This window comes from Streptomyces sp. NPDC093252, from assembly GCF_040683675.1.
Taxonomy (GTDB): domain Bacteria; phylum Actinomycetota; class Actinomycetes; order Streptomycetales; family Streptomycetaceae; genus Streptomyces.
Map to the genome: position 1 here is coordinate 57,672 of NZ_JBFBEM010000013.1, position 57,671 is coordinate 115,342.

A 57,671-nucleotide genomic window follows, 5' to 3' on the forward strand; every position below is an offset into this window, starting at 1 on the left:
AGGGGGATGGATTCCAGCCACCGACATTCATGTGATGAACGTCCACGATTGACACACGGCGAACACGATTCCCGCGCGTGCGCTACATTCATGGCGCGAGCACGGTGTGGTAATGGGGGCGCTGGAACCGGGAGGGGAACCGGTTCGGTCGACGAGTGCTCGGTGTCGTCCGCGCTTCCGGAACTGTCCCGTGGGGGGAAGTGCGCACGTGAACAAGTGGCGAGAAGACGCCCAACCGGAATGGCCCGCGCCCGCAACCAAGCAGGGTGACATTTCGGCCACCGGAGCAACGACCAGGGAGTCCGGGGGCCACTACCAGGACCGGGACGGCGACGAGAGCGGCGATGCGGAGGCGGACTCAGGCCCCTCTCCCGCCCCGTCCGACGCCGACGGACCCGGACAGCCCGCGGAACCGTTCCGGGCGTTCGAACCGCGGCGCCCGAAGGGGGGAGCGGGGCCGGGGGGCGGCGGCCGGACGTTCGGGGCCCTGCCCGCCGACGGAGGCACCGCCGCCGCAGCCGATGCCGGGGAGACCGAGGTGCTGCCGACGACGGACGCCGGACCCGGGTCCGCTTCCCGTCACGGCGGAGCGCCCCCCGTCGGATCCTGGGGCGTCCCCCTCACCGGAGCGACCGAGGTGCTGCCGCCCGCCGCGGCGCGGCGCCCCGTTCCCGGTGACGGCACCGCCGTCCTCCCCCCGGTCGGGGTGCCCCTGCGCGACCCCTGGGGACAGATGGACGACAAAGAGGTCACCGGGGCGCGCGGTGCCGCGCACGCCCACGATCCGCACGAGGTGACCGTCCAGATGGACGCGGTGCAGGTCGGGGAGGGCGGCGTGGTGCGCGCGGCCCCCGGGGACGGACCCGAGGGCGGCGACGGACCGGTGTTCGTCGACGCGACCGGGCGGCGCAGCAGGCGCTACCGGCGGATCGGCATGGCGGTGGCGGTGGCCTGCGCGGTCTACGCGGTCGTCATCGTCGCCACCCTGATGTCCGGGAACTCCCACGCGCCCTGGCTGCCGGTGCCAGGACAGCAGGACGGGCAGCCGGCCGGGCAGGTGGACACCACCCCCGAGCCGCGCACCTCCGCCGAGTCCGCCGACCCGAGCGCGACCGCCCCCGGCCCGTCGCCGTCGGCGACCGAGGACACCACCCCCTCGCCCGGCGCGGGCCCCACCGCGACCGAGGAGGCCACCGCCTCCGCCGACCCCCGTACTTCGGAGGAACCCGAGCCCCCCGCCGGGACCGGCGGTACGGCCACCAAGCCCGGCACCGGCCCGACCGACTCCGGCACGGAGCCGTCGTCCCCGGCCACCACCTCGTCCGACCCGGGCACCCCCACCGGCCCGCCGTCCACCCCGCAGAACCCCGACCCCTCCACGACCCCTCCCGGCGAGGCGGGCGGCGGCACGGGCGACGGGGCGGCGGCGGTACAGGGCGGCGCGGCCTCCCCCCTGTCCTCCTCCACCACCCCCCGCACTTCCCTCACGCCCCTCACGCACCTCACGCCCCTCACCTCCCCCCTTCTCCCCGCTCCCTCCCCGTCGTCCCCGGAGTACCTGCTCTGATGGCAACCCGCTCCCGCCGCAGGGGTTCCGCCCCCTCCGGCCCACGGCGGCGCCGCGTGCCCATGCGGCTGCTGCTCCCCTCGCTCGTCCTGGTCGCCCTGATGGCGATGCTGATGCTGCGCGGCTATGTGCACAGCGAGATCCTGGCCGATCACCGGGTCCAGGACCCGGTCTCCAAGAGCGAGGTCCCGCAGGACGTCCTCAAGGGCGGACCGGTGATCGACACCCGGGACGGCAAGCGCAGCAGCCTGCGGCTCCCCGACCACGAACTCGTCCTCACCTTCGACGACGGTCCCGACCCGGTCTGGACCCCGAGAGTGCTGGACGTCCTGAAGAAGCACGACGCGCACGCCGTCTTCTTCATCACCGGGACCATGGCCTCGCGCCATCCGGAACTGGTGCAGCGGATCGTGGACGAGGGCCACGAGATCGGGCTGCACACCTTCAACCACCCCGATCTCTCCCTCCAGTCCGAGAGCCGCATCGACTGGGAGCTGTCCCAGAACCAACTGGCGCTGGCGGGCGCGGCGGGCATCCGCACGTCCCTCTTCCGGCCGCCGTACTCCTCGTTCGCGTGGGCCATGGACAACGAGTCGTGGCCGGTGACCGAGTACATCGGCAGCCGGGGTTACATCACCGTCGTCAACGACGCGGACAGCGAGGACTGGAAGCGGCCGGGGGTCGAGGAGATCATCCGGCGGTCGATGCCGAAGGAGAAGGACCAGGGCGCGATCGTCCTCATGCACGACTCCGGGGGCGATCGTTCGCAGACCGTGGCCGCGCTCGACCGGTACATCCCGCGCCTCCAGGACGAGGGCTACCGGTTCAGCACCCTGACCGGGGCCCTGGACGCGCCCAGCGCCCACACCCGGGTCACCGGCCTCGACGCGGCGAAGGGCGACGCCTGGGTGTTCCTGGTGCAGGCGTCCGGGCGGATCACCGATGTGCTGGTGGTCGGGCTCGCGGTGATCGGTGTCCTGGTGTTCGGTCGCTTCGGGATGATGCTGATCCTGTCCGTGGCGCACGCGCGCAAGGTCCGGCGCCGCGGCTTCCGCTGGGGGCCGCCGATCACCGAACCGGTGACGGTGCTGGTACCGGCGTACAACGAGGCGAAGTGCATCGAACAGACTGTTCGTTCGCTGGTCGCAAGTGATCATCCGATCGAAGTGATCGTCGTGGACGATGGTTCGACCGATGGAACAGCACGGATCGTCGAGGATCTGCGGCTGCCGGGGGTGCGGGTGGTGCGCCAGCTCAACGGCGGCAAGCCCGCCGCCCTGAACCGGGGCATCGCCAACGCGAGCCACGATCTGATCGTGATGATGGACGGCGACACGGTCTTCGAACCGTCCACCGTCCGCGAACTCGTCCAGCCCTTCGGCGACCCGCGCGTGGGCGCGGTCGCGGGCAACGCCAAGGTCGGCAACCGCGACTCGCTGATCGGCGCCTGGCAGCACATCGAGTACGTGATGGGCTTCAACCTGGACCGCCGGATGTACGACATCCTGCGCTGCATGCCGACCATCCCCGGCGCGGTCGGCGCGTTCCGCCGCTCGGCACTGGAGCGGGTCGGCGGGATGAGCGACGACACGCTCGCCGAGGACACCGACATCACCATGGCCCTGCACCGCGACGGCTGGCGGGTCGTCTACGCGGAGAACGCCCGCGCCTGGACCGAGGCCCCCGAGTCCGTCCAGCAGTTGTGGTCGCAGCGCTACCGCTGGTCGTACGGCACCATGCAGGCGATCTGGAAGCACCGCCGGGCGCTGGTCGACCGCGGCCCCTCCGGCCGCTTCGGCCGGGTCGGCCTCCCTTTGGTCTCCCTCTTCATGGTCCTCGCCCCGCTCCTCGCCCCCCTGATCGACGTCTTCCTCATCTACGGCCTGGTCTTCGGCCCGACGGAGAAGACGATCGGCGCCTGGGCGGGCGTCCTGCTCATCCAGGCGGTCTGCGCCGCGTACGCCTTCCGGCTCGACCGGGAGCGCATGACCCACCTGATCTCACTGCCCCTCCAGCAGATCCTCTACCGCCAGCTCATGTACGTCGTCCTGCTCCAGTCCTGGATCACGGCGCTGACCGGGGGGCGGCTGCGGTGGCAGAAGCTGCGGCGGACGGGGGCGCTCGGGGCACCCGGCGGAGCGGTTCCCGGACAGCGCCCGGCGGGCAGCGGCGACCGGAGGCCGGTGGCATGAGCGACCCCTATCCCGCGGGGTCCCCGTACCCCGCAGGGTCCCCTTACTCCGCCGGGTCCCCCTATCCCCCCGGGTCCCCCTACTCCGCGGGCCCGGCCGCCCCGGGGACGACGGCCCCGTCGTACGGCGTTCCGGAGCAGCGGGCCACCGGGCCTGTGCCGGACACGGGGCCTGCGCCGGACGCCGGGCCCGTGCCGGACAAGGGGCCTGCGCTGGACACGGGGTCTGTGCCGGACACGGGGACCGGATCGGCGCCCGCGGCCGGAGCGGCGCGGCCGGGCGGCCGGGACCGCTACCTGGACCTGCTGCGCTCGATCGCCCTGGTCCGGGTGGTCGTGTACCACCTCTTCGGCTGGGCCTGGCTGACGGTGCTGTTTCCGTCGATGGGCGTGATGTTCGCGCTGGCGGGCTCGCTGATGGCGCGGTCGCTGAAGCGTCCGGCCCGGGGTGTGATCCAGGGCCGGATCCGCCGGCTGCTGCCACCGCTGTGGGCGTTCGCGGCGGTGGTGCTGGTGCTGATGTTCGCCGGGGGCTGGGACCCGGGGCGGGACGGGGACGGGACGGTCTGGGGCTGGCTGAAGGTCCTGAACTACGTCTTCCCGTTCGGCGCGCCGCCCTTCCCCTGGCAGATCGGCTCCAAGTCCGGGCTGCTGGAGGACACCTGGGCCGTGCAGGCGGCGGGACCCCTGTGGTACCTGCGGGCCTACCTCTGGTTCGTGATCGCCTCGCCGCTGCTGCTGTGGGCGTTCCGCCGGGCGCCCTGGGCGACGCTGCTCGCCCCGCTCGGCCTCACGGCGGTCGTCGGCACGGGCCTGGTGACCATCCCCGGCGAGACCGGCAACGCGGTGACCGACTTCGCGGTCTACGGCGGCTGCTGGGTGCTCGGCTTCGCCCATCACGAGGGCCTGCTCCAGCGCGTCCCGCGCTACGCGGCCGTCTCCGGCGCCGTGCTGGTGATGGCGTTCGGACTGTGGTGGGCGTCGGGGCACCTCGGCCCGGACGGCTGGGACCTGAACGACATTCCCCTGGCCCAGGCCACCTGGTCCTTCGGTTTCGTGGTGATCCTGCTGCTCTACTCGCCCTCCTGGCAGGAGTTGCCCGGACGGCTGGCCCGATGGGACAAGTTGGTCACCCTCTCCAACAACCGCGCGGTCACGATCTATCTGTGGCACAACATGCTGATCATGGCCACGGTCCCGCTCATCGACCTCGCCTACGACGTGCCGTTCATGCAGAACGAGGGGGCGGTCGCCGCGCTCGACTCCACCTACACGCTCTGGATGTTCGTGCTGGTCTGGCCCCTGATCGGGCTGGCGATCCTGGCCGTCGGCTGGGTCGAGGACATCGCCGCCAAGCGCCGTCCCCGGCTGTGGCCGAACGGGGCGTCGAGCGGGGTGTCGAGCGGGGCGCCGGGGGGCGGGTCGGGAGGCGCGTCGAGTGGGGCGCCGGGCGGGAAGCGGGGGAGGGGCGGGAGCCGGAAGCGGCCGAGGTGACCGGCGGTCACCTGATCACGCCGGTCGCTTGATCAGCCGGTCATGTCGGGTCACCCGGTCACGCCGCTCACCTGATCACCTCGCTCACCCCTCACCCCCCTCACCCCGCTCACCCCGCTCACGCCACTCACCACTCACCGCTCACCCCACTCACCTGATCGCACCGATCATTCGCTCACCTTGTTCATTCGATCACCCCGATCACCCCGCTGATACCGTTGAAAGTTGACGTAAATCCAGCCGAGGTCGGGGGAGGCCCGCGGATGCGCAAGCGCCTGGTCAAGCGGATGTTCCGGGAGATGGCCGAAGGGCGCCCGGTCCGGCTCACCGTACGGTTCGCCGGGCTGAGGACGATGGCCCGGCTGGCCTGTCTCGCCGAGCAGTTCGGGTACCGGTACGCGGACGCCTCGCAGGGGCGGGAGGAGATGTATCTGATGCTCCGGCCCGACCCCGGCGCGGAGGGGCGGGCGCGGGCCGCCGGGAATCGGGCCCGGTATCCGGACGCGGCCACCGGCGGTCCCCGGCCTCCGCTGGCGCCCGAGGACGTGGCGCTGTTCAGGCTGCGGATCGAGTGGGACCTCCGGACGGAGCTGAGCGGCCGGGTCCGGCTTCTGCTCGTGGCTCTCTTCTTCATCCCGGTCACCGCCGCGTTCATGTACCGCTTCCGCGGGAACCCGACGGCGGTGGTCGTCGCCGGGGTGTTCTGCGGGGTGATCCTCTCGGCCGCGGTGGTGTTCGAGCGGTTCGTCAACCCCCGGTCGCGGGCCCGCCATGTGACGCGGATGCTGGCCGCCGGGCTCACCCCGGTCACCGATGAGCGGGGGCGGCTGCGGTACGTACCGTCGGACGGGCCGCAGTTCCCGGCGCCGGGCAATCCGTTCGCCGTCGGGCACTGAACGACGACCGCCGCCCCCATCTCTCACCCACCCCCACCCCCGCGTGAGAGCAACGTTCCTCCCCGGTCACCCGGCGCCACAGGGCCGAAACGACCCCTCCCTACCTTCAGATCAGCCGCTCGCAGAACCCCGGGCACCACCCGGACACCACCGGGCAGAACCCCAGGCATCCATACGAGCACCCCCCTGAGCGGACCCCGAGCCCCGGAGCCCCGTGGAGGCGTCATGACAGCCCCGAGTACGGCAGAGACCGAGCCGCCGACCCCCACCCCCACCCCCACCGCCTCCGCCCCCGTCCCCGGGCGCGGCGGACGCTGGATCCAGCGGTGGGACCCCGAGGACGAGACCCTCTGGCGGGAGGGCGGGGAGCGGGTCGCCCGGCGGAATCTGCTCTTCTCGATCCTCTCCGAGCACATCGGGTTCTCCATCTGGACCGTCTGGTCGGTGCTGGTGCTGTTCATGGGCCCCGAGTACGGGCTCACCCCCGCCGACAAGTTCTTCCTCGTCTCCATGGCCACCCTCGTCGGCGCCGTCGTCCGGGTGCCGTACACCTTCGCCGTCGCGCTCTTCGGCGGCCGGAACTGGACCGTCGTCTCGGCCGGGGCGCTGCTCGTGCCGACCGTCGTCGCCTTCACGGTGATGGAGCCGGGGACCTCGTACACCACCTTCCTGCTCTGCGCGATGCTCGCCGGGGTCGGGGGCGGGAACTTCGCCTCCTCCATGACCAACATCAACGCCTTCTTCCCGCTCCGGAAGAAGGGGTGGGCGCTCGGACTGAACGCCGGGGGCGGGAACATCGGCGTGCCGGTGATGCAGGTGGCCGGGCTCGCCGTGATCGGGGCGGGGGGCGGGCCGCGCGTGCTGCTCGGGATCTACATCCCCCTCATCGTGCTGGCCGCCGTCCTCGCCGCGCTCCGCATGGACAATCTCGCCAGTCTGCGCAATGACACCGGCGCCGCCCGGGACGCCGTCCGCGAACCGCACACCTGGATCATGTCCGTCCTCTACATCGGGACGTTCGGGTCGTTCATCGGGTACAGCTTCGCGTTCGGGCTGGTGCTCCAGACGCAGTTCGGCCGTACGCCGCTCCAGGCCGCCTACGTCACCTTCGTCGGGCCGCTGCTCGGGTCCCTCATCCGCCCCCTGGGCGGGGCCCTCGCCGACCGGTACGGCGGTGCCCGGATCACCCTGTGGAACTACGTCGGGATGGCCGCCGCCACCGGGTTCGTGATCCTCGCGAGCGTCCGGGAGTCGCTGCCGCTGTTCACCGCCGCCTTCATCCTGCTGTTCGTGCTCAGCGGCCTCGGCAACGGGTCCACGTACAAGATGATCCCGGGCATCTTCCAGCGCAAGGCGCTGGGCAGGGGGCTGACCGGGGAGGCCGCGGCGGCCTACGGACGGCGGTTGTCGGGGGCGTCCATGGGGCTCATCGGAGCGGTCGGCGCGCTCGGCGGACTCGGGATCAACCTCGCCTTCCGGCAGTCCTTCCAGAGCACCGGCACCGGCACCGGGGCGTTCGTCGCCTTCCTCGCCGTCTACGCGCTCTGCTCCGTCCTGACCTGGGCCGTATACCTTCGCCGCCCGGCCGTACGGGCCGCCGAACGGGCCGCGGACCGGACCGCCGCCGAGCCGAGGACCGCGCTCGGCCACGCCGAGGTCTGACAGTGATGATTGCTGTGGCTCCGCTCGGCGGCCTGACTCCCGCCCGGTCACCCGTAACACCGGTGACATCGACCCGATCCGAGCCTGTCACGCGCCGTTGACAGGCTCGATCGGTAGGTGAGCGACCGGCCGGCGGGCACCACCGCATCCGGCCCGGGAGACGGGAGCAGGCCCCCACCCCGCGCCCCCGCTCCCCTCTGCGCCCCCGAGACGAACGAGAGCCGACGAGAGCCATGGACGACGACGCCCAGCGACCATCCGCAGCCCCCGGCCCCCTCTCGGGGTTCACCGTCGGCGTCACCGCCGCCCGGCGCGCCGACGAACTCGGGGCGCTGCTGCGCCGGCGCGGGGCCGCCGTCCTGCACGCCCCCGCCCTGCGGATCGTGCCGCTCGCCGACGACGGTGAACTCCTCGTCGCCACCGGGGAACTGATCCGGCGCGCACCGGACGTCGTCGTCGCCACCACCGCCATCGGCTTCCGCGGCTGGGTCGAGGCCGCCGACGGCTGGGGGCTCGGCGACGCCCTGCTCGACCGGCTGCGCGGGGTGGAACTGCTCGCCCGCGGCCCCAAGGTCAAGGGCGCGATCCGGGCCGCCGGGCTCACCGAGAAGTGGTCGCCGTCCAGCGAGTCCATGGCCGAGGTGCTGGACCGGCTGCTGGAGGAGGGCGTCGAGGGGCGGCTCGTCGCCGTCCAGTTGCACGGGGAGCCGCTGCCCGGGTTCGTCGAGGCGCTGCGCGCGAGCGGCGCCGAGGTCATCGGTGTCCCCGTCTACCGGTGGATGCCGCCGGAGGACATCGGCCCCGTCGACCGCTTGCTGGACACCGCCCTCGCCCGTGGCGTCGACGCCCTCACCTTCACCAGCGCCCCCGCCGCCGCCTCCCTGCTCTCCCGCGCCGGGGAGCGCGGGCTGCTGCCCGGCCTGCTCGCCGCCTTCCACCACGATGTCCTGCCGGTGTGCGTCGGACCGGTCACGGCGCTGCCGCTCCAGGCCCAGGGCGTCGACACCCTCCAGCCCGAGCGGTTCCGGCTCGGCCCCCTCGTCCAGCTCCTCTGCCAGGAACTGCCCGGCCGCGCCCGTACCCTGCCGCTGGCCGGGCACCGGGTCGAGATCCGGGGCCACGCCGTCCTGGTCGACGGCGTCCTCAAACCCGTGCCGCCCGCCGGGATGTCCCTGCTGCGGGCGTTGTCCCGGCGGCCCGGGTGGGTCGTCGCCCGCGCCGAACTGCTGCGCGCGCTGCCCGGTTCCGGCCGCGACGAGCACGCCGTCGAGACCGCCATGGCCCGGCTCCGCACCGCCCTCGGCGCCCCCAGACTGATCCAGACCGTCGTCAAGCGCGGCTACCGACTGGCCCTGGACCCGGCCGCGGACAGCAAGTACGCCGACGTGCCGTCGTCATCCGGCGGGTCCTAGGGGCGCAGAGGGCAGAGCTGTCCCGAGGCGGCCTGGGCCCCCGGGGCACCTCCCACCCCTCCCCAGCCCCCAGGCCCCCCGCCAACCCCCACCCCGTCCCAGGACTTCCGGTAGCCGAAGCGGGCAGGCACTGTAAGAGGAACGGTTCCCCCTCTCCCGCGGCCTCCCCGTGCCGCGCTCCCCAGGGCAACCCCTAGGCGGTGACAGGCACATGGCACTCGGTACGGCCACGGCCCGCTACGAGCCGCGGTTCGACACAGGACGTCTCTCCCTCGATCTCCTCGCGACCACCCACCCCGCGGAACGGCTCGGCTCCCTCACCGAACTCCGCGCCTGGATCACCGGCTCCGGCCTGGTCCCGCCCGGCACCCCCCTCACCCATGCCGACGCCGCCTGGCCACCGGCCTTCCGCGAACTCCGGGCCCATCTCGACGCGCTGGTCCGCTCCCGCCTGGCCCCCGGCCCCCGGACCGTCGCCGCCTCCCTGATCAGGGTCAACACCCTCGCCCGCGCCGCCGCGCCCCCGGCACCGCGCGCCGTCCGCGCCGCCGACGGGGACCTCGTACGGGAGCTGGCGGGTCCGCCCGAGTGCGCCGAACTGCTCGCGGCGCTGGCGCGGGACGCGGTGGAACTGCTCACCGACCCGGTGGCGCGGGCCGGGCTGCGGCAGTGCGCGGGCGACAACTGTCCCGTCGTCTATCTGGACACCTCCCGGGGCCGCCGGCGCCGCTGGTGCTCCAGCGAGGTGTGCGGCAACCGCGAGCGGGTGGCCCGGCACCGGCGCCGGGCGGCGGCGCTGGCACGGGCGTAGCCGGACGCGAGCCCTTCCCGGTCCCGGGCCCTCCCCACCCCAAGCCCCGCCGACCCCAGACCCCGCCGACCCCAAGCCCCCCGCCCCTTCCCACTGTGAGATACGCAACACCCCGCAACACCCCGTTTCCCCACCGGAGTTCGCGGGTACCAGCCCCGCCCTTGTCGCTGTGTGGGAAATGTAAAGGTCACGCGGTGGGAATGTGGGCTCATGTCCCGGTCGTCACCGCGGCGCGCGGAAACCGTGACTCCCCTTTGAACACCGGCCCCCCGGAGTCCGTACCCGGTGTCGAGCGACCGACTCGGGGGAACCCCCGGACACCGGAGGTGGGCGTGCGCAAGGATGCGGCCGTGGCCAATGAACGTGGATCGAGGGCCCGACATCGCATGTCCCAGCCCTCGGAGCCGGACGAGGAGCTGATGCGCGCGCTGTACCGCGAGCACGCCGGACCGCTGCTGGCCTATGTGCTGCGCCTGGTCGCGGGCGACCGGCAGCGGGCCGAGGACGTGGTGCAGGAAACGCTCATCCGTGCCTGGAAGAACGCCGGTCAGCTCAACCGAGCGACCGGATCGGTACGCCCCTGGCTGGTGACGGTCGCGCGCCGCATCGTCATCGACGGCCACCGCAGCCGGCAGGCCCGGCCGCAGGAGGTCGATCCGTCGCCGCTGGAGGTCATCCCCGCGGAGGACGAGATCGACAAGGCGCTGTGGCTGATGACGCTGTCCGACGCCCTCGACGACCTGACCCCGGCCCACCGGGAGGTGCTGGTCGAGACGTACTTCAAGGGGCGTACCGTCAATGAGGCGGCCGAGACTCTGGGGATACCCAGCGGCACGGTGCGGTCCAGGGTGTTCTACGCCCTGCGCTCGATGAAGCTGGCACTGGAGGAGCGGGGGGTGACGGCGTGATGAACACTTACGGGGGATACGGAACAGGGGGCCCGGGTATGTCTGGCTCCATGCAGCAGGGAACAGCGGGCCCGAACGAGCACGAGACCGTCGGCGCCTACGCTCTCGGCATCCTTGACGACGCGGAGGCGACCGCGTTCGAGGCGCATCTCGCCGGCTGCGAATGGTGTGCGCAGCAACTGGACGAACTGGCGGGCATGGAACCCATGCTGGCCGCCCTCGCCGACCTGCCCGGCACCGGCACCCCCGCGATCGGCGAGTCGCTCTCCGCGCGGCCCTCCCCGAGGCTCGCCGAGAAGCTGGTCGACGAGGTCGCCGAACGCCGGGCGCAGAAGCGCCGCCGCTCCTTCTACATGGTGGCCGCCGCCGCCGCGCTGATCGTGGGCGGCCCCTTCGTCGCCGTGGCCACCAACGGCGGCAGCGAGGGCGGCGGCTCCCCGAGCCCCACCGTCGAGGCGGCGGCCAGCCCGGCGAAGACCGCGTTCGACACCATGCCCGACCGCGCCTCCGCGACCGATCCCGACAGCGGGGTCGGTGCCACGGTCGCGATGCAGGAGAAGGCGTGGGGTACCGATGGCGTCCTGGAGCTGAAGAACGTCAAGGGCCCGCTCAAGTGCTCCCTGATCGCCGTCGGCGAGAACGGCGAGCGCGAGTCGATGAGCACCTGGTCCGTCCCCGAGTGGGGCTACGGCATCGAGGGCGCCCAGAGCGAGCAGGCCAGGAATCCGCTCTACATCCAGAGCGGCGCCGCCTTCAAGCCGGGCGAGATCGACCGCTTCGAGGTCGTCACCCTCGACGGCGAGAAGCTGGTGGAGATCGACGTCTGAGCCGGGGCCCGGGGCCCAGGGCCCGGGGACGCCCGGGGACGGTGGCCCGGCGCGGCCGGACAGGCGACGTCTGGGCCGGGACCCGGGGATGCCCAGGGACGCCCAGGGACGGCGTCCCGGCGCGCCGCCGAACAGGTGACGTGGCCGCGTCCCGCCCGTCCGGTGTGATCGGCCGGGCGGGCCCGTAGCCTTTCCCCGCCCGCGTCGCGTACGGTTAACGGCTGCCCAGCACGTCAGAAGGGGGCCCGGTGGCCGCTCAGGCGCAACAGGAATCCGCGCTCGACTCCCTCAGGGACCGGGAGATCGGTGTCGAACAGACACATCTGGACCGGGTGTACCGGCGCCTGGAGGAGAAGATCCACGAGGCCGAACTGCTGATGCGGGACGCGGGCCGCGGCGGCCAGGTCGGCACCCCCGGCGCGCTCGCCGAGCGGGACGCCCAGGTCTACCGCGCCGGAGTGCACCTGAGCAGGCTGAACAACGAGTTCGAGGACTTCCTCTTCGGCCGGATCGACCTGCTGGCCGGCAAGGACGGCAAGAAGGGCCCGGACGGCGCCTACACCGCCCTCGAGCCCGCCGAGGGCGCCATCCGCGACGACCGCACCGCCGATATCGCCGAGACCCTGCACATCGGCCGCATCGGGGTGCTCGACGAGGACTACGCCCCGCTGGTCATCGACTGGCGGGCACCCGCCGCCGCCCCCTTCTACCGCTCCACGCCGGTCGACCCCGGCCGGGTGGTCCGGCGCCGGGTGATCCGCTCCAAGGGCCGCCGGGTGATCAGCGTCGAGGACGATCTGATGCGCCCCGAGCTGACCGCGTCCCTGGACGGCCGGGAACTCGCGGTGATCGGCGACGGCGCCCTGATGGCCGCCCTCGGCCAGGCCCGCGGCCACACCATGCGGGACATCGTCGCCTCCATCCAGGCCGAGCAGGACCTGGTCATCCGCGCCCCCGCCGCCTCCGTGACCTATGTCGAGGGCGGCCCCGGCACCGGCAAGACCGCCGTCGCCCTGCACCGCGCCGCCTACCTCCTCTACCAGGACCGGCGCCGGTACGCGGGCGGCATCCTGATCGTCTCCCCGACCCCGCTGCTGGTCGCGTACACCGAGGGCGTGCTGCCCTCCCTCGGCGAGGAGGGCCAGGTCGCCATCCGCGCCATCGGCTCCCTGGTCGACGGCGCCGAGGCCACCCTCTACGACACCCCGGCCGTCGCCCGCGCCAAGGGCTCGTACCGGATGCTGAAGGTGCTGCGGAAGGCGGCCCGGGGCGCCCTGGAACAGGGCCGCACCCCCCAGACCCCCGCCCCCGCCCCCTCCGAACAGCTCGCCTTCGGCGACGACGAGGACACCCCCGTCACCCCCCGCCCCACCGCACCCCCCACCCGCCTGCGCGTCGTCGCCTTCGGCCGCCGTCTGGAGCTGGAGGCCCCGGCGCTGGAGCGCATCCGCCACACCGCCCTCAGCGGCACCGCCCCCGTGAACCTCCTGCGCCCCCGCGCCCGCAAGCTCCTGCTCGACGCCCTCTGGGAGCGCTCCGGCGCCGGAACCCGGCACTCCGACCCGGAGCTGGCCGCCGAGCTGCGCGCCTCCTTCGACGAGGACCTCCTCACCGAGGACGCCTTCATCGCCTTCCTGGACGCCTGGTGGCCCGAGCTGACCCCGCGCGGGGTGCTCGCCGCGATGGCCGACGAGCGCCGGCTCGGCCGCTGGGCCCGGCGGATCCTCACCCCCGGCGAGGTCCGCCGGGTCGCCCGCTCGCTCCAGCGCGACGGCCTCACCGTGCACGACATCGCCCTGCTGGACGAGCTCCAGGCCATCCTGGGCGCCCCCGCCCGCCCCCGGAAGCAGCGCGAGCCGGACCCGCTGGACCAGCTCACCGGCCTGGAGGAGCTGATGCCGGTGCGCGAGGAGTCCCGGCGCGAGCGCGCCGAGCGGCTGGCCCAGGAACGCACCGAGTACGCGCACGTCATCGTGGACGAGGCCCAGGACGTCACCCCGATGCAGTGGCGGATGCTGGGCCGCCGCGGCCGTACCGCCACCTGGACGGTGGTCGGCGACCCGGCCCAGTCCTCCTGGTCCGACCCGGACGAGGCCACGCACGCCCGTGACGAGGCCCTGCCCTCGACGGGGGGCACCGGCCGCTTCTCCCGGGGGCGCCGCTTCCGGCTCACCGTGAACTACCGCAACCCCGCCGAGATCGCCGAGCTGGCCGCCCGGATCCTCGCCCTGGCCATGCCCGGCGCCGAGTCCCCGACCGCGGTCCGCTCCACCGGCGTCGTCCCCCGCTTCACCGTCGTCCGCGACGGCCTCGGCCGGACGGTCCGGGCGGCGGCCGAGTCCCTGCTGGAGCAGGTCGACGGCACGGTCGGGGTGGTCGTCGCGATGAACCGGCGCGAGGAGGCCCGCCGCTGGCTCGCCGGGCTCGGCGACCGGGTGGTCGCCCTCGGCAGCCTGGAGGCCAAGGGCCTGGAGTACGACGCCACGGTGGTGGTCTCCCCGGCCGAGATCGCCGACGAGTCCCCGGCCGGGCTCCGGGTCCTGTACGTCGCCCTGACCCGGGCCACCCAGCAGCTCACGGTGGTCTCCCAGGACCGCGACGAGCCCGACGCCTCCGGCGTCCCGGACCTGCTGCGCGACTGACCGGCCGACCGCCCCCGCCCGACCGCCCCCGCCCGACCGCCCCCGCGCGGCCGATCGGGGGCGGCGCGGAAAGGAACCCGCGGTGCGGGAATGGCCGTACGGGATCGGTTTGTTAGCCTGGACGTGACACCGGCCCGATCCAAGCCCCCGGGCCCAACCTTCGTCGCTACGAGCGACCACTTGCCGCGAGGCGAGCATGGCGGGTCGGTGTCACTGACTCCACAAGGAGGTCCACGTCACTCATGTGACGTGGACCTCCTTTGTTGTGACCGGCTCACCGGGTCCCGTAGGCTTTCTCGTCTCTTCTCGTATAGTGGAAGTTTTTTTCCGTTCCAATCTCCCGGGCCCTTAGAATGGGGCCTGTCGTTCGGCCGTCCGGGTCTGTCGTGAACTCAATGAGCGCAACCCGGGGCGGCTGGCACGTACTCGGCGGTAGGTGCGACGATCGGACGGCACGAATCGGCGAGACCGTGAAAGCAGAGGAAGTCGGCCATGGCTACGGCGCCCAGCGTCTCCTACTCGATGACCATCCGGCTGGAGGTGCCCGCGAGCGGAACGGCCGTCTCGCAGCTCACCACCGCCGTGGAGTCCTCCGGAGGCTCGGTCACCGGCCTCGACGTCACCGCCTCCGGGCACGAGAAGCTCCGGATCGACGTCACGATCGCGGCCACGTCCACCGCGCACGCCGACCAGATCGTGCAGCAGTTGCGCGGTATCGAGGGCGTCACCCTGGGCAAGGTCTCCGACCGGACCTTCCTGATGCACCTCGGCGGCAAGATCGAGATGCAGTCCAAGCACCCCATCCGCAACCGTGACGACCTGTCGATGATCTACACCCCGGGGGTCGCCCGGGTGTGCATGGCCATCGCCGAGAACCCCGAGGACGCCCGCCGCCTCACCATCAAGCGCAACTCGGTTGCGGTCGTGACGGACGGCTCGGCGGTGCTGGGCCTCGGCAACATCGGCCCCAAGGCCGCGCTGCCGGTGATGGAGGGCAAGGCGGCCCTGTTCAAGCGGTTCGCCGGGATCGACGCCTGGCCGCTGTGCCTGGACACCCAGGACACCGACGCCATCGTGGAGATCGTCAAGGCCATCGCCCCGGGCTTCGCCGGCATCAACCTGGAGGACATCTCCGCGCCGCGCTGCTTCGAGATCGAGGCCCGGCTGCGCGAGGCCCTCGACATCCCCGTCTTCCACGACGACCAGCACGGCACCGCCATCGTCGTCCTCGCCGCGCTCACCAACGCCCTGCGCGTGGTCGGCAAGGGCATCGAGAACGTACGGGTCGTCATGTCCGGCGCGGGCGCGGCCGGTACGGCCATCCTGAAGCTGCTGCTGGCCGCCGGGGTGAAGAACGCGGTGGTCGCCGACATCCACGGTGTGGTGCACGCCGGGCGCGCGGACCTGGTGGACGCCGCCGCCGACTCGCCGCTGCGCTGGATCGCCGAGAACACCAACCCCGAGCACCTCACCGGCACCCTCAAGGAGGCCGTGCGCGGTGCGGACGTCTTCATCGGCGTCTCCGCCCCGAACGTGCTGGACGGGGACGACGTGGCGGCCATGGCGGACAACGCGATCGTGTTCGCGCTCGCGAACCCGGACCCCGAGGTCGAGCCCTCGGTGGCCCGGGAGACGGCCGCGGTGGTGGCCACCGGCCGCTCCGACTTCCCCAACCAGATCAACAATGTGCTGGTCTTCCCGGGTGTCTTCCGCGGTCTGCTGGACGCGCAGTCCAGGACGGTGAACACCGACATGATGCTTGCGGCGGCGAAGGCCCTCGCGGATGTCGTCACCGAGGACGAGCTGAACCCGAACTACATCGTCCCCAGCGTCTTCAACGACAAGGTCGCCTCGTCGGTGGCCGGGGCGGTACGGGAGGCCGCGAAGGCGGCGGCCGGAGCGGCGTCGTAGGCTGGCGGTGCGGAGCGGGGGCCGCGGGCGGTGCCGGACGGGCTGTGAAGGGCCTGTGCGCATCGCCGTGCGGGCCCCGGCCCCGGCGCGTCGCGGAACCGACCGGCGTCGAGGGGCATCTAGGGTGTCGCCAGGCTCAGGCCCTCTTTTCGTGTGACTCCCCAGGGTGTTCTCACGACGCGAGCGGGTGCCGGATTGGCATTCCCGCCGCAGGTAGGGGCAGGATGCGTCCCTGGGCGCGAGCGTCCGAGGGCGGACCCCGGGTGCGGGGATCGTCCGAGGGCCCTGGCAGCATCGGCTTCGCTGTGCCCAATATGCGGCTCCGCCGTATGGCACGCCTCAACGGCAAGATGAACACGGGAGTAACAACATGAACCGCAGTGAGCTGGTGGCCGCCCTGGCCGACCGCGCCGAGGTGACCCGCAAGGACGCCGACGCCGTGCTGGCCGCTTTCGCCGAGGTGGTGGGCGACATCGTCTCCAAGGGCGACGAGAAGGTCACCATTCCCGGCTTCCTGACCTTCGAGCGCACCCACCGTGCGGCTCGCACCGCCCGCAACCCGCAGACCGGTGACCCGATCCAGATCCCGGCCGGGTACAGCGTGAAGGTCTCGGCGGGCTCCAAGCTCAAGGAAGCGGCCAAGGGCAAGTAAGGGCACGCTGTCGCCGCCGGGGTCGGGCGCCGTTGGCGTCCGCGGGCCCGCTGCGGCTGGTGGCGCAGTTCCTGGCGCCCCTTGTCGAGGGCGTTGCAGTAGACGTTGATGGGCGGTCACCCCGGATGGGTGACCGCCCATTGGCGTACCGGGATCAGCCGAGCGGCTTGCCCGGGAGTTCCACCTTGGCCCCCAGCTCCATCAACTTCTCCATGAAGTTCTCGTAGCCCCGGTTGATGAGGTCGATCCCGTGGACGCGGGACGTGCCCTGGGCCGCCAGGGCGGCGATCAGATACGAGAAGCCGCCGCGCAGGTCGGGGATGACCAGGTCGCCGCCCTGGAGGGCGGTGGGCCCGGAGACGACCGCCGAGTGCAGGAAGTTGCGCTGACCGAAGCGGCAGTCGGAGCCGCCGAGGCACTCGCGGTAGAGCTGGATGTGCGCGCCCATCTGGTTCAGCGCGGAGGTGAAGCCGAGCCGGGACTCGTACACCGTCTCGTGGATGATGGACAGACCCGTGGCCTGGGTCAGCGCGACCACCAGCGGCTGCTGCCAGTCGGTCTGGAAGCCGGGGTGGACATCGGTCTCCAGCGCGATGGACTTCAGCCGTCCGCCGGGGTGCCAGAAGCGGATGCCCTCGTCGTCGATCTGGAAGGCCCCGCCCACCTTCCGGTAGGTGTTGAGGAACGTCATCATCGAACGCTGCTGCGCGCCGCGGACGTAGATGTCGCCCTCGGTGGCCAGCGCCGCCGACGCCCAGGACGCGGCCTCCAGCCGGTCCGGCAGGGCCCGGTGGGTGTAGCCGCCGAGCTTGTCGACCCCGGTGATGCGGATCGTGCGGTCGGTGTCGACGCCGATGATGGCGCCCATCTTCTGGAGGACGCAGATCAGGTCCTCGATCTCCGGTTCCACGGCCGCGTTGGAGAGTTCGGTCACGCCCTCCGCCAGCACGGCGGTCAGCAGCACCTGTTCGGTCGTGCCGACGGACGGGTACGGCAGCCGGATCTTCGTCCCGCGCAGCCCCTTCGGGGCCTCCAGGTACTGGCCGTCCGCGCGCTTCTCGATCGTCGCGCCGAACTGCCGCAGTACGTCGAAGTGGAAGTCGATGGGCCGGCCGCCGATGTCGCAGCCGCCGAGGCCCGGGATGAAGGCGTGGCCGAGGCGGTGCAGCAGCGGTCCGCAGAACAGGATCGGGATGCGCGACGACCCCGCGTGGGCGTCGATGTCGGCCACGTTCGCACTCTCGACGTGCGTCGGGTCGAGGACCAGCTCACCGGGCTCCTCGCCGGGCCGGACCGTCACCCCGTGCAACTGCAACAGGCCCCGGACGACCCGGACATCACGGATGTCCGGGACATTGCGCAGCCGACTCGGCTCACCACCCAGCAGCGCGGCCACCATGGCCTTCGGCACCAGGTTCTTCGCGCCGCGGACCCGGATCTCGCCCTGGAGCGGGGTGCCGCCGTGGACCAGCAGGACATCGTCGTTGACGGTCATGAATCTCGCGTTCCGTGGAGTGCGGGTGGGCCGGAGACACAGACTAATCGCCGTCGGCCCCCCTCCCGTAAGCCGTGGGGCGCCCCAGCCCTGTCATAGCTGTGTCACAACACGAACCGCGCCCGGCCGGGCACATGGGGTCACCGTCCGGCTCGGGCGGAGCGGCCCCGTCCGTGCGCCGGGGACGCTCCCTTCCGCCCCGGGCCTGCTCTCTCCCGCGCGGCGCCATTGCCTCCCCACGTGACAGGAAGATGCGGGATCATGTCAGGCATGACCGAGGTGTCCTCGCTCACAGGGCGGCTGCTCGTGGCCACGCCCGCCCTGGCGGACCCGAACTTCGACCGCGCGGTCGTGCTGCTCCTCGACCACGACGAGGAGGGCTCGCTCGGTGTCGTCCTCAACCGGCCCACCCCGGTGGGGGTCGGCGACATCCTGGAGAACTGGGCCGGCCTCGCGGGTGAGCCCGGTGTCGTCTTCCAGGGCGGCCCGGTCTCGCTGGACTCGGCGCTCGGTGTCGCCGTGATCCCGGGCGGTGGTTCGGCCGAACGGGCGCCGCTGGGCTGGCGCCGGGTGCACGGCGCGATCGGCCTGGTCGATCTGGAGGCCCCGCCGGAGCTGCTGGCCGCCGCCCTCGGCTCGCTCAGGATCTTCGCCGGATACGCGGGGTGGGGCCCCGGCCAACTGGAGAACGAGCTGGCCGAGGGCGCCTGGTACGTCGTCGAGTCCGAGCCCGGGGACGTCTCCTCGCCGGAGCCGGAGCGGCTGTGGCGCGAGGTGCTGCGCCGCCAGCGCAACGAGCTGGCGATGGTGGCCACGTACCCGGACGATCCGTCGCTGAACTGAGCCGGGCCGGGCCGGCCGACCCGTGCGCGGCCCGGGGGACGTCACCGGACCGAACGGTGTGAGCTTCAGTACTCTTGGTCCTTATGAGCACTCTTGAGCCCGAGCGCGGGACTGGTACGGGGACCCTCGTAGAGCCGACGCCGCAGACCTCCCACGGCGACGGTGACCACGAGCGCTTCGCCCACTACGTCCAGAAGGACAAGATCATGGCGAGCGCCCTCGACGGGACCCCCGTCGTGGCGCTGTGCGGCAAGGTCTGGGTGCCGGGCCGCGACCCCAAGAAGTACCCCGTCTGTCCCATGTGCAAGGAGATCTACGAGTCCATGGGCGCCGGCGGGGACGACGGCAAGGGTGGTAAGGGCGGCAAGGGCGGCGGCAAGAAGTAGTCCCCCGGTAGTTCCCCGGTAGTCCCCCCCCGGTACGCCCCCGGCCCCGGTCGGGGCGTCCGTGGACGAACAGAGGCCCCTGAGGTGTGTTCCGGCACACTTCGGGGGCTTTTGTGCGTTCTGTCCGAGGGGTGGCCGTTGCAGGGAATGCGTCGCCCGGTCACAGAGTGGTTGAGACCTCTTGTAAGTCCATTCATCCACTCCTTAACCTCCGGGTGTTGTGCACAGCGAAACAGGCATTGCGCATGTTGCAACGATGCAACGCACTCCCGGAGGAGCAACTCCATGAAGCTGTCCGTCCGTATGGCCTCCCTGCTGGTCGTCCCCGCCCTGCTGGCGGGCGCCGCCTGCGCCCCGTCGACCTCCGACAACTCCGCCTCCACCGAGGACGAGAAGACCGGCACCCTGCGGGTCTGGCTCTTCCAGGAGGTGAACAACCAGCCCAAGGAACAGGTCGTCGAGTCCGTCGTCGCGGAGTTCGAGAAGACCCACGAGGGCGCCGAGGTCTCCGTCGAGTACATCCCCGTCGAGACCCGCGCCCAGCGCATCAAGGCCGCCTTCAACGACCCGAAGAGCGCCCCCGATGTCATCGAGTACGGCAACACCGACACCGCGGGCTATGTGAAGGACGGCGGACTCGCCGACATCACCGCCGAGTTCGACGCCTGGGACGAGGCCAAGGACGCCGACCCGACCGCCCGCCAGTCCGTCACCGTGGACGGCAAGGTCTACGGCGCCCCCTTCTTCGTCGGCGTCCGCGCCCTCTACTACCGCACCGACGTCTTCGAGGAGCTGGGTCTGGAGGTGCCGAAGACCCAGGCCGAGCTGATCACCACCGCCAAGAAGATCCGCGAGGAGAAGCCGGACCTGTACGGTCTCGCGGTCGGCGGCGCCTACACCTATGGCGCGATGCCGTTCATCTGGGCCAACGGCGGTGAGATCGCCACCGGCAAGGACGGCTCCTTCGCCTCCGCCATCGACAGCGCCGCCGCCCAGAAGGGCATCGAGGCGTACACCTCGCTGTTCGGCGACGACAACTGTCCCGCCGCCAAGTGCGCCGGCTTCGGCGGCAACGACACCGTCACCGCCTTCGCCTCCGGCAAGGCCGGCATGGCCATCGGCGGCGACTTCAGCCACCAGGCCGTGGAGGCGGGCGCGGTCAAGGGCAAGTACGCGGTGGTGCCGCTGCCCGGCGTGGAGTCCGGCTCGATCGCCCCGGCGTTCGCGGGCGGCAACAACATCGGCGTGCTGAAGAGCACCTCCAAGCGCACCCTGGCCGTCGACCTGATGCAGGAACTGGCCTCCAAGCAGACCCAGGGCCAGCTCTTCGACGCCATGGGCTTCCTGCCCACCTACGCCGACGTCCGCGACGAGGCCGCCGCCAAGGACTCCTTCATCGAGCCCTTCGTGCAGACCCTCGCCGCCGAGACCAAGTTCGTCCCGGCCTCCCCGGCCTGGGCCGAGATCGACGCCTCCCAGGTCCTGCCGACCATGTTCCAGGAGATCGTCAGCGGCAAGAACGACGTCAAGGGCGCCGCGGCGGACGCGGCCGACAAGATGGACGCGTCGTTCGCGTCCGCGGGGTGACGGCCGGTGAGCGCACCCAGTAAGACAGGGGGCGATCCCCGCGGCCGGGTGCGGGACGCCGAGAGCGTCCCGCGCCCCCGCGGCGGCCGTACCGCCGGCCGTGCCCCGGGCCCCTCGGGGCGTCCGGGCGCACGCCGGTCCGGCTGGACCCCCTGGCTCTATCTCGCCCCCGCCCTCGTCGTCCTCGGCGGGCTGCTCGTCTACCCGATCTACCAGCTCGGTCTGATCTCGTTCCTGGAGTACACCCAGGCGCAGGTCAGCGGCGGTGAACCGACCACCTTCAAGGGCTTCGGCAACTACGCGGAACTCTTCGGCGACGAGCAGTTCTGGACGGTGCTGGTCTCCACCCTGGTCTTCGCCGCCGCCTGTGTGGTCTCCACCCTCGCCGTCGGCTGCGCGCTGGCCGTGCTCCTCACCCGGGTACGGGCGCTGCCCCGGCTGGCGCTGATGATGGCCGCGCTGGGCGCCTGGGCGACCCCGGCGGTCACCGGCTCCACCGTCTGGCTGCTGCTGTTCGACCCGGACTTCGGCCCGGTCAACCGCATCCTCGGCCTCGGCGACTACTCCTGGACCTACGGCCGCTACAGCGCCTTCTTCCTGGTGCTCCTCGAAGTCGTCTGGTGCTCCTTCCCGTTCGTGATGGTCACCGTCTACGCCGGGATCCGCGCCATCCCCACCGAGGTGCTGGAGGCGGCCTCCCTGGACGGCGCCTCGCAGTGGCGGATCTGGCGCTCGGTGACGGCCCCGATGCTCCGCCCGATCCTGGTGATCGTCACCATCCAGTCGGTGATCTGGGACTTCAAGGTCTTCACCCAGATCTACGTCATGACCAACGGCGGCGGTATCGCGGGCCAGAACATGGTCTTGAACGTCTACGCCTACCAGCAGGCGTTCGCGTCCTCGCAGTACAGCCTCGGCTCGGCGATCGGCGTCGTGATGCTGCTGATCCTGCTGGCCGTGACCCTGGTCTATCTGCGGCTGCTGCGCCGCCAGGGGGAGGAACTGTGAGTGTCGTGCGTTCCCTGATACGGCGGCCCCGGCGCCCTTGGCGCCTCGCCGCCGAGGCGTCCGCGCTGCTGATCGCCGTCGCCGTCGCCTTCCCGCTGTACTGGATGGTGCTGAGCGCCTTCAAACCGGCCGGCGAGATCGAGTCGACCGAGCCGCGGCCCTGGACGCTCTCCCCGTCGCTGGATTCCTTCCGGCGGGTGTTCGGGCAGCAGGAATTCGGCCGGTATTTCCTCAACAGCCTGCTCGTCGCGAGCTGTGTCGTCATCGCCTCGGCGCTCATCGCCTTTCTCGCGGCGACCGCCGTCACCCGGTTCAAGTTCCGCTTCCGGACCACCGTGCTGATCATGTTCCTGGTGGCCCAGATGGTGCCGATCGAGGCGCTCACCATCCCCCTGTTCTTCCTCATGCGGGACTTCGGCCAGCTCAACACCCTGGGCGCGCTGATCCTGCCGCACATCGCCTTCTCCCTGCCCTTCGCGGTGTGGATGCTGAGGGGATTCGTGAAAGCGGTGCCGGAAGCGCTGGAGGAGGCCGCGTATCTGGACGGGGCGAGCCGCTCGCGATTCATGTGGCAGATCCTTTTCCCCCTGGTCTTCCCGGGCCTTGTGGCGACGAGTGTGTTCTCCTTCATCTCGACCTGGAACGACTTCCTGTTCGCCCGCTCCTTCATCATCAGCGACACCTCCCAGTCCACCCTTCCGATGGCCCTGCTGGTCTTCTACAAACCCGACGACCCCGACTGGGGAGGCGTGATGGCCGCCTCCACCGTGATGACGATTCCGGTGCTGGTCTTCTTCGTCCTGGTCCAGCGACGACTGGTCTCCGGACTGGGCGGAGCGGTCAAGGACTGACCCCGAACGGGCCCGACCAGGCCCGACCGGGCCCGACCGACCCACCGGTACCCATGAGTTTCCCGTGAGCTTCCCGGAGTTGACTTCTGACGTGCCTTCCGATGCGACCGCCGTGAATTCTGAGACCTCTGCCTTTTCCTCGACTCCCGCGACTTCCGCGACTTCTCTGGAGGGGACTCCCGTGCCTGTGGCTTCCGTGCCTGTGACTTCGCCGACGGAACTGATTCCGGCGCCCCTGCGGGTGACCGCCGACGGGGACGGCTCCCTCCCACTCGGACCGGGGACGGCCCTGGTCGCGGGCGCGGGGACGGAGACCACGGCCCGCTGGCTGCGCGCCGAACTGGGCGCCGCGACCGGCCTGCCCTTCCCCCCGGCCACCGACGGCACCACCCCCGCCGTACGGCTCTCCCTGGACCCGGCGATCGGTGAGGGGGATGACGGACCCGGCGCCGAGGGCTACCGCCTGGACATCACCGCGGACGGGGTGGAACTGACCGGCGCGGACCCCGCCGGGCTCTTCCACGGGGCGCAGACCCTGCGGCAACTGCTCGGCCCGGACGCCTTCCGGCGCGCCCCGCTGCCCGGCCGCGACTGGCGGCTCCCGCTGGCCCGGATCGAGGACGCCCCGCGCTTCCGCTGGCGCGGCATGATGCTCGACGTGGCCCGGCACTTCATGCCCAAGGAAGGCGTGCTGCGCTATCTCGACCTGCTGGCCGCGCACAAACTCAACGTCTTCCACTTCCATCTGACGGACGATCAGGGCTGGCGCGTCGAGATCAAGCGCCATCCGAGGCTGACCGAGGTGGCCTCCTGGCGCTCACGCACCAAATGGGGGCACCGCGCCTCACCGCTGTGGGAGGACCGGCCGCACGGCGGCTTCTACACCCAGGACGACATCCGCGAGATCGTCGCCTACGCCGCCGCCCGGCATATCACCGTCGTCCCCGAAATCGACATCCCGGGGCACTCGCAGGCCGCCATCTCGGCGTATCCGGAACTCGGCAACACGGATGTCACCGACACCACCTCCCTCTCCGTCTGGGACACCTGGGGCGTCTCCAAAAACGTACTCGCCCCCACTGACAACGTCCTCCGCTTCTACGAAGGGGTGTTCGAGGAACTCCTGGAACTCTTCCCCGGCGAGTTCATCCACGTCGGCGGGGACGAATGCCCGAAGGACCAGTGGCGCGACTCCCCGCTCGCCCAGGCCCGGATCCAGGAACTCGGGGTGAAGGACGAGGACGGGCTCCAGTCCTGGTTCATCCGGCACTTCGACCGCTGGCTCGCCGAGCGGGGCCGCCGGCTCGTCGGCTGGGACGAGATCCTGGAGGGCGGCCTCGCCGAGGGCGCCACGGTCTCCTCCTGGCGCGGCTACGAGGGCGGGATCGCCGCCGCGCGGGCCGGCCACGATGTCGTCATGTGCCCCGAGCAGCAGGTGTATCTGGACCACCGTCAGGACGGCGGCCCCGATGAGCCGGTGCCGATCGGATTCGTGCGCACCCTGGAGAACGTGTACCGGTTTGAGCCGGTTCCCGAGGAACTGACGGTGGAGGAGGCCCGGCATGTCCTGGGCACCCAGGCCAATGTCTGGTCCGAGGTGATGGAGAACTCCGCCCGCGTCGACTACCAGGTCTTCCCCCGGCTCGCCGCCTTCGCCGAGGTGGCCTGGAGCGCCCTGCCCGCCCCGGCGGAGCGGGACTTCGCGGACTTCGAGCGCCGGATGACCGCGCACTACGGGCGGCTCGACGCGCTCGGGGTCGCCTACCGGCCGCCCACGGGCCCCAAGCCCTGGCAGATGCGGCCGGGGGTGATCGGGCGCCCGATCGACGGGGAGCCGCCGCGGCGGTGACGCCGGGGCCGGGAGGGCGGTGACGCCGGGAGCCGGGAGGGGGGATCCGATCATCCCTCCCTCCCTCCCGGCTCTTCACCCGGGGTTCCCGGGGTATCTGTGGTCCCCCGGTCTCCGGGTCCCCCGGGTCCCCGAACAGATAATGAAAAAAGCTCCCAAGGGTCATCGAAGAGGAGCAATTGCCGCGCGTGGGTGATGCCTCGTGAAATCGGGTCATCCCCACGACGAGGCGGGTGAATGCCTCCTAGCGGACCCCCGCGTCCGTGCCCTGCGAAGATGTGCCAGAGTTGCCCCGTCCGCCCGGTCAGCACGTACCGTACGGCGCACAGGTGGGAACAGTGGGGGCAGCGGGAAGGGGCAGCCGGTTTGACCACGCACGCACCGCAGGCGGCGCAGCCCGTCACGCTGCCCACGACGCTCGACGAGGCCGTGGCGGCGCTCACCGCGCAGCCCGCCGCCGTGCCCGTCGCGGGCGGCACCGACCTCATGACCTCGGTCAACTCCGGCCAGCTCCGCCCGGCCGCGCTGGTCGGCCTCGGCCGGATCAGCGAGATCCGCGGCTGGCAGTACCAGGACGGCCACGCGCTGCTGGGCGCCGGACTCACCCACGCGCGGATGGGCCGCCCCGACTTCGCCGCCCTCATCCCCGCGCTCGCCGCCGCCGCCCGCGCGGCCGGCCCCCCCCACATCCGCAACGCCGGCACCCTCGGCGGCAACATCGCCTCCGCCTCGCCCACCGGTGACGCGCTGCCGGTGCTGGCCGCCCTGGAGGCCACCCTCGTCATCGCCGGGCCGGACGGCGCCCGCCGCGAGATCCCGGTCTCCCATCTGCTGGCCGGGGTCGAGATGCTCCGCGCGGGAGAGCTGATCGGCTTCGTGCGCGTCCCTCTGCTGCACGCGCCCCAGGTCTTCCTCAAGGCAACGGCCCGTACCGGCCCCGGCCGCGCGGTCGCCTCCGTCGCCCTCGTCCTGGACCCCGCCCGGCGCGGGGTGCGGTGCGCCGTCGGTGCCATAGCGCCGATGCCGCTGCGCCCCCTGGACGCCGAGCAGTGGGTCGCCCGGCTCATCGACTGGGACAACGACCGCGCGCTTGTCCCCGAGGCGCTCAGCGCCTTCGGCGAGTACGTGGCCGCCGCCTGCATCCCCGACCCGGCCCCGGCCGAGGACGGCTCCGTACCGCAGCTTCCGCCCGCCGTACTGCATCTGCGGCGGTCCGTCGCCGCGCTGGCCCGACGAGCACTGGGGAGGGCGCTGTCGTGACCGACGACCAGCACGGAGAGGGCACCCCCCGGGGCGGGGGCCGCTGGGACCCGCTGCCCCAGGGCGAGTACGACGACGGCGCCACCGCCTTCGTCAAGCTCCCCGAGGGCGGTATCGACGCCCTCATGGCGTCCGCCGACAGCCCGCTCGCCGCACCCGGCCACGGCTATGTGCCGCCCGCCATCACGGTCACCCCGGCCGCGCCCGCCGCCACCGACCCGTCCGCCACCGGCACCTGGACCACCCTCCCGGCCGCCCCCGTGGACGCCGCCCAGTGGCAGCACGCCGGGGACGACACCGGTACCGGCCACCAGGGACCCGCACAGGAGCAGTACGGGGGCGCGCCCGGCGACGGATTCGCGTACCACCCGGGTGCCACCGGGCAGTGGAACTTCGGGGAGGCGGTGGCGGCGGAGGCGTCGGCCGCCGCCGCGCCGGGCCACGATGTGACCGGCCAGTGGTCGATTCCGGTGGCGGACGGCGATCTCCCGGACGAGTCCGGCGAGTTCAGCACGTCCGCGCTGGTCGAGCAGTGGGGCGGCACCCCGCCGCCGACGCTCCCCGGGGGCGCCGCCGCGCCCTGGGCCACCGAGGGCGGCGCGGGCCGGGCATGGGCCCCGGAGGGCGACGCGGGGCCGGGGAGCGGGGTACGGCCGGAGAGCGCCCCGCGGGCCGAGAGCGCCCCACTGTCCAAGAGCGACCTGCGCCCGGAGGGCGATCTGCGCCCCGAGGGTGATCTGCGCGCCGGTACCCCGGAGCGGCACTACGGGGAGCCCGTCCCGTCCGGTGAGCCGGTGACGTCCAGCGTGTCGCGCCCGCGGCCCGCGGGGGCCGGACCGGTGGAGGTGCCGGAGGCGTCCGGGGGGACCGAGCTGTCCGGTGCGTCCGGTGCGTCGGTGGCCGCCGGGTCGGTCGCGGTGCCCGGGGCCGCCGAGCGGGCCGTGGAGCCCCCGGCGGAGCCCGTCGCGGACTCGGGCCCGGACGGGACCTCCGAGGCGCCGGAGGAGGCCGCCGGGCCCGCCACCGGGGCCGTCCCGGACGGCGACGGAGCCCCCGCCGCCGCCAACCCCGCCGAACCCCATGACGATCCGGACACCCCGGATACTCCGGACACCCCCGCCGAGCCGCCCCCCGCCCCCCACGACGACCACCCCGTCGCCTCCTACGTGCTCCGGGTGAACGGCACCGACCGGCCCGTCACCGGGGCCTGGATCGGCGAGTCGCTGCTCTATGTGCTGCGCGAGCGGCTCGGGCTCGCGGGCGCCAAGGACGGCTGCTCGCAGGGCGAGTGCGGCGCCTGCAACGTCCAGGTCGACGGCCGCCTCGTCGCCTCCTGCCTGGTGCCCGCGGTCACCGCGTCGGGCAGCGAGGTGCGCACCGTCGAGGGCCTCGCCGCCGACGGACAGCCCTCCGACGTCCAGCGCGCGCTGGCCCGGTGCGGTGCCGTGCAGTGCGGCTTCTGCGTGCCCGGCATGGCGATGACCGTCCACGATCTGCTGGAGGGCAACCCGGCGCCCACCGCGCTGGAGACCCGCCAGGCACTGTGCGGCAACCTGTGCCGCTGCTCCGGCTACCGCGCGGTGGTCGACGCCGTGCAGGAGGTCGTCGCGGAGCGCTCCGCGGGCAGCGGCGGCGAGTCCGCCGAACACGACGGCACCGAGGCGCGTATCCCTCACCAGGCGGGCCCCGGGTCCGGCGGGGTCAACCCGTCGGCGTTCGACCCGCCCAGAAACCAGGGCCAGGGCCGGGCGCGTGACCAGGGCCACGGAAACGGAACCGGACCGGGACAGGACGGAGGCCAGGCGTGAGCAACGAAGCCGCCACCGCGACCACGGCGGAGGCCGTCCCCGCCGCCGAGCCGATCCCGCACGGCCTCGGCGCGTCCCTGCCCGCCGCCGACGCGCGCGCCAAGACCGAGGGCACCTTCCCCTACGCCGCCGACCTGTGGGCCGAGGGCCTGCTGTGGGCCGCCGTACTGCGCTCCCCGCACCCGCACGCGCGCATCCTGTCCATCGACACCTCCCACGCGCGCGAGATGCCCGGCGTGCGGGCCGTGGTCACCCACGAGGACGTGCCCGGCGCCGCCCTGCACGGCCGGGGCACGGCCGACCGGCCCGTCTTCGCCTCCGAGGTGGTCCGTCACCACGGCGAACCCATCGCCGCCGTCGCCGCCGACCACCCCGACACCGCGCGGATGGCCGCCGCCGCCGTCATCGTCGAGTACGAGGTGCTCGACCCGGTCACCGACCCCGAGCAGGCGTTCGAGGCCGAGCCGCTGCACCCCGACGGCAACCTCATCCGCCACATCCCGCTGCGCCACGGCGACCCGGACGCCGACGGCGAGATCGTCGTCGAGGGCCTGTACCGGATCGGCCGCCAGGACCCCGCCCCCATCGGCGCCGAGGCGGGCCTCGCCGTGCCCCGGCCCGACGGCGGGGTGGAGCTGTACCTGGCCTCCACCGACCCGCACAACGACCGCGACACGGCCGCCGCCTGCTACGGCCTCGAACCCGACCGCGTCAAGATCGTCGTCACCGGTGTGCCCGGTGCCACCGCCGACCGCGAGGACCAGGGCTTCCAGCTCCCCCTGGGACTGCTCGCCCTCAAGACCGGCTGCCCGGTCAAACTCACCGCCACGCGCGAGGAGTCCTTCCTCGGCCACGTCCACCGCCATCCCACCCTGCTGCGCTACCGGCACCACGCCGACGCCGACGGCAGGCTGGTCAAGGTCGAGGCGCAGATCCTGCTGGACGCGGGCGCCTACGCGGACACCTCGGCGGAGGCGCTGGCCGCCGCCGTGTCCTTCGCGTGCGGCCCCTACGTCGTCCCCCACGCCTTCATCGAGGGCTGGGCGGTCCGCACCAACAACCCCCCCTCCGGCCATGTCCGGGGCGAGGGCGCCATGCAGGTGTGCGCCGCCTACGAGGCGCAGATGGACAAGCTCGCCAAGAAGCTCGGCGTGGAACCCGCCGAACTGCGGCTGCGCAACGTCCTCGCCACCGGCGACGTCCTGCCCATCGGCCAGACGGTGACCTGCCCCGCGCCGGTCGCCGAACTCCTCCAGGCGGTCCGCGACTTCCCGCTGCCCCCGCTGCCCAAGGACACCCCCGAGGACGAGTGGCTGCTGCCCGGCGGCCCCGAGGGCGCGGGCGAGCCGGGCGCGGTGCGCCGGGGCGTCGGCTACGGCCTGGGCATGGTGCACATGCTGGGCGCCGAGGGCGCCGACGAGGTCTCCACGGCCACCGTCAAGGTCCAGGACGGGGTCGCCACGGTCCTGTGCGCGGCCGTCGAGTCCGGCCAGGGCTTCACCACCCTCGCCCGCCAGATCGTCCAGGAGACCCTGGGCGTCGACGAGGTCCATGTGGCGCCCGTCGACACCGACCAGCCGCCCGCGGGCGCGGGCTGCCGGGGCCGCCACACCTGGGTCTCCGGCGGCGCGGTGGAGCGGGCCGCGAAGATGGTCCGCACCCAGCTCCTCCAGCCCCTGGCGCACAAGTTCGGCATGTCCACCGAACTCCTCCAGATCGCCGATGGCAAGATCACCTCCTACGACGGTGTCCTGTCCACGACCGTCGCCGAGGCGCTGGAGGGCAAGGAGCTGTGGGCCACCGCGCAGTGCCGCCCGCACCCGACCGAACCGCTCGGCGAGCACGGCCAGGGCGACGCCTTCGTGGGGCTCGCCTTCTGCGCCATCCGCGCGGTGGTCGACGTCGACATCGAGCTGGGCTCGGTCCGGGTGGTGGAGCTGGCGGTCGCCCAGGACGTCGGCCGGATCCTCAACCCGGCGCAGCTCGCGGCGCGGATCGAGGCCGGGGTCACCCAGGGCGTCGGCATCGCCCTCACCGAGAACCTGCGCACCCCGCGCGGCACGATCCGCCACCCCGACCTGACCGGCTACGCCCTGCCGACGGCGCTGGACGCCCCGGACATCAGGATCGTGAAGCTGGTCGAGGAGCGGGACGTGGTGGCGCCGTTCGGCGCGAAGGCGGTCAGCGCGGTGCCGGTCGTCGCCTCCCCGGCGGCCATCGCCTCCGCGGTCCGCGCGGCCACCGGCCGCCCGGTGAACCGCCTGCCCATCCGCCCGCAGGCCGCGGTGGTCACCTCGGGGTGAGGGGCGGGAGACGGCGACCGCGGCGACATCCGGAGCGCGTTCGCCGGGACAGCGCTCCGGACCGTCGCCGCCGGGATGCCCCCCGGAACAACCAAGCCGGTCCTTTCGACGTCTGACCGGGTGGCCGGATGCTGCGGGCGTCGACGGCCGGGCGGCGCGTCCGCCGGCCGAGCGGGCGGGCCGGAGCCGGACCGGCGGCCGGAAGCGGCGGTCCGAGCCGGGCCGGGTCGGTGAACATCCGCCCCGCGAACCGCGTTTGTGCAGGTCGGAGCCCATTGTCAGTGGCAGCCCGTAGTGTTGCGGGCAGTGGGGACGGCCGCGGGATCGGGCGGACGGACCGACCCCTGACCACCATGCACGGGGGAGCTATGAGCACGACCGGCGCCGTCACAGCGGCCATCACCCTGACCGATTTCGACCTGGACCCCTACATCACGCACGCGCCCACCCGGCACTGGCTGACGGGCCCCGGACTGCCCTGCGCGAGCGACCTGCTGACCTTCGAGCGGCTCCGGACGGACGGGCTGCGCACGGTCGCCGACACCACCGCCGACCCCGGGTTCCTCACGGCGGAGCTGCGCGACCGCCTGGTGGTAGGCGGGCTGCTCACCCCCGGGGGCCGCGCGGGCGAGTCGCTCCTGCTCGACGGCGCGACGGGCGCGATCACCACGGCGTACTTCTCCTTCGACCTCCCGGCCACCTCGCCCACCCCTGCCGCCCCCGCCGCTCCGGCCACCCCGGCACCGGCCGCCCCTGCCCCGCGCCCGCTGGCCCCCTCCCTGCGCGCCCTGGTCACCTTCGCCGCGGCGACGGAGGAACTGGCCGAGCTGCGCGGCCGGTTCGCCGCCTTCGCCGGACGCCATGGCACCAAGGCCGCCCAGGAGGCGTCCCGGCAGCTCCTGGCGGTCTTCGAAGAGGGCTCGGAAGGCTCGGAAGGCGCGCTGGCGCCGTACTGGAAGATGGCCGCGCTGATCCGCCCGCTGGCCCTGGTCGCCGGTCCGGGCACCCGTTCCGGGCTCACCCTCGATCTCCCGGCGCGGCTGCTGGAGGGTGAGTTCGGTCCCGGCCGCCTCGCCCACTTCGAGGACGTCGACTGCCCGGCCCCGCTCACCCATGAGCCGACCCGCCGCTTCCTGCGCGAGACCGGCCTCCCGGAGGACGGCACCCTGTTCACGCTGGACACGGACGTACGGCTGCCGACCCTCGCCGAGTACTACGCCGACGAGTACGAGGGCGGGCTCCCCGCCGACGCCCTGCCGCCGCGTGCGGACTGCCTGATCCGCCTGGGCCGCCTGGTGGACGATCACGCCCTGCTGGTCGACGGCGCGACCGGTGAGGTGCTGGCCTGGAGCGAGCGGGAGGCGACCCTCAGCCCGCTCAACACGGATGTCTCCACCCTCGCCTTCACCCTCTGGCTGCTGCACCGCGAGCGCGCCATCGACCGCGAACTGTCCCACGAGCTGACCACCGACGCCTACGACCAGCTCGCGGCCACCATGATCCGGGTCCTCAGATCCGTCGACCCCGCGGGCTCCCCCCACCACCCGGTGGACTGGGAGTACTGGACCCGGCTCTTCCAGGACGAGTCCGCCGGAGTCCTGTGAGGTCCCCTGAGCCCACGGGCCGCCCTCAGAGCGGTACGCCGATCGCGCTGTAGGCGGTGGTGGGCGTGGGTGGTGTGTCGAAGCGGGCGTTGACCACATACAGCCGGTCGCCGTAGCGGGCGGCGGTGGTGGGCACGTCGTAGCGCGGGTCGGTGATCACCCGGCGGAGCACGGCGGTGCGGGCTCCGGCGTCCAGATCGAGCACGCTGACCTGGTGGAGCCGGTTCTGGACGACATAGAGGGTGCGGCCGACCCGCAGCAGGCCGTCGCCGTAGGTGAGGGAGGAGGTGCCGCTCAGGGCGATCTCGACCGCGGTGCCGGTGTCCAGGGGGACGCGGTAGAGCCGGCCGCCGCCGACGACGATCAGGGCCCTGCCGTCGGCGGTGCCGACCAGGCCGTTGGCGCCGATCCCGCTGGCGGGCTGCACCCAGTCGCCGCCGAGCGGCAGCGCGCGGACCGTGCCGGTGCGCCGCCCGCGCGGGACGCCGTGGAGGACGGCGCCGTAGGAGTCGGTGAACCACGCCCGGTCGCCGAGGAGGACGGCGTCGTTGATGAAGTGACCGGTCGGGTCGGTGAGCCGGTAGTGGGCGACCAGTTCGCCGGTGCGGGAGTCCACGACCCGGGCGGCGCCCCCGGTGGACCCCGACGACAGATAGAGCAGTCCGTCGCCGTCGATCTTCAGACCGTTGGTGGCGGTGCCGGTCTCGCCCGCGTAGACCAGCGTGCCCCGGCCGGTGCGCAGCTTCGCGCGGTACACGGCCCCGTCGGCGCGGGAGCCGAAGTAGGCGTAGGGACCGGTGCCGATGGCGATGCCCTCGGGCAGGAAGCCGTCGGGGAGCGGGATCTCGGTGGGCCACGCGGCGGTGGGCCGGGTGGTGGAGGCCGTCGCGGTCGAGGAGGGCGCGGCGGTGGCGGAACCGGTGCCGAGGGCAGCGGTGAGAGCAGCGAGCGCGGCGCCGCCGAGAACGGTACGGCGAGGAAGGTGAAAGGGGTGATTCGGGTGGTTCCGGGACACGGCTCGGCCTCCGGGGCGAGTGAGGTGGGGCTCGGCGAAGCCCCGAGACAACCACCGCACTCTGTGAGCGGGATGAGAAGTGGGGGAGGGGGGAGAGGAGGGGAGAGGGGGGAGGAGAGCCGTCGCTCCCCGCCTCTGCCGCAGCTCCAGCCCGCCTCGCAGGACGACGGGGAGACCGGAATGACGGAGACCGGGATGAAGGAGACCGTAGTGACGGAGACCGGAATGACGTGGAGACCGTGGCGGGAATCGAACCCGCGTAACTGGATTTGCAGTCCAGCCCCTGAGCCTCTCGGGCACACGGTCGTGGTGAGAACGACGGTAGGCCGAGGGACACAGGGGACTCAAGGGGACCGGGGGTGCTGCAACGGGACTGCCATGCGGCGTTCACATGCGCCCGTGGTTCATGGCGGTGATGCCGTGCCGTCCATGGTTCATGGGGGTGATTCAGGGAGGTGTAGGGCGGATGTAGGACGAAGGTCTCAGAGGACGACAGTCCTCCGACAGGGGTAAAACTCGACTGCGGCCCTTACGCTGCTGGTCATGACGACCCCGATACCTCGCGTACCACGCGACACCGATGTCGCCGGCGCGACCGCACCCGCAGGAGGGCCGTCCGGCGGGCCGGAGGAAGGTGTGCTGGGCAGGCCCTACCGGGCACTCAGCATCGGGATCACCTCGGTGGTGCTGCTGATCGCCTTCGAGGCGACGGCAGTAGGAACGGCAATGCCGGTCGCAGCGCGGGAGCTGGACGGGGTGTCGCTGTACGCGTTCGCGTTCTCGGGGTACTTCACCACGAGCCTGTTCGGGATGGTGCTCGCGGGGCAGTGGTCGGACCGGCGCGGGCCGCTGGGCCCGGTGACGGCCGGGATCGCCTCGTTCGCGGTGGGGCTGCTGCTGTCGGGGACGGCCCAGGCGATGTGGCCCTTCATCCTGGGGCGCGCGGTGCAGGGGCTGGGCGGCGGCCTGGTGATCGTGTCGCTGTACGTGGTGGTCGGCCGGGCCTATCCGGAGCGGTTGCGGCCCGCGATCATGGCGGCGTTCGCGGCGAGCTGGGTGGTGCCGTCGATCGTCGGGCCGCTGGCGGCGGGCGCGGTGACCGAGCACATCGGCTGGCGCTGGGTGTTCCTCGGCATACCGGCCCTGGTGGTGCTGCCGCTGGCGCTCGCGCTGCCCCAGATCCGGCGGCTGAAGGGCCCGGCGGACGGGAGCGGTGAGGGCGGGCCGTCGTTCGACCGGCGGCGGATCAAGCTGGCGTTCGGGATCTCGCTGGGCGCAGGGCTCCTCCAGTACGCGGCGCAGGATCTGCGCTGGCTGTCGCTGGTGCCCGGCGTCCTGGGCGCCGCGCTGCTGGTGCCAGCCGTGCTGGGGCTGCTGCCGCGCGGCACCTACCGGGCGGCGCGAGGGCTGCCGTCGGTGGTGCTGCTGCGGGGCATGGCGGCCGGGTCGTTCATCGCGGCGGAGTCGTTCGTGCCGCTGATGCTGGTGACCCAGCGGGGGCTGAGCCCGACACTGGCCGGGTTCTCCCTGGCGGCGGGCGGGGTGACCTGGGCGCTGGGGTCGTGGGTGCAGTCCCGGCAGCGGCTGGAGCCGTACCGGGAGCGGCTGATGACGCTGGGGATGGTGCTGGTCGCGGCGGCCATCGCGGCGGCGCCGAGTGTGCTGATCGAGTCGGTGCCGGTCTGGACGCTGGCCGCGGCCTGGGCGTTCGGGTGCTTCGGGATGGGGCTGGTGATCGCCTCCAGCAGTGTGCTGCTGCTCCAGTTGTCCGCGCCGAGCGAGGCGGGCTCCAACTCGGCCGCGCTCCAGATCTCCGACGGGCTGTCCAACGTCATGCTGCTGGCCCTCGGCGGTGCCGCCTTCGCCGCCCTCGGCGGGGGCACGGTCAGTCATGCCGCGACCGGAGCCTCCGGCGGTTCACCGGCCGCCTTCGCGGTGGTGTTCCTGCCGATGGCGGTGATCGCGCTGGTCGGGGCCTGGGTGACCCGCAGACTGCGGGTGCCCGACCCGGTCCGGGCGGCTGCCCCGGGGATGTGACCTGGGTCCCACCCGCGGGCGACCCGGCATCGTCCGCGCGTTGACCGGTGCGGGGCGCCGGTAGGGTGGCCCGGTTGTCATACGTAGCCCGGTACGGCGTCGCAACCGCTACCGCTACGACGCCCAACAGCCGTCGCCCGACCACAGACCGGAGACCGTGACTACCGCCCGCCCGTCGCCTGCCCCCACCTCCACCCAGATGACTGCCTCTGCCGCCACCGGCCACTCCCATCACCTCTCGCCCGCCTTCCCCGGCCGGGCTCCCTGGGGTACCGCGAGCAAGCTGCGGGCCTGGCAGCAGGGGGCGATGGAGAAGTACCTCCAGGATCAGCCGCGCGACTTCCTCGCGGTCGCGACGCCCGGCGCCGGGAAGACCACCTTCGCGCTGACCCTGGCCTCCTGGCTGCTGCACCACCATGTCGTGCAGCAGGTGACGGTGGTCGCGCCCACCGAGCATCTGAAGAAGCAGTGGGCGGAGGCGGCGGCCCGGATAGGGATCCGGCTGGACCCGGAGTACAGCGCGGGCCCGCTCAGCAAGGAGTACCACGGGGTCGCGGTGACCTACGCGGGCGTCGGCGTGCGCCCCATGCTGCACCGCAACCGCGTGGAGCAGCGCAAGACGCTGGTCATCCTGGACGAGATCCACCACGCCGGCGACTCCAAGTCCTGGGGCGAGGCGTGTCTGGAGGCGTTCGAGCCCGCCACCCGCCGCCTCGCGCTGACCGGTACGCCGTTCCGCTCCGACACCAACCCGATCCCGTTCGTGGCGTACGAGGAGGGCGCGGACGGCATCCGCCGCTCCTCCGCCGACTACACCTACGGCTATGGCTCGGCGCTCGCGGACGGTGTCGTGCGGCCGGTCATATTCCTCTCCTACAGCGGCAACATGCGCTGGCGCACCAAGGCGGGCGACGAGATCGAGGCCCGGCTCGGCGAACCGATGACCAAGGACGCGGTCAGCCAGGCGTGGCGTACGGCGCTGGACGCGCGCGGTGAGTGGATGCCGGCCGTGCTGCGCGCCGCCGACCAGCGGCTGACCGAGGTCAGGAAGGCGATCCCGGACGCCGGCGCGCTGGTCATCGCCACCGACCAGGACTCCGCCCGCTCCTACGCCAAGCTCATCCGGGAGATCACCGGGCACGGCCCGACCGTCGTGCTGTCGGACGACTCCGGCGCCTCCGACCGGATCGACGAGTTCAGCGGCGGCACGGACCGCTGGATGGTCGCGGTGCGGATGGTGTCCGAGGGCGTCGACGTGCCCCGGCTCGCGGTCGGCGTGTACGCGACGACGATCTCGACGCCGCTGTTCTTCGCGCAGGCCGTCGGGCGTTTCGTGCGCTCGCGCAGGCGCGGCGAGACGGCGTCCGTCTTCCTGCCGACCGTGCCCGATCTGCTCGGGTTCGCCAATGAGATGGAACGCGAACGCGACCACGTCCTCGACAAGCCCAAGAAGGACGGCGAGGAGGACCCGTACGCCGAGGAGGACAAGCTCCTCGCGGAGGCCGAGCGGCAGCAGGACGAGGACACCGGCGACCAGGACATGCTGCCCTTCGAGGCGCTGGAGTCGGACGCCGTCTTCGACCGGGTGATGTACAACGGCGCCGAGTTCGGGATGCAGGCCCACCCCGGCAGCGAGGAGGAGCAGGACTATCTCGGCATCCCGGGGCTGCTGGAGCCGGACCAGGTGCAGATGCTGCTCCAGAAGCGGCAGGCCCGCCAGATCGCGCACAGCCGCAAGAAGCCGGACACCGAGGCCGACCTGCTCGAACTCCCCGCCGACCGTCGCCCGGTCGTCAGCCACAAGGAGCTGATGGAACTCCGCCGCCAGCTCAACAACATGGTCGGCGCCTACGTCCACCAGAGCGGCAAGCCGCACGGTGTCGTCCACACCGAACTGCGGCGGGTCTGCGGCGGCCCGCCCAGCGCGGAGGCGACCGCCGGGCAGTTGCGGCAGCGGATCGCCAAGGTGCAGGAGTGGGCCACCCGGATGCGGTGAGGCGGGGCGGGCCCGCCGGGGCGAAGCACGGCCCCGGGTGCCTTGAGAGCCTCTCGACGGCCCTCCCGCGCGCATGATCAACAGAGCGATCATGCGCGAGATCGTTGTTGCTTTGTGCGAACGAACGTCCCTGGACAGTCCCGCGCGTATCCGGTCAATGTGAGCAAGTCCATACCGGCCATTGACCGGATTCTGGACGGAGCCTTCCGCTGAGCGAACCGGCTCGCTACTGTCCCGCTACGCACACGCCCCGTGGCAGCGTCGCCGCGGAGCGCAGCCGTGAAGCGACTTGGGCCCGGACGCCGTCGGGCCGTCGGCCGATCGGCAGCCTCTGATGCGCGTCGCCGACCGGGACTCGGTGATGCCCCGCCGCCCAGGAGGCCGCCGACCTCACCACTAAGGAGTGGGCGTCGTGACCGCGGAGACCTCTCAGACGCTCGACCGGGGCCTGCGGGTCCTCAAACTGCTGGCCGATACGGACCACGGGCTGACCGTCACCGAACTCTCCAACAAACTGGGCGTCAACCGGACCGTCGTCTACCGCTTGCTGGCGACCCTGGAACAGCACGCACTCGTCCGGCGCGACCTGGGCGGACGGGCCCGGGTCGGGCTCGGGGTACTGGGCCTGGGCCGCCAGGTGCACCCGCTGGTACGGGAGGCGGCGCTGCCCGCGCTGCGCTCGCTCGCCGAGGACATCGGGGCGACCGCGCATCTGACCCTGGTGGACGGTTCCGACGCGCTCGCCGTCGCCGTGGTCGAACCCACCTGGACCGACTACCACGTGGCCTACCGCGCCGGATTCCGGCATCCGCTGGACCGGGGTGCCGCCGGGAAGGCGATCCTCGCCGCCCGGCACCAGCCGCTGGACGACCCCGGGTACACCCTCGCGCACGGGGAACTGGAGGCCGGTGCCAGCAGCGCGGCGGCGCCGCTGCTCGGGGTCAGCGGGGTGGAGGGCAGCGTCGGGGTGGTCATGCTGTCGGACGCGGTGCCGGAGCGGGTGGGGCTGCGGGTGGTGGACGCGGCGCGGGAGGTCGCGGAGGCGCTCCGCTGAGCCCACCCGACCACTGGCGTGCGGGTGGCGATCACTTTCACCGCCGGTGTGCGGTCGGTGATCGCTTTTATCGTCGGCGCGTGGTCGGTGATGACTGTCGGCGTCGGTGTGCGGCCGGAGGGGCCCGGTCGTCCGGGAACCCGGAGGCGGACCGTTTCCGTTCGCGCCGTTAGATTGATCCCGTGCTCTCTCGCCTCACACGCCCCCAGGCCCTCGCCGTCTGTGCCGTGCCCGTCGTGGCGCTGATCGCCACGGCCGTGCTCGCGCCGCTGCCGTTCGTGGTGGCGCAGCCCGGTCTGACCGCGAATGTGCTCGGTGACAACCAGGGCGACCCCGTGATCACCATCTCCGGCGCGTCGACCCGTGAGACCTCCGGACAGCTCCGGATGACCACGATCGAGGCGACCGGTCCGGACACGAACATCGGGCTGGGCGAGGTGATCGACAGTTGGTTCAGCACCGACCGGGCGGTCATGCCGCGGGACGCGGTCTACCCGAGCGGGGACAGCGTCCGGGAGATCGAGCAGTACAACGCCCAGCAGATGGAGGAGTCGCAGGACGTCGCCACCCGGGCGGCGCTCTCGCATCTCGGCCTGAGCGGCAGCGAGGTGAAGGTCACCCTTGAACTGGCTGACGTCGGCGGCCCCAGTGCGGGTCTGCTCTTCTCCCTCGGCATCATCGACAAGCTCGACGGCGACGGCCGCGGCGGCGATCTCACCGGTGGTCGAACGATCGCCGGAACAGGAACGATCACCGCGGACGGCAAGGTCGGCGCCGTCGGGGGAGTGGCCCTGAAGACCCAGGCCGCGCGGCGCGACGGGGCCACCGTGTTCCTGGTCCCGGAGGCGGAGTGCGGTGACGCGCGGGCGGAGCTGCCGGCGGGCCTGCGGCTGATCCCGGTGACGACACTGGACGGGGCCGTGGACTCCCTGGTGGCGCTGGAGACGGGCTCCGGGTCCGTACCGAGCTGCTGAGGCGAGGGCGGGCCGAGGCGGGGCGGGGGCCGGTCCGGGCGGGCCGTCGGGTGGCGGGCCGGGGGGCCGGGGGGCCGGTTTCGGGAGTACTGCCGGGCGGCGGGCCGGGGGATCAGGTCGGGAGCACCACCGGGGAGGATCAGGTTGGGAGCGCCGTCGGGCGGCGCGGTGGGTTCACCAGCCGCAGCCCCACCTCCACCAGGGTCCACCCCACCCGGGTGCGCAGATCCCGGGGTCGGCGCGCCGCGCGGGCGAGCCGGTGGGCGTCGGCCTCGGCACGGAGTTCGGCGGCGCGCAGCCGGTGCAGGGCTGAGTGGGACTCGGCGTACGTCATGGCGCGGGCCTCTCGGGCTCGGTGGCGATCGGGAAGGTGTGCGTGTGGACGCGCACCACGGGGGCCCCGGGGGTCTCGCGGGCCCGGTAGGCGTCCAGCAGGCGGTGCATGTCCCGGACGAGGTCGGCGGACTGCTCCGGTGTCAGCCGCAGCGTCCAGTCGCTGAGGTCGGTGCCCTCGGACCAGTCCGGCGCCCAGTCGTCACGGGTGCCGACCCAGGTCGACACCTCACGGGCGTGCATGCTGGCGACCTCGTGCAGAAACGCCTCGGCGGCGCCGCGGGTGGCCGGATCGGCGTCCCGGAGCTGGGTGGTGTCGAGGCTGACGCCCTGATCGGCGGCGCGCCACCAGCGTTCGCGCCCCCGGCCGTGCTCGGGCGCGTCCTCGACGAAGCCGTGGGCGGCGAGCTGCCGCAGGTGGTAGCTGGTCGCGCCGCTGGACTCGGCCAGCCGTTCGGCGAGCATCGACGCGGTCGCGGGACCGTTCAGCCGCAGCTCCCGCAGCAACTGCATGCGCAAGGGATGGGCCAGCCCGCGCAGTGAACGGGCGTCCAGGGGGCGGACGTGGAAGTCCTGAGCGTCGTTCCCGTGCCCTGCGTTGCTGCCATCGCTGCCGTCCATGCATGCAAAGGTAGCCTTGCAAAGGAGTCCTTGCAAGACTTTCTTTGCAACGGCTTCTTTGTGATGCGCTCGCCCCTGAGCACGCCCCCCGTCACCCCTCCTTGACGAACCCCTCTGCCTTGAGCCAGTCCAGGGCCACGTCGTGCGGATCGTCGCCGTTCACATCGACCCGTGCGTTGAGTGTCTGCGCGACCGCGTCGGTCAGTTTCGCGGTGATCGGATCGAGTACGTCCGCGATGGCCGGCCACTTCTCCAGCGCCTTGGTGTTGATCTCGGGTGCCGCGTTGTAGATCGGGAAGAACTTCCGGTCGTCCCGCATCACCACCAGGTTCATGGACTTGATCCGCCCGTCCGTGGTGAACACCTCGCCGTACGTACAGGCGCCCTTCGCGGTCTGGGTGTAGATGATCCCGGTGTCCATCTGCGTGATGTTCGCGACGGGGACCCGCATGCCGTACGCCTTCTGGAGGCCCGGCAGTCCGTCCGCGCGGTTGGCGAACTCGCCCTCCACGCACAGCGTCACCGCGCCCGGGTCGGACCGGGACAGCGCGGCCACCTCGGAGAGCGTCCGGGTGCCGTACTTCTCGAAGTTGGCCTGGTTCATGGCGAGGGCGTAGGTGTTGTTGAGGGGGGCCGCCGGGAGCCAGGTCAGGCCGTTGGCCGCGTCCGCCGTGCGGACCGCCGCCCACTGCTTCGCGCCGTCGGGGATCGGCTCGCTGTTGCCGAGATAGGTGATCCAGGCCGTGCCGGTGTACTCGTACATCCCGTCGGCCTCGCCGCTTCGGACCGCCTCGCGGGCGCCGATCGAACCCTGGATGCCGGTGCGGTCGAGCACCTCCGCTCCGGCCGCCTCCCAGGCGATCCCCATGATCGCCCCCAGGATGAGCTGTTCGGTGAACTCTTTTGAGGTCACGGTCAGTTGTGCGCCCTTGAGCGGTTCGCCCTGACCGATCGATCCCGGACGAACATCGTCCACCATGGGCGAGCCACTGGTCAGCCCGCAGCCCGGGGCCGCCACGAGCATCGCCCCGGCCAGCGCCAGACGGAGCCTTCGCCCCCGTACGGTCGTCCTCATGTGCCCGTCTCCAGCCCCTTGGGCCGCAGCAGCAGCTCCGCCAGCGAGGCCAGCCAGTCCACCAGCAGGGCGAGCGAGACGGTCAGGATCGAACCGAGCATCAGGACCGGCATCCGCTGCGTGGTGATGCCGGTGGTGATCAGCACCCCCAGGCCGCCGCCCCCGCCGAAGGTCGCCAGGGTGGCCGTGCCGACATTGAGCACCAGGGCCGTGCGCACCCCGGCCAGGATCAGCGGCACCGCGAGCGGCAGCTCCACGCGCGAGAGCACCCCCGTGGCGGACAGGCCGATCCCGCGGGCGGCCTCCAGCAGCGTCGGATCGTTCGCGCGCAGCCCGGCGATCGTATTGGCCAGCACCGGCAGCAGTGCGTAGATGATGATCCCGATCAGGGCCGCCCTGGTGCCGATGCCCAGCCAGATCACCAGCAGCGCCAGCAGACCGATCGCCGGGGTGGCCTGGCCGATGTTGGCGATGGTCATGGCCACCGGCTGGGCCCTGCGGAACGCCCGGCGGGTGAGCAGGATGCCGCCCGGGATCGCGATGATCAGCACGAAGAACGTGGAGATCACGGTCAGTTGCACGTGCTGCCAGAGCGCCTTGGAGACCGCCCCGTGCGCGAGCGCGTTCTCGGAGATCGTGTCCAGGTCCGCCTGTTCGAACCACAGCCAGGTTCCCAGCAGCAGCGCCACCAGGAACGCCGGCAGGAAGGTCAGCTTCTGCCAGGTGACCGGGTGGGGCGCGGTGCGCCGCGGGGGAGGGGACTCCCGGTCCGCCGCGACCTCGCCCTCGTCCCGGAAGGGGTGGCCCTTGACGTCGTGCTCGCCCGGCGGGCGGCTCCGATCGGACGAAGTGGTCACGCCGTCGCCTCCGCCCCGGTGCCGCCCTCCTGCTCGGCCTGCGTCCGGTGGGCGCGGGCCTCGGCGAGTGCGTGCTGGTGCTCCAAGGCGTCGAGCCGGTCGGCCTCCAGCAGTTCGTGCACGGAGTTCATGAGCGTCTCCATGTCGACCACGCCCGTGTACTCGCCGCGCCGCCCGGTCACCGCGACCCGCCCGGCGTTGTCGGTGAGCACCGCCTCCAGCGCGTCCCGCAGGGTGGCGTCCCGGGTGACCGTGTCGTGCACCAGGGTGCCCGCCCGCGCGAGCGAGCCCTTGGCCCGCATCAGATCGCCGCGCCGCAGCCATTTGTAGGGCCTGCCGCGCTTGTCGAGCAGCAGGATCTCGTTCGTTCCGCTGGCGTGGAGCATGGTGAAGATGTCCTGGAGCGGGTCGTCGACGGTCACCGTCGGATAGTCGGTGACCTCCACGTCCCGCACCCGGGTCAGGTTCAGCCGCTTCAGGGCCGCGCCCGCGCCGACGAAACCGGACACGAAGTCGTCCGCCGGGTTGGTCAGGATCGCTTCGGGCGTGTCGAACTGCGCGATGTGTGAACGCTCCCGCAGCACCGCGATCCGATCACCCAGCTTGATCGCTTCATCGAAGTCATGTGTGACGAACACGATGGTCTTGTGGAGTTCGTGCTGGAGCCTGATCAGCTCGTCCTGCAAGTGATCACGGGTGATGGGATCGACCGCGCCGAACGGTTCGTCCATCAGCAGCACCGGCGGATCCGCCGCCAGCGCCCGCGCCACCCCCACCCGCTGCTGCTGCCCGCCGGAGAGCTGCCGGGGATAGCGGCCGTGGAACTCGCCCGGATCGAGCCCCACCAGATCGAGCATCTCCTCGATCCGCTCGTTGATCCGCGCTTTCGACCAGCCGATCATCCGCGGCACGAGCGCGATGTTCTGTGCGACCGTCATATGGGGGAACAGCCCCGACGACTGGATGGCGTACCCGACCTTGCGGCGCAGCTTGACCGGATCGATGTCGGTCACGTCCTCACCGTTGATCCGGATACGGCCACCGGTCGGTTCGATCAACCGGTTGATCATTTTGAGCGTGGTGGACTTCCCGCACCCCGACGGCCCGACGAAGACGACGATCTCGCCCGCCTTGATCTCCATGGAGACGTTCTCCACGGCGGGCCGGGAGTGGCCCGGATACCGCTTGCTGAGGTTCTCCAGCTCGATCGTGGCCCCGGTGGCACCAGTGGCGCTGCTGGTGCCGGTGGTACCGGTGGTGCCGGTGGCGGCTTCGGCGGCCCCCGTGACAGTGCCCGCGGTGTCGGCGGTGTCGGCGGCGTCAGGCACGGATCCCCCTGGGAATGGTCAGCCGCCCGATCAGCACATACGCGGCGTCGAACAGCAGGGCGAGGACGACGATCCCGAGCGTGCCCGCGAGGACCTGGTTGAGCGCGTTCCTGCTGCCCAGGGAGGCGATCCCCCGGAAGATCTCATTGCCGAGGCCGGGACCCGAGGCATAGGCGGCGATGGCGGCGATCCCCATCAGCATCTGCGTGGACACCCGGATACCGGTCAGGATCGGCGGCCAGGCCAGCGGCAGCTCGATCCGCGCCAGCCGGGCCAACCGGGACATCCCGATGCCCTTGGCGGCGTCCACCAGGGTGGGATCGACTCCGCGCAGCCCGACGATCGAGTTCCGCACGATCGGCAGCAGTCCGTACAGGGTCAGCGCGATCACCGTCGGCGGCACGCCCAGACCCACGACCGGGATCAGCAGACCGATCATGGCCAGCGACGGAATGGTCAGCAGGGTGGAGGTGGCGGTGGTGGCGAGCCCGGCCGCCCACTCCGTGCGGTAGGTGACCACCCCGACGAGCACCCCGATCAGCGTCGCCACCACCATGCACTGGAACACCGCGCTGGCGTGCTGGTAGGCGTCGACGAGCAGTTGCTTGTGCTGGTTGCTCAGGTACTCCCAGAAGTTCACCCGCGCTCACCCCGGTCGGCCGGCCCGACTGCGTCCTCCGCGCCGGACCCCGAGGGCGGCCGTCACTCCTGGAGCGACGCCTGTTCCACCAGCGGGATGATCCGCAGCGGAACGGGGTTCTCCATGACGATCGCCGTGGAGGCCCGGACGATGCCATCAAAACCGACGACGCGATCGATCACCCGCTGAAGATCGGCGTTGGAGCGGGCGACCAGCCGGCACATCATGTCCCCGGTGCCGGTCGTGGTGAGCAGTTCGAGCACCTCCGGGACGGTCGCCAAGTGCGCCCGCACATCCGGCCCTTGCCCCTGCCGGATCTGGAGGGTGGCGAACGCCGTGACCGGATAGCCCAGGGCGGCCGGATCGACCTGCGGCCCGAATCCCCGGATGACGCCATTCGACTGAAGTCGGTCCAGGCGGGCCTGTACGGTGCCCCGCGCCACGCCGAGCCGCCGGGACATCTCCAGCACCCCGATCCGCGGCTCCCGCGCCAGCAGCACGATGATCCGCCCGTCCAGCCGATCGATCGCCACGTCGGCCTCCGCCTCCGCCGGTCCTCCGCACAAGGACCCGCCTCATCCGCCCCCGCACTGAACACATTGCCCGGCCACATCCGGGAACACCGCACATCCTGCCCGACCGGCCGCCCCTCGTCACCCCTCCCCGCCCAGTTCCTCCGGCACGTCCCCCACCCCCGGCTCGCCCAGTTCCCGCAGCGCCGTGCGGGCCGCCGGGGCGTGCAGCGGGGAGAAGTAGGGATTGATCTGGAGCGCCTCTGCGAGATGCCGCCGTGCCGGACCCGATCGCTCCAATGATCGTTCGATCATCCCCCGGTGGTAAGCGAACAACGCACTGCGCACCCCGCCCCCGTCACGGGCCTCCGTCGCACGGGCCGCCAGCCTGAGCGCCTCCTCGTCCTCCCCGGTGCGGTGCAGCGCCCAGGCCAGCGCGTCCGCCACCGCCGTCGACGGCTGCCGCGCCCACTCCGCGCGCAGCAGCCGCACCGCCTCGCGCGGGTCCCCGTGATCGGCCTCGTACCGGCCGAGCACCAGATCCTCGTCCACCCCGCCCGCCGCCGCGTTCCGCGCCCCGGTGAGCAGCAGGTCGTACTGCGCCTGCGCGGCCCGGCCCAGCCCCAGCGACTCGTACAGCTCACCCAGTTCGAGCGCCCACTCCGGGGACGGCTGCGCCGCCAGCGCCGCCCGGTACGCGCTCAGCGCCTCCGAGGTACGCCCCAGCGCGGCCAGCGCCCGCCCCCAGCCCGCCTGCGCGGCCCGCTGGTCGGGATCGGTGCGCAACGCCTCCGCGAAGTGCCGCAGCGCCACCTCCCGCTCGCCGCGCTCCCAGGCCAGTTGCCCGGCCCGCTCCAGCCAGGCCGCCCGCTCGGCTGGCTGCTCGGCGGCGGCTGCCGCGTCGGCCAGCACCGCCGCCGCGTCCTCCCGCCAGCCCAGATCCCGGTAGACCCCGGCGGCCCGCGCGCTCACGGCCGGTGCCGAACGCAGCTCCATCAGTTGGTCCAGCGCCTTCTTCACCGCCTTGTGCTCACCGAGCCCGCCATAGGCGTCGATGAGCTGCGGATACGTCGTCCAGCGCCGCACGTCGTGCCGCTGCGCCTCCTCCGCCCACTCCCGGGCCGCCGGGAAGTCCCGCCGGGCGCTGGCCAGGGCGGCGAGCCCCTGGAGCGCCGGAACGTTCGCCCGCGGGCGCACGCTCATCGACGTCCGCAGCGCCTGTTCCGCCGTCGGATAGTAGGAGGCGTCCGCGGACCGCCGCCCCTGCTCCACGTACGCCATCCCGAGCACCGCCCACGCCTGCGCGTCCTTCGGCCGCTCCCGCACCCGGCGCTCCTGCTCGGCGATCAGCACCGCCAGACCGGACCGCGCGGCCGGCACCCCGCCCATGACCGCCGCTTGCGCCAGCGCCCCCGGACCGGGGGGTGCCGGCGGCGCCTCCACCGGACGCCACCACCGCCACGCCCACATCCCACCGACCACCAGACACCCGGCGAGCGAAACGATCAACAGCGCCTTGACCACCCTCCGCAATCCACGACGACGAGGGCGGGGCCCTCCGACGTCCCCGGGTTCCGCCCCACCGGGATCTGCCCCACCAGGGTCCACGCGCCGCGTCCTGCGGGCCGCCGCCCTCCGCGTGCCGCCCCCTTCCCGCCCCGGCGTCCCGCCCGGCTCCCTCGTGCGGGTCGTCCCGCCCGGCTCGGTCCAGCGCGTCGCTCCGCCGGGATCCGTCCTCCGGGGCCCTCCATGGTCCGTCGTCAGCGGCCCGTCCAGTTCCACCCACTGTGGCTCACCCGCGGGCGTCTGCTGTGGCCTGCCCGGGTCTGCCCACCGGGCGTCTCGGGGATCCGTCTCCTGTGGTGCTCTGCGGTCCGCCCCGTACGGCCCGTCCAGTTCCACCCACCGGGGGCCACCCGCGTCCAACTCCTGTGGCCCGCCCGGATCCACCCACCCGGCTCCTCCCGGGTCCCCCCATCGCGCTCCTCCTGGGTCCCCCCAGTGCGCCCCTCCCGGATCGGTTCCCTGCGGCCCACCCGCGCCCATCCCCTGCGCCCGGCCCGCGCCCACCCAGTACGGCGCCCGGGGGTCCGCCTCCGGCGCGCCTCCGGGATCCGTGTCCCGCGTCTCCCTCGGATCCGTCCACCGGGCCTCTCCTGGACCTGCCTCCGGCGCCCCTGCGTGATCCGTCCACCGGGCCGCCTCTCCCGGATCCGCCTTCGGCGCCCCTCCGCGATCCATCCACCGTGCGCCTCTGAGATCCGCTTCCCGTGCCCCTCCGGGACCCGCTTGATCCGCCCCCCGCGTCCCCTCCACCCCCACCATCCCCGGCCCACCCGCGCCTGCCCCGTGCGGCCCACCCAGACCCGTCCCGCGCGCCCCACCCGCGCCCGCCCCCTGCGGCCCACCCGGACCGTCCTTCCCCGCGCCCGTCCCCCGCACCCCACCCGGACCCGGGCCGCCCCCTTCCGCCCCCGCCCCCCGCACCCCACCCGGACCCGGGCCGCCCCCTTCCGCCCCCGCCCCCCGCACCCCACCCGGGCCGCCCCCCTCCGCCCCCATCCCCCACACCCCACCCGCACCGCCACCCATCCCCGTCCCCCTCCCCCTGCCCATCTCCTTGCCCCTGCCCCTGCCCCTGTCACTGCCCGTGCCCCTGTCACTGCCCCTGCCCGTGCCGCTGCCCATACCCATGCCGCCCACTCTGCGCCCGACGGACGTCGCACCCCGGTGGCCGGAGCGGTTGCCTGTGGGGGTTCACACCGATGGCCCTGGGGTGTCACGCTGTGATCATGAGCCGTATCGAAGCCGCACCCGACGCGGTCCAGGGCAACCTCACCGACCGGCTGCTGGCGGGCCTGCCGGCCGAGGCCGTCCTGACCGACCCCGACATCACCGCCTCCTACGCCAACGACATGGCGAGCTTCTGCCCCGCCGGCACCCCGGCGGTCGTGGTGCTGCCCCGGACGGTCGAGCAGGTCCAGCACGTCCTGCGCACCGCGAGCGAGCTGCGCGTCCCGGTCGTCCCCCAGGGCGCCCGCACCGGCCTCTCCGGCGGCGCCAACGCCACCGAGGGCTGCATCGTGCTGTCCCTGATCAAGATGGACCGCATCCTGGAGATCAACCCGGTCGACCGGATCGCCGTCGTCGAACCCGGCGTCGTCAACGCCACCCTCTCCCGCGCGGTCGGCGAACACGGCCTCTACTACCCGCCGGACCCGTCGAGCTGGGAGACCTGCACCATCGGCGGCAACATCGGCACCGCCTCCGGCGGCCTGTGCTGCGTCAAGTACGGGGTGACGGCCGAGTACGTCCTCGGACTGGACGTCGTCCTCGCCGACGGCCGTCTGATGAGCACCGGCCGCCGCACCGCCAAGGGCGTCGCCGGATACGACCTCACCCGCCTGTTCGTCGGCTCCGAGGGCTCCCTCGGGGTCGTCGTCCGCGCGGTGCTCGGGCTGCGCCCCAAGCCGCCCGAGCAGCTCGTCCTGGCCGCCGAGTTCTCCTCCGCAGCCGCCGCCTGCGACGCCGTGTGCCGGATCATGGAACGCGGCCATGTCCCGTCCCTGCTGGAACTGATGGACGGGACGACCGTCCGCGCCGTCAACGAACTGGCCCGTATGGGCCTCCCGGAGACCACCGAGGCGCTGCTGCTCTGCGCCTTCGACACCCCCGACCCCGGCCCGGACCTCGCTGCGGTCGGCGCCCTGTGCGAGGCGGCGGGCGCCACCGAGGTCGTCCCCGCCGACGACGCCGCCGAGTCCGAACTCCTCCTCCAGGCCCGCCGCCTGTCCCTGACCGCCCTGGAGGCCGTCAAGGGCACCACGATGATCGACGACGTGTGCGTGCCCCGCTCCCGCCTCGGCGACATGCTCGAAGGCGTCGAGCGGATCGCCGACAAGTACGGCCTGACCATCGGGGTCTGCGCCCACGCGGGCGACGGCAACACCCATCCCACGGTCTGCTTCGACGCGCAGGACCCCGACGAGTCCCGGCGCGCCCGCGAGTCCTTCGACGAGATCATGGCCCTGGGCCTGGAACTCGGCGGCACGATCACCGGCGAGCACGGCGTGGGCGTCCTGAAGAAGGAGTGGCTGGCGCGCGAGATCGGCCCCGTGGGACTGGAGATGCAGCGGGCCGTCAAACAGGTCTTCGACCCGCAGGGCATCCTGAACCCCGGCAAGCTCTTCTGACCCCACCGCCTCCCACGCCCCCGCTCACTCCCCGTCCTGGGACTCGTCCGAGGGCCACGGGTCGCGCAGCCACAGATCGTCGGCCGGGGTCGGGGCCAGCAGCTCGGCGAGGCCGTCGTCGATGCCGAGCTGCTCGGCCTCAGAGCCCGGGGGGACCACCCTCAGCGTCCGCTCCAGCCAGGCCGACACCGGCGCCGTCGGCGCCTCCAGCAGGGCGTCGCCGTCCGGCGAACTCAGCGCGATCAGCACCACACTGCGCCCCTCGACCTTCGTCGGCCACACCCGCACATCCCCGTGCCCGCACGGCCGGAACACCCCCTCCACGAGCAGTTCGCGTGCGAACGTCCAGTTGACCGGATGATCGGAGTTGATGTGGAAGGAGATGTGCACGGCGTAGGGATCATCGGTGCGGTAGCTCAGCCGGGCCGGCACCGGAACGCTCCGCTCGGGCGACAGGATGAGCTTCAGCTCCAGTTCACGTTCCACGACGGTATGCATGACACGCACTTCCTCTCTTGTCCCAACGGGGCCGCATCCACGGACCCGCGAGGACACAGAGAGGGCAGAGCGCCCAGCATTACGCGACTTCACCAACTTTTTTTGAACGGCTCCCGCGAGCGATGCGACGGACCGGGGCGCTGCCCCCTGTCCTCCCGCCCCGCGGGGCGCCTAGCACATTCGTCCCCTCACCACCCCCGTCCGCCCGGACGGCTCCTGCCCCTTGCGCCGGTCTGATAGATGTGGAGCCCCCCTTACCCACCTCCGAGCAGATACGGGACGACGGACATGAGCGCCCCAACCCCGGCACCAGGCGACGACAGGCCCCGTGAGGGGTACTACCCGGACCCCTCCATCCCCGGATACGTCCGTTACTGGAACGGCGCCGCGTGGGTGCCCGGCACCAGCCGCCCCGCCCCGGCCGCCGGCGAACCGCTCAGCCCCCCGCCGGGCACCCGGCCCGCACCCCCTGCCCCTGCCCCTGCCACCAACACCCCAGCCACCCCGGCTTCCTCAGCGTCCCCGATCTCCCAGGCGTCCCCGCCCTCCCCGGTGTCCCCGGTAGAGGAGACCGGCCCGCACTTCTTCGACGAGGACCCCGAGCCGCCCCCGGCCCCCGGCGAGCAGTACGGCAGCCGCCCCGAACCGGCCGCCGCGTGGGGCGCCGACCGCAACCACCAGTCCGGCTTCGGCGCCGACCAGGACCGCCGCGTCTCCTGGGGCTCCCCCCAGCCCGACCCCCAGTCCGGCCCCCGGTCCACCCCCCAGCCCGACCCCCGTATCGCCGCCCCCACCAACGACCAGCAGCCCACCCCCACCTCCACCCCTCCCCACCCCCAAGGCCACTCCTCCCGCACCGACGGCACCGCCAGCATCCCGCCCCCCTCCACCCCCGAGGCCCCCGGCACGGACGCGGGCGAGGCCCCCGGCTCCGGCAGCACCTTCGTCTTCCGCCGCCCGGCGACCCACATCCCCGACGACGGCACCATGACCTTCCGCCCGGTACCTCCCCGCACCCCGGGCCCCGGCTCCACCGCCGCCCGCCCGAACACCCCCCAGCCCCAAGCCCAAGCCCAGGCCCAAGCCCCAGCAGTCCCCCCACAAGCCACCCCCACCCAGCACCACACCCCCAACCCCGCCCCCAACCCCACCCCCGCCCAGGCCCCCACACCCCCCCGCCCCGTCCCCCCACAGCCCGGCACCCCCCTCACCAGCGGCCCCGGCGGCGGACAGTCCTCCTGGGCGCAGCAGGTGCACCGACTGGCCGGGGCGTCCGGCGGAGCCGTCGGCTCCGGGGACGAGCCGGTGACGCCCTGGCGCCCCCCGGCCGACGACCCCTTCCAGGCCATGGCCCGCCGTCAGGCCGCCGCCCGCCCCGCCGGGCTCGGCAAGCGGCTCGCCGCCCGGCTGGTCGACACCCTCGCCGTCCTCGCGGTCACCGCCGTCGCCGCCGTACCGCTCGGCACCAGGGCCCTGGACCACGTCAACGCGAAGATCGACGAGGCCAGGCTCTCCGGACGGACCGTCACCGTCTGGCTGCTGGACGGCACGACCTCGGTCTATCTCGCGATCATCCTCGGCGTCCTGCTCCTCTTCGGCGTCCTCTACGAGGCCCTGCCCACCGCCAAGTGGGGCCGCACCCTGGGCAAGCGGCTGCTCGGCCTCCAGGTGCGGGACATCGAGGCGCACGAGGCCCCGACCTTCGGCGCGGCGCTGCGCCGCTGGCTGGTCTACAGCGTGCCGGGGCTGCTCTGCTTCGGGCTGATCGGCGTCCTGTGGTGCCTGTTCGACAAGCCGTGGCGCCAGTGTTGGCACGACAAGGCGGCCGGGACGTTCGTGGCGGGCTGAGAAGTGACCGGATGACGGGCGGTCAACGGACGCGTCCCCGGTGATCGGGCCGTACTCCGGACGGCCCCTCGCCGGATGCGGAGCCGGGGTGTTCGCGGTCCACTCGGGCCATGAGCACCCCACCGCCCCCCGGTTCCGGTGAGCCGCCGGACGACGACCCGTTCAGGAAGCAGCCCCCGCCCGGGGAAGGCGCGGGCTCACCCTACGACGCCCCCCAGCCACCCCCACCCCCCGGCGGCAACCAGCCACCCCCACCACCTGGCGGCAACCAACCACCCCCACCCCCCGGCGGAGACCAGCCACCCCCCGGAGGGCACCCCCCACCCCCGGGCGCGCACCCCCCACCCCCCTACGGCGGCAACCCCTACGGCAACCAGTCCCCCTACGGCGCACCCCCCGGCGGCTACCCGGGGGACCCGCTCGCCGGGATGCCCCCGCTCGCCGACAGCGGCCGGCGCACGCTGGCCCGGATCATCGACATGATCCTGGTCGGCATCGTGGTCTGGCTGATCACCTGGGGATTCAACGTGGACGAGTACAACGTCAACGGCGACAACGTCCAGGTGAGCCGCTCGCTCGCGCAGTCCGCCGTCGCCGCCGTCCTCTACATGGCGTACGACACCTTCCTGATCTCCCGGACCGGTCAGACGCTCGGCAAGAAGTGGCTGAAGCTGCGGGTGGCCAATCTGGACAACGGCAACACCCCGTCGGTGCAGACTTCGCTGATCCGCGCGGCGATCCTGTGGATCCCGTTCGCCTTCTGCTGCGCCTGCATCTGGACGGCGATCTGCGGCGGCTGGAGCTTCTTCGACAAGCCGTACAAGCAGGGCCTGCACGACAAACCGGCCAAGACGGTAGTCGTCACCACAACCTGAGCGACACCCCCACGCCCCCCTGCAACCCCCACACCCCCCCGCACCCCTCCCCCCAACAACCACCTCCCCCCAACAGAACAGCGGGCCCCCGCCCCCAAATCCCCACCGGAATCCGGAACCAAGAGCCCACCGCACGCGTATTCATATGCACTTGTAGCGCACGCAAGCCCGACCCGAAGGTCAGGAAGCCCAGGGCTCCCGGACCTGCGCGCGCGGGCCAGCGGACGCCGTGACCGCCACCGGCTGCGGCGGCACGGGGGGCGCCACAGCGGGGGAGGGGATCCGCTTGGGGGTCTTCTTCATCGGGGCCGTGAAGGCGACGACCAGTCCAAGAGTCAGCGCCGTCACGGTGACGACCGCGATCCCCACGGGGGAACTCGTCTGTGACAACAGCAGCATGGCGAGTGTCGACAGGATCACGGTGCACGAGCCGTAGGCGAGCTGTGCGGCAGTCGGACGAGGCATGGCAATCGTGTCCTCGGAAGTGGGGTGGGACTAGGTTGTCGGCCTGGCTTTCCGCCGACTTCCGGGCGTTCCGCCACTCGACTCTAACGGCGTGGATGCCCTGGGGGAACGAACGGTAAGCGTGACCTGACCCACCGTGCCGGTGCACGGGGGGCGCACCGATTCATCCTGTCCGGCACGTGGACACTTCCGCGCGCCCGTTGACGGCCGGGTTCCGTATGTCCGCCCAGGTGCGGGGAGGTTTGCGCGGGGATGGGCGGGGGTGCGATGTTCGCTCAGCGGGGTGAACGTACCGCATAGTGCAGTTGACCTGTCCAAGTCAAGGTCTGTCTTTTCTTCGCAACGTCTAGTCGAATGACGTCACTTGACTACACGCGTCGATCAGGAGCGCGCGGGTTCCACACCAATCCCGGACCCCCCTTCCGCGCGCCCGGACGCGGAGGAGGAACTCAAGTGACCAGTAGACCCTGGACGTTCAGAGCGGCGGCGACCACCGTCGCGCTCGCCGCGGCCACCGCCACCCTCTCCGGTTTCACCGTGGCGCAGGCGGACCCCGCCGGCGCGTCCGGCGCCCCGGCCGTCGACCGCCGGGACCCGGCGTCGGCCCAGGCGAACGAGGAGCCCCACAACCTCAAGGGCCCGCTCACCGACACCCAGACCGCCCAGCGCGAGGAGGCCCTCACCCAGGTCATCTCCGGGCAGACCCAGATCCAGGAGCGCAATGGATCGAAGGTCGTCGAGCTGGAGTCCGGCAAGGGCAAGGGCGACAGCAAGTACGTCGAACTCGGCCGGGAGAAGACGGACAAGATCTTCACCATCCTGGTCGAATTCGGCGATCAGATAGACAGCCGCTACGGCGGCACCCCCGGACCCCTGCACAACCGGATCGCCGAGCCCGACCGCGCCAAGGACAACAGCACCGACTGGCAGGCGGACTACAACCAGCAGCACTACCAGGACCTGTACTTCGGCGAGGGCACCGCCTCGATGAAGACCTACTACGAGAAGCAGTCCTCGGGCCGCTACTCGATCGAGGGCGAGGTCGCCGACTGGGTCAAGGTCCCCTACAACGAGGCCCGCTACGGCTCCAACAGTTGCGTCCCGGACAACTGCGCCTGGTACGCCGTACAGGACGGCGTCAACGCCTGGGCGGCCGGGCAGCAGGCGGCCGGCAAGACGGACGCCGAGATCGCCGCGAAGCTCGCCGAGTACGACCAGTGGGACCGCTACGACCACGACGGCGACGGCGACTTCAACGAGCCCGACGGCTACATCGACCACTTCCAGATCGTGCACGCCGGTGAGGACGAGTCCGCGGGCGGCGGCGCCCAGGGCACGGACGCCATCTGGGCGCACCGCTGGTACGCCTTCGGCACCGACGCCGGCGCCACCGGCCCCGAGGGCAACAAGCTCGGCGGCACCCAGATCGGCACCTCCGGCATCTGGGTCGGCGACTACACCATCCAGCCGGAGAACGGCGGCCTCGGTGTCTTCGCCCACGAGTACGGCCACGACCTCGGTCTGCCGGACCACTACGACACCCAGGGCGGCGAGAACTCCACCGGGTTCTGGACCCTGATGTCCTCCGGCTCCTGGCTCGGCACCGGCGGGAACGCCATCGGTGATCTGCCCGGCGACATGACCGCCTGGGACAAGCTCCAGCTCGGCTGGCTCGACTACGACACGGCCCAGGCCGCCACGAAGTCGAAGCACACCCTGGGCCTCGCCGCCTACAACACCCGCAACCCCCAGGCCCTGGTGGTCGAACTGCCCGACAAGGAGGTCACCACCGAGGTGGTCACCCCCGCCGAGGGCGCGACCCAGTGGTGGAGCGGCAGCGGTGACGATCTGCGCAACACCCTGACCCGCTCGGTCGACCTGACCGGCAGGGCCTCCGCGGACCTGACCTTCGACGGCTGGTACCAGATCGAGGCCGACTACGACTACCTCTACACCGAGGTCTCCACCGACGGCGGCGCCAACTGGACCGCCCTCGACGGCACGGTCGACGGCCAGCCCATCCCGCGCGACGGCAGCGACAAGCCCGCCCTGACCGGCACGGTCGACGCCTACCAGAGCCTGTCGTACTCCCTCGACGCCTACGCGGGCCAGCGGATCGACCTGCGCTTCCGCTACGCCACCGACGGCGGGGTCGCCCTCAAGGGCTTCGCCGCCGACCGGATCTCGGTCGTCGCCGACGGCACCGCGCTGTTCACCGACACCGCCGAGACCGCCGACGCCGCCTGGACCGCCAACGGCTTCTCCCGCATCGGCGCCTCCTTCACCAAGGAGTACGCGCAGTACTACATCGCCGAGAACCGGCAGTACGTGTCGTACGACCGGACGCTCAAGGTCGGCCCGTACAACTTCGGCTTCTCGACCACCCGTCCGGACTGGGTGGAGCACTACCCGTACCAGAACGGTCTGCTGATCTGGAAGTGGGACACCTCGCAGACGGACAACAACACCAGCGTCCACCCGGGCACCGGTCTGCTGCTGCCCGTCGACGCCCACTCCACCCCGCTGAAGTGGTCCGACGGCACCCTGATGCGCAACCGCATCCAGTCCTACGACTCCACCTTCAGCCTCTCCCGCACCGACGGCATCACCCTGCACAAGGCGGGCGTGCCGACCCGGGTCCCGTCGCAGAAGGGCGTGCCGGTCTTCAACGACCGCACCCACTCCTACTACGACCCGGCGACCCCCACCGCGGGCGTCAAGATCACTGACACCAACACCAAGATCAAGATCGTCAAGGAGGCCAAGAATGGCTCCACGATCACCCTCGAAGTGGGTCGTGCTGTGAAGTAAGCCGCATTTCCCCAGGTCAGGCGCGTATCGGCGGGAGCCCCTTGGCGGGCTGCCGCCGATCGTGTTTAGGTGCGTGCTGTGATGCTCTTATTGACACCTGCTCGCACGGGGATGTGACCGCATGGCCGCAGGAGGTTTCTGCAAGCTGCCGAACGGCTCGGTGGTGGTGGCGCTGAATCTGCCCAGCCCCGCCCCCGACCGCCCGGCGGACGTCCGGGTGCTCGTCCACGCCCAGAACCGGGCGCGCGCCCTGACCAGGCTGCGCAATCTCGGACTGCGCGCGGTCTATCTGCGCGGCAACGCCGCCCCGCCCACCCCGGACGAGATCACCGCCGTACTCCACCACCCCGACGGCCTCATATGGCGCACGGCACCCGGCGGACCACTCGGCGTGACCGAACTCTGGCACCCCATCCGAGCCCTGCTCCGCCGCCCGGCGGCACCCGCCTAGCGGGCCCTACGCGGCGGGCCCCTGGCCGTTCACCACCGGCTTGCCGGTCAGCTCCACCCCGGCGTCGCGCAGCTCCTCCAGGGCGCGCTCGGTGGTCTCCGCGGCCACCCCGGCGGTCAGGTCCAGCAGCACCTGGGTGCGGAACCCCTCCCGGACGGCGTCCAGGGCGGTGGCCCGGACGCAGTGGTCGGTGGCGATGCCGACCACGTCCACCGCGTCGATGTGCCGGGCGCGCAGCCAGTCGGCGAGCCCGACACCGTTCTCGTCGGCCCCCTCGAAGCCGCTGTACGCCGCCGAGTACGCCCCCTTGTCGAAGACGGCGTCCACCGCGCCGGAGGCGACCACCGGGGCGAAGTTCGGATGGAACCCGACGCCCTCCGTGCCCGCCACGCAGTGCGCGGGCCAGGAGTCCACGAAGTCGGGATGGTCCGAGAAATGGCCACCGGGCGCGATGTGATGGTCACGGGTGGCGACGACATGCCGGTACCCGGCCGGGGCCTGGGCGATCAGCTCGGTGACGGCGGCGGCCACATCGGCCCCGCCGGCCACCGCGAGACTGCCCCCTTCGCAGAAGTCGTTCTGCACATCGATGACGAGCAAGGCGCGACGCATGATCGTGTCCCTTTTCCGAGGAGGGCTTACCACCACAAACCTGAACCTACGAGCCTAGAGAATCGGCCCCTGATAAGGGAGGGGGCGTAGACGCGCTCCTCCAGGGCGCTGGGGGTACCCCCTCTGGGGGAGGAACTGCGCGACCAGCCACCACGAAACCCGCATCCCGCACCCCGCATCCGAACATCACCCCCCCACCACATACTCGGTCGGAATCACCGGCTCCCCCCGCGACAACTGCGTCGCGGACAACGGCAGCCCCGCCCGCACCGCCGCATGCCGCTCCCGCACCACGTCCAAAGACTCACGAGCGATCACCTGACCACCCTTGATCAGCTCGACGAGCAATTGATCATCGGTCAGCTCCCGGGGCACCGGCCCGGTGCCGACCACCTCCGCCTCCGCCACCCCCGCCCCGTCCCGCCGCCGCGCCGCCCACTTGCGCCCCCCGACGGACGTCTTCCCGCCGGTCGACTTCTTGGCGACCGGCACCAGGGGCGCGTTCGGGTCGGCCGACCCCGCGCGGGCGACCAGCTTGTAGACCATGGAGCAGGTCGGGTGCCCGGACCCGGTGACGAGCTGGGTGCCGACCCCGTACGCGTCCACCGGGGCCGCGGCCAGGGAGGCGATGGCGTACTCGTCCAGGTCGGAGGTGACGATGATCCGGGTGCCGGTCGCGCCCAGCTCGTCGAGCTGCTGGCGCACCCGGTGCGCGACCAGCAGCAGATCCCCCGAGTCGATGCGGACGGCCCCCAGGTCGGTCCCGGCCACCGCCACGGCCGTGCGGACCGCCTCGGCGACGTCGTAGGTGTCCACCAGCAGCGTCGTACCGCGGCCCATGGAGTCGACCTGGGCGCGGAAGGCGTCCCGCTCGTGGTCGTGCAGCAGGGTGAAGGCGTGGGCGCTGGTGCCGACCGTGGGGATGCCGTAGCGGAAGCCCGCGGCGAGGTCGGAGGTGGACGAGAAGCCGCCGACGTAGGCGGCGCGGGCGGAGGCGACCGCGGCCAGCTCGTGGGTGCGGCGGGCGCCCATCTCGATCAGCGGGCGGTCACCGGCGGCCGAGGACATCCGGGAGGCCGCCGCGGCGATGGCGGAGTCGTGGTTGAGGATGGAGAGGATCACCGTCTCCAGGAGCACGCACTCGGCGAAGGTCCCCTCCACCCGCATGATCGGCGAGCCGGGGAAGTACACCTCGCCCTCCGGATAGCCCCAGACGTCCCCGGTGAAGCGGTAGTCCGCGAGCCACTCCAGGGTCGGTCCGTCCACGATCGACCGTTCCCGCAGGAAGGCGAGGACGCCCGCGTCGAACCGGAAGTTCTCGACCGCGTCCAGCACCCGGCCGGTGCCCGCCACGACGCCGTAGCGGCGGCCGTGGGGCAGCCGGCGGGTGAAGACCTCGAAGACACTGCGCCGCTGCGCGGTGCCCGCCCTGAGGGCCGCCTGGAGCATCGTCAGCTCGTACTGGTCGGTGAAGAGCGCCGTCGAGGGGACGTCCACCGGCAGCCCAAG

General features: G+C 72.4%; 46 protein-coding genes and 1 tRNA gene (2 of these 47 cut by a window edge). 32 read left to right on the plus strand and 15 right to left on the minus strand.

What is annotated here, in order from left to right:
* The 13 genes from AB0O01_RS25945 to AB0O01_RS26005 all read left to right on the plus strand — a co-directional run.
* Positions 1-52, plus strand: partial view of a LysR family transcriptional regulator gene (locus tag AB0O01_RS25945; RefSeq protein WP_365316958.1) — the 3' portion only. The gene continues 914 nt to the left of window position 1, outside the view; only the last 52 of its 966 coding nucleotides appear in the window; its start codon lies beyond the left edge, outside the window; it ends in the stop codon at positions 50-52.
* Between the two features lie 156 nt (positions 53-208).
* Positions 209-1,567, plus strand: coding sequence for a hypothetical protein (locus AB0O01_RS25950; protein WP_365316960.1), 1,359 nt, complete (start codon positions 209-211; stop codon positions 1,565-1,567).
* Positions 1,567-3,759, plus strand: coding sequence for a glycosyltransferase (locus AB0O01_RS25955; RefSeq protein WP_365316962.1), 2,193 nt, complete (start codon positions 1,567-1,569; stop codon positions 3,757-3,759). The genes AB0O01_RS25950 and AB0O01_RS25955 overlap by 1 nt, the downstream gene beginning before the upstream one ends.
* Positions 3,756-5,252, plus strand: a complete 1,497-nt coding sequence (locus tag AB0O01_RS25960; protein ID WP_365316963.1) for an acyltransferase family protein — start codon at positions 3,756-3,758, stop codon at positions 5,250-5,252. Before AB0O01_RS25955 ends, AB0O01_RS25960 begins: the two co-directional genes overlap by 4 nt.
* A gap of 263 nt (positions 5,253-5,515) precedes the next feature.
* Positions 5,516-6,148: a hypothetical protein gene (locus AB0O01_RS25965; RefSeq protein WP_365316964.1), complete on the plus strand. Its 633-nt coding sequence runs from the start codon at positions 5,516-5,518 to the stop codon at positions 6,146-6,148.
* 225 nt (positions 6,149-6,373) lie between these two features.
* Positions 6,374-7,810 (plus strand): nitrate/nitrite transporter, encoded by a 1,437-nt coding sequence (locus AB0O01_RS25970; RefSeq protein ID WP_365316966.1) that lies wholly within the window; start codon positions 6,374-6,376, stop codon positions 7,808-7,810.
* 233 nt (positions 7,811-8,043) lie between these two features.
* Positions 8,044-9,222: a uroporphyrinogen-III synthase gene (locus tag AB0O01_RS25975; protein ID WP_365316968.1), complete on the plus strand. Its 1,179-nt coding sequence runs from the start codon at positions 8,044-8,046 to the stop codon at positions 9,220-9,222.
* A gap of 211 nt (positions 9,223-9,433) precedes the next feature.
* Complete coding sequence (locus tag AB0O01_RS25980) at positions 9,434-10,033, plus strand: CGNR zinc finger domain-containing protein (protein WP_365316969.1); 600 nt, start codon at positions 9,434-9,436, stop codon at positions 10,031-10,033.
* Positions 10,034-10,419: 386 nt separating this feature from the next.
* Positions 10,420-10,941: a sigma-70 family RNA polymerase sigma factor gene (locus tag AB0O01_RS25985; RefSeq protein WP_010039908.1), complete on the plus strand. Its 522-nt coding sequence runs from the start codon at positions 10,420-10,422 to the stop codon at positions 10,939-10,941.
* 50 nt (positions 10,942-10,991) lie between these two features.
* Positions 10,992-11,768 (plus strand): zf-HC2 domain-containing protein, encoded by a 777-nt coding sequence (locus AB0O01_RS25990; RefSeq protein WP_365316971.1) that lies wholly within the window; start codon positions 10,992-10,994, stop codon positions 11,766-11,768.
* Between the two features lie 248 nt (positions 11,769-12,016).
* On the plus strand, positions 12,017-14,410 hold the full coding sequence (locus AB0O01_RS25995) for a UvrD-helicase domain-containing protein (protein ID WP_365316972.1): 2,394 nt from the start codon (positions 12,017-12,019) through the stop codon (positions 14,408-14,410).
* Between the two features lie 492 nt (positions 14,411-14,902).
* Positions 14,903-16,321 (plus strand): NAD-dependent malic enzyme, encoded by a 1,419-nt coding sequence (locus AB0O01_RS26000; protein ID WP_365316974.1) that lies wholly within the window; start codon positions 14,903-14,905, stop codon positions 16,319-16,321.
* Positions 16,322-16,691: 370 nt separating this feature from the next.
* Positions 16,692-16,973 (plus strand): HU family DNA-binding protein, encoded by a 282-nt coding sequence (locus AB0O01_RS26005; RefSeq protein ID WP_004000874.1) that lies wholly within the window; start codon positions 16,692-16,694, stop codon positions 16,971-16,973.
* A gap of 154 nt (positions 16,974-17,127) precedes the next feature.
* Here AB0O01_RS26005 and murA read toward each other — a convergent pair whose 3' ends face one another.
* Positions 17,128-18,468, minus strand: coding sequence for a UDP-N-acetylglucosamine 1-carboxyvinyltransferase (gene murA / locus AB0O01_RS26010; RefSeq protein ID WP_365316976.1), 1,341 nt, complete (start codon positions 18,466-18,468; stop codon positions 17,128-17,130).
* Positions 18,469-18,738: 270 nt separating this feature from the next.
* Here murA and AB0O01_RS26015 point away from each other — a divergent pair, with 270 nt between their 5' ends.
* The 10 genes from AB0O01_RS26015 to AB0O01_RS26060 all read left to right on the plus strand — a co-directional run bounded on the left by AB0O01_RS26015 (position 18,739) and on the right by AB0O01_RS26060 (position 31,967).
* Positions 18,739-19,311, plus strand: coding sequence for a YqgE/AlgH family protein (locus tag AB0O01_RS26015; RefSeq protein ID WP_365316978.1), 573 nt, complete (start codon positions 18,739-18,741; stop codon positions 19,309-19,311).
* An 83-nt stretch (positions 19,312-19,394) separates the two neighbouring features.
* Positions 19,395-19,697 carry a DUF3039 domain-containing protein gene (locus AB0O01_RS26020; protein ID WP_355738500.1) on the plus strand — a complete coding sequence of 101 codons (303 nt, stop codon included), beginning with the start codon at positions 19,395-19,397 and terminating at the stop codon, positions 19,695-19,697.
* Positions 19,698-19,982: 285 nt separating this feature from the next.
* On the plus strand, positions 19,983-21,284 hold the full coding sequence (locus tag AB0O01_RS26025; protein WP_365316979.1) for an extracellular solute-binding protein: 1,302 nt from the start codon (positions 19,983-19,985) through the stop codon (positions 21,282-21,284).
* A gap of 6 nt (positions 21,285-21,290) precedes the next feature.
* Positions 21,291-22,292 (plus strand): sugar ABC transporter permease, encoded by a 1,002-nt coding sequence (locus tag AB0O01_RS26030; RefSeq protein ID WP_365316981.1) that lies wholly within the window; start codon positions 21,291-21,293, stop codon positions 22,290-22,292.
* Entirely contained in the window at positions 22,289-23,143 is an 855-nt protein-coding gene (locus AB0O01_RS26035; RefSeq protein ID WP_365316982.1) for a carbohydrate ABC transporter permease, read from the plus strand. Before AB0O01_RS26030 ends, AB0O01_RS26035 begins: the two co-directional genes overlap by 4 nt.
* A 223-nt stretch (positions 23,144-23,366) precedes the next feature.
* Entirely contained in the window at positions 23,367-24,992 is a 1,626-nt protein-coding gene (locus tag AB0O01_RS26040) for a beta-N-acetylhexosaminidase (RefSeq protein WP_365317249.1), read from the plus strand.
* 366 nt (positions 24,993-25,358) lie between these two features.
* Positions 25,359-26,252 carry an FAD binding domain-containing protein gene (locus AB0O01_RS26045; protein WP_365316983.1) on the plus strand — a complete coding sequence of 298 codons (894 nt, stop codon included), beginning with the start codon at positions 25,359-25,361 and terminating at the stop codon, positions 26,250-26,252.
* On the plus strand, positions 26,249-28,060 hold the full coding sequence (locus AB0O01_RS26050) for a 2Fe-2S iron-sulfur cluster-binding protein (RefSeq protein WP_365316986.1): 1,812 nt from the start codon (positions 26,249-26,251) through the stop codon (positions 28,058-28,060). Before AB0O01_RS26045 ends, AB0O01_RS26050 begins: the two co-directional genes overlap by 4 nt.
* The gene (locus tag AB0O01_RS26055) at positions 28,057-30,363 is read left to right on the plus strand and encodes a molybdopterin cofactor-binding domain-containing protein (RefSeq protein ID WP_365316987.1); all 2,307 of its coding nucleotides are present in this window, start codon (positions 28,057-28,059) and stop codon (positions 30,361-30,363) included. The genes AB0O01_RS26050 and AB0O01_RS26055 overlap by 4 nt, the downstream gene beginning before the upstream one ends.
* A gap of 368 nt (positions 30,364-30,731) precedes the next feature.
* Entirely contained in the window at positions 30,732-31,967 is a 1,236-nt protein-coding gene (locus tag AB0O01_RS26060) for an SUKH-4 family immunity protein (protein ID WP_365316988.1), read from the plus strand.
* 25 nt (positions 31,968-31,992) lie between these two features.
* On the opposite strand, the gene AB0O01_RS26065 is transcribed toward AB0O01_RS26060, so the two are convergent.
* Both AB0O01_RS26065 and AB0O01_RS26070 read right to left on the minus strand, forming a co-directional pair.
* Complete coding sequence (locus AB0O01_RS26065; RefSeq protein WP_365316990.1) at positions 31,993-32,982, minus strand: superoxide dismutase; 990 nt, start codon at positions 32,980-32,982, stop codon at positions 31,993-31,995.
* A 231-nt stretch (positions 32,983-33,213) separates the two neighbouring features.
* Positions 33,214-33,288: transfer RNA gene (locus AB0O01_RS26070), tRNA-Cys, on the minus strand.
* Between the two features lie 237 nt (positions 33,289-33,525).
* Between AB0O01_RS26070 and AB0O01_RS26075 the strand changes: the two genes are divergently transcribed.
* The 4 genes from AB0O01_RS26075 to AB0O01_RS26090 all read left to right on the plus strand — a co-directional run bounded on the left by AB0O01_RS26075 (position 33,526) and on the right by AB0O01_RS26090 (position 39,043).
* Positions 33,526-35,019, plus strand: a complete 1,494-nt coding sequence (locus AB0O01_RS26075) for an MFS transporter (protein ID WP_365316992.1) — start codon at positions 33,526-33,528, stop codon at positions 35,017-35,019.
* Between the two features lie 199 nt (positions 35,020-35,218).
* Positions 35,219-37,015 carry a DEAD/DEAH box helicase gene (locus AB0O01_RS26080; RefSeq protein WP_365316993.1) on the plus strand — a complete coding sequence of 599 codons (1,797 nt, stop codon included), beginning with the start codon at positions 35,219-35,221 and terminating at the stop codon, positions 37,013-37,015.
* Between the two features lie 412 nt (positions 37,016-37,427).
* The gene (locus AB0O01_RS26085; protein ID WP_355738529.1) at positions 37,428-38,069 is read left to right on the plus strand and encodes a helix-turn-helix domain-containing protein; all 642 of its coding nucleotides are present in this window, start codon (positions 37,428-37,430) and stop codon (positions 38,067-38,069) included.
* 182 nt (positions 38,070-38,251) lie between these two features.
* Entirely contained in the window at positions 38,252-39,043 is a 792-nt protein-coding gene (locus AB0O01_RS26090) for a S16 family serine protease (protein WP_365316995.1), read from the plus strand.
* A 139-nt stretch (positions 39,044-39,182) separates the two neighbouring features.
* On the opposite strand, the gene AB0O01_RS26095 is transcribed toward AB0O01_RS26090, so the two are convergent.
* From AB0O01_RS26095 to AB0O01_RS26130, 8 genes are all read right to left on the minus strand, one after another.
* Positions 39,183-39,377, minus strand: coding sequence for a hypothetical protein (locus AB0O01_RS26095; RefSeq protein WP_365316997.1), 195 nt, complete (start codon positions 39,375-39,377; stop codon positions 39,183-39,185).
* Positions 39,374-39,997: a helix-turn-helix domain-containing protein gene (locus tag AB0O01_RS26100; protein ID WP_365316998.1), complete on the minus strand. Its 624-nt coding sequence runs from the start codon at positions 39,995-39,997 to the stop codon at positions 39,374-39,376. The genes AB0O01_RS26095 and AB0O01_RS26100 overlap by 4 nt, the downstream gene beginning before the upstream one ends.
* 91 nt (positions 39,998-40,088) lie before the next feature.
* Positions 40,089-41,072 (minus strand): glycine betaine ABC transporter substrate-binding protein, encoded by a 984-nt coding sequence (locus AB0O01_RS26105; protein WP_365316999.1) that lies wholly within the window; start codon positions 41,070-41,072, stop codon positions 40,089-40,091.
* Positions 41,069-41,929 carry an ABC transporter permease gene (locus AB0O01_RS26110; protein ID WP_365317000.1) on the minus strand — a complete coding sequence of 287 codons (861 nt, stop codon included), beginning with the start codon at positions 41,927-41,929 and terminating at the stop codon, positions 41,069-41,071. The genes AB0O01_RS26105 and AB0O01_RS26110 overlap by 4 nt, the downstream gene beginning before the upstream one ends.
* Positions 41,926-43,137: a betaine/proline/choline family ABC transporter ATP-binding protein gene (locus AB0O01_RS26115; protein WP_365317251.1), complete on the minus strand. Its 1,212-nt coding sequence runs from the start codon at positions 43,135-43,137 to the stop codon at positions 41,926-41,928. The genes AB0O01_RS26110 and AB0O01_RS26115 overlap by 4 nt, the downstream gene beginning before the upstream one ends.
* A 112-nt stretch (positions 43,138-43,249) precedes the next feature.
* Positions 43,250-43,897, minus strand: a complete 648-nt coding sequence (locus AB0O01_RS26120; RefSeq protein ID WP_365317002.1) for an ABC transporter permease — start codon at positions 43,895-43,897, stop codon at positions 43,250-43,252.
* A gap of 62 nt (positions 43,898-43,959) precedes the next feature.
* Entirely contained in the window at positions 43,960-44,430 is a 471-nt protein-coding gene (locus AB0O01_RS26125; RefSeq protein WP_365317003.1) for an Lrp/AsnC family transcriptional regulator, read from the minus strand.
* Between the two features lie 120 nt (positions 44,431-44,550).
* Positions 44,551-45,918, minus strand: coding sequence for a tetratricopeptide repeat protein (locus AB0O01_RS26130; protein ID WP_365317005.1), 1,368 nt, complete (start codon positions 45,916-45,918; stop codon positions 44,551-44,553).
* A 1,277-nt stretch (positions 45,919-47,195) separates the two neighbouring features.
* On the opposite strand from AB0O01_RS26130, the gene AB0O01_RS26135 reads away from it, so the two are divergent.
* Positions 47,196-48,602, plus strand: a complete 1,407-nt coding sequence (locus AB0O01_RS26135; RefSeq protein ID WP_365317007.1) for an FAD-linked oxidase C-terminal domain-containing protein — start codon at positions 47,196-47,198, stop codon at positions 48,600-48,602.
* A gap of 24 nt (positions 48,603-48,626) precedes the next feature.
* Here the strand turns inward: AB0O01_RS26135 and AB0O01_RS26140 are convergent, their stop codons facing one another.
* Positions 48,627-49,100 (minus strand): SsgA family sporulation/cell division regulator, encoded by a 474-nt coding sequence (locus tag AB0O01_RS26140; protein WP_365317008.1) that lies wholly within the window; start codon positions 49,098-49,100, stop codon positions 48,627-48,629.
* A 288-nt stretch (positions 49,101-49,388) separates the two neighbouring features.
* Here AB0O01_RS26140 and AB0O01_RS26145 point away from each other — a divergent pair, with 288 nt between their 5' ends.
* Positions 49,389-50,948: an RDD family protein gene (locus AB0O01_RS26145; protein ID WP_365317009.1), complete on the plus strand. Its 1,560-nt coding sequence runs from the start codon at positions 49,389-49,391 to the stop codon at positions 50,946-50,948.
* Between the two features lie 110 nt (positions 50,949-51,058).
* Positions 51,059-51,823: an RDD family protein gene (locus AB0O01_RS26150; protein ID WP_365317010.1), complete on the plus strand. Its 765-nt coding sequence runs from the start codon at positions 51,059-51,061 to the stop codon at positions 51,821-51,823.
* A 180-nt stretch (positions 51,824-52,003) separates the two neighbouring features.
* Here the strand turns inward: AB0O01_RS26150 and AB0O01_RS26155 are convergent, their stop codons facing one another.
* Positions 52,004-52,288 carry a hypothetical protein gene (locus AB0O01_RS26155; RefSeq protein WP_365317012.1) on the minus strand — a complete coding sequence of 95 codons (285 nt, stop codon included), beginning with the start codon at positions 52,286-52,288 and terminating at the stop codon, positions 52,004-52,006.
* A gap of 453 nt (positions 52,289-52,741) precedes the next feature.
* Between AB0O01_RS26155 and AB0O01_RS26160 the strand changes: the two genes are divergently transcribed.
* Complete coding sequence (locus AB0O01_RS26160; protein WP_365317013.1) at positions 52,742-55,099, plus strand: immune inhibitor A domain-containing protein; 2,358 nt, start codon at positions 52,742-52,744, stop codon at positions 55,097-55,099.
* Between the two features lie 121 nt (positions 55,100-55,220).
* The gene (locus AB0O01_RS26165) at positions 55,221-55,550 is read left to right on the plus strand and encodes a hypothetical protein (RefSeq protein ID WP_365317014.1); all 330 of its coding nucleotides are present in this window, start codon (positions 55,221-55,223) and stop codon (positions 55,548-55,550) included.
* A 6-nt stretch (positions 55,551-55,556) separates the two neighbouring features.
* On the opposite strand, the gene AB0O01_RS26170 is transcribed toward AB0O01_RS26165, so the two are convergent.
* On the minus strand, positions 55,557-56,162 hold the full coding sequence (locus AB0O01_RS26170; protein ID WP_365317016.1) for an isochorismatase family protein: 606 nt from the start codon (positions 56,160-56,162) through the stop codon (positions 55,557-55,559).
* Positions 56,163-56,348: 186 nt separating this feature from the next.
* On the minus strand, positions 56,349-57,671 hold the 3' portion of the coding sequence (locus AB0O01_RS26175; protein ID WP_365317017.1) for a nicotinate phosphoribosyltransferase. Its footprint extends 15 nt past the window's final position; only the last 1,323 of its 1,338 coding nucleotides appear in the window; its start codon lies beyond the right edge, outside the window; its stop codon occupies positions 56,349-56,351.

Excerpts from the sequence above, each read along its gene's own strand:
- AB0O01_RS25990 (WP_365316971.1), top strand. The coding sequence starts at position 10,992 with ATGCAGCAGGGAACAGCGGGCCCGAACGAGCACGAGACCGTCGGCGCC.
- AB0O01_RS26020 (WP_355738500.1), top strand. The coding sequence starts at position 19,395 with ATGAGCACTCTTGAGCCCGAGCGCGGGACTGGTACGGGGACCCTCGTA.
- AB0O01_RS25985 (WP_010039908.1), top strand. The coding sequence starts at position 10,420 with ATGTCCCAGCCCTCGGAGCCGGACGAGGAGCTGATGCGCGCGCTGTAC.
- AB0O01_RS26170 (WP_365317016.1), bottom strand. The coding sequence starts at position 56,162 with ATGCGTCGCGCCTTGCTCGTCATCGATGTGCAGAACGACTTCTGCGAA.
- AB0O01_RS25980 (WP_365316969.1), top strand. The coding sequence starts at position 9,434 with ATGGCACTCGGTACGGCCACGGCCCGCTACGAGCCGCGGTTCGACACA.
- AB0O01_RS26105 (WP_365316999.1), bottom strand. The coding sequence starts at position 41,072 with ATGAGGACGACCGTACGGGGGCGAAGGCTCCGTCTGGCGCTGGCCGGG.
- AB0O01_RS25975 (WP_365316968.1), top strand. The coding sequence starts at position 8,044 with ATGGACGACGACGCCCAGCGACCATCCGCAGCCCCCGGCCCCCTCTCG.
- AB0O01_RS26145 (WP_365317009.1), top strand. The coding sequence starts at position 49,389 with ATGAGCGCCCCAACCCCGGCACCAGGCGACGACAGGCCCCGTGAGGGG.
- AB0O01_RS26000 (WP_365316974.1), top strand. The coding sequence starts at position 14,903 with ATGGCTACGGCGCCCAGCGTCTCCTACTCGATGACCATCCGGCTGGAG.
- AB0O01_RS26100 (WP_365316998.1), bottom strand. The coding sequence starts at position 39,997 with ATGGACGGCAGCGATGGCAGCAACGCAGGGCACGGGAACGACGCTCAG.
- AB0O01_RS26095 (WP_365316997.1), bottom strand. The coding sequence starts at position 39,377 with ATGACGTACGCCGAGTCCCACTCAGCCCTGCACCGGCTGCGCGCCGCC.
- AB0O01_RS25960 (WP_365316963.1), top strand. The coding sequence starts at position 3,756 with ATGAGCGACCCCTATCCCGCGGGGTCCCCGTACCCCGCAGGGTCCCCT.
- AB0O01_RS26025 (WP_365316979.1), top strand. The coding sequence starts at position 19,983 with ATGAAGCTGTCCGTCCGTATGGCCTCCCTGCTGGTCGTCCCCGCCCTG.
- murA (WP_365316976.1), bottom strand. The coding sequence starts at position 18,468 with ATGACCGTCAACGACGATGTCCTGCTGGTCCACGGCGGCACCCCGCTC.
- AB0O01_RS26155 (WP_365317012.1), bottom strand. The coding sequence starts at position 52,288 with ATGCCTCGTCCGACTGCCGCACAGCTCGCCTACGGCTCGTGCACCGTG.
- AB0O01_RS25955 (WP_365316962.1), top strand. The coding sequence starts at position 1,567 with ATGGCAACCCGCTCCCGCCGCAGGGGTTCCGCCCCCTCCGGCCCACGG.
- AB0O01_RS26165 (WP_365317014.1), top strand. The coding sequence starts at position 55,221 with ATGGCCGCAGGAGGTTTCTGCAAGCTGCCGAACGGCTCGGTGGTGGTG.
- AB0O01_RS26140 (WP_365317008.1), bottom strand. The coding sequence starts at position 49,100 with ATGCATACCGTCGTGGAACGTGAACTGGAGCTGAAGCTCATCCTGTCG.
- AB0O01_RS26005 (WP_004000874.1), top strand. The coding sequence starts at position 16,692 with ATGAACCGCAGTGAGCTGGTGGCCGCCCTGGCCGACCGCGCCGAGGTG.
- AB0O01_RS26015 (WP_365316978.1), top strand. The coding sequence starts at position 18,739 with ATGACCGAGGTGTCCTCGCTCACAGGGCGGCTGCTCGTGGCCACGCCC.
- AB0O01_RS26080 (WP_365316993.1), top strand. The coding sequence starts at position 35,219 with ATGACTGCCTCTGCCGCCACCGGCCACTCCCATCACCTCTCGCCCGCC.
- AB0O01_RS26150 (WP_365317010.1), top strand. The coding sequence starts at position 51,059 with ATGAGCACCCCACCGCCCCCCGGTTCCGGTGAGCCGCCGGACGACGAC.
- AB0O01_RS25970 (WP_365316966.1), top strand. The coding sequence starts at position 6,374 with ATGACAGCCCCGAGTACGGCAGAGACCGAGCCGCCGACCCCCACCCCC.
- AB0O01_RS26060 (WP_365316988.1), top strand. The coding sequence starts at position 30,732 with ATGAGCACGACCGGCGCCGTCACAGCGGCCATCACCCTGACCGATTTC.
- AB0O01_RS26075 (WP_365316992.1), top strand. The coding sequence starts at position 33,526 with ATGACGACCCCGATACCTCGCGTACCACGCGACACCGATGTCGCCGGC.
- AB0O01_RS25965 (WP_365316964.1), top strand. The coding sequence starts at position 5,516 with ATGCGCAAGCGCCTGGTCAAGCGGATGTTCCGGGAGATGGCCGAAGGG.